This is a genomic window from Paenibacillus wynnii, assembly GCF_030812855.1.
Taxonomy (GTDB): Bacteria; Bacillota; Bacilli; order Paenibacillales; family Paenibacillaceae; genus Paenibacillus_AQ; species Paenibacillus_AQ wynnii_A.
The window spans coordinates 230,687-288,357 of the sequence record NZ_JAUSTK010000001.1 but is presented as its reverse complement, the minus strand read 5'-3'; the positions used below and the strand labels follow the sequence as shown (position 1 = coordinate 288,357).

Genomic DNA, 57,671 nt, shown 5'->3' with positions numbered 1-57,671 from the left:
CTGAAGCAGGCAAACGTCACGGGCTGTTAACCATCACGGAAGTAATGACGCCGGAATACGTAGATGTATGTGCGGAGCACGCTGATATTTTGCAGGTGGGTACAAGAAATATGCAAAACTTCGATTTGCTGCGTAAGCTTGGAACCTGCGGCCGGCCCGTGTTGTTGAAGCGTGGCTTCAGTGCTACCTATGATGAACTGTTAAATGCAGCAGAGTACATTTTGGCAGGCGGTAATCGGGATGTAATGCTCTGTGAACGCGGTATTCGGACCTTCGAGACCTACACTCGGAATACATTGGATCTTACGGCAATTCCAGTCCTTCAAAGCTTGAGCCATCTTCCGGTTATTTCTGATCCAAGTCACGGAACAGGCCGTAGAGAGCTTGTTGAACCTATGTCCAAGGCTTCCGTGGCTGCAGGAGCAAACGGTTTGATTATCGAAATGCACACTGATCCTGATAATTCCATGACTGGCGATGGAGTCCAATCCCTATTCCCAGACCAATTCGCTAATTTGTTAAGAGATCTGGAGAAGTTGGCACCGCTGGTTGGACGGAAGTTTTCTACTTCACCGGAACCTGCATCCGTGGTATAAGCTAACATTAATATGAATTAATCGCCCTCTTCTCCCGCCTAAGGACGGTGGAAGGGGACGTTTTGCAGTATAGTCTGAAAGTAAAGCCGTAAGAGAACAGTCTATAGTAGGAAATTCACCAAAGCGTCAGAATATCTCACATTGGAATAAGAAATACCTTACATAAGCATTGACGATGTTAGGTTTGAGATTTATAATGACGACAGCAAAAACATTAAAAACAAGAACATTCGCATACTGTGAACGGCTTAATGTTCGTAACTTGGGGAGGAAAAATTCATGTCGGTTGAAAAAGTGTTGCAAACGATCAAAGAAAACAACATCGAATGGGTAGATTTTCGGTTCGTAGATTTAGGTGGCCGTGCTCACCATATCTCGTTGCCAGCTACTGAAGTAGAAGAAGAAACTTTTGTAAATGGTGTAGCTTTTGATGGTTCTTCCATTAAAGGATTCCGTGGTATTGAAGAATCGGATATGGTAATGATGCCGGATCCAAGTACTACATACATCGATCCTTTTACCGCTCACCCGACTATTAACATCATGTGCGACATTTTCACTCCTGATGGCGAACGTTATGAGCGCGATCCGCGCGGTATCGCTGTAAAAGCCGAAGAATTCCTGCAAGCAAGCGGAGTAGGAACAGCAGCATTCTTTGCACCGGAGTCAGAGTTCTTTATCTTTGACGATGTGCGTTATGAGAGCGGAATGAATAGTTCTTCTTTCTTCGTAGATTCCGAAGAAGCAGCTTGGAACACGGCCCGCAAAGATGAAGGCGGAAACCTTGCATTTAAAGTTGGCGTTAAAGGTGGTTATGTACCTGTAGCACCGGTCGACAGCCAACAGGATATCCGCAGTGAAATGTGTCGTTTGCTGGCTGAAGCCGGACTGCGCATTGAGCGTCATCACCATGAAGTAGCAACTGCAGGACAAGCGGAAATTAACTTCCGTTTTGATACCCTGTTGAAAACAGCTGATAATCTCCTTACTTACAAATACATTGTTCAAAATACCGCACGCCAATACGGCAAGGTAGCAACCTTCATGCCAAAACCACTGTTCGGTGATAATGGTAGCGGAATGCACGTTCACCAATCTATCTTTAACGGCGACACACCTTTGTTCTACGAAAAAGGTGCTTATGCCAACCTGAGTGAAATGGCTATGCACTACATCGGCGGTATCCTTTACCATGCTCCTGCTCTGATCGCACTGACTAACCCTAGTACCAACTCTTTCAAACGTTTAGTACCTGGTTATGAAGCACCAGTTAACCTTGTATTCTCCAAAGGAAACCGTTCCGCTGCAGTTCGTATCCCAGTAGCTGCTGTAACACCTAAAGGCTGTCGTATCGAGTTCCGTACACCGGATTCCACCGCTAACCCATACTTGGCGTTCTCCGCAATGCTGATGGCTGGCTTGGACGGAATCAAGAAGAAAATTAACCCTGAGGAAATGGGTTACGGTCCTCTTGATAAGAACATCTATGATCTGTCTGATGCAGACAAGGAGAAAATCCGCAGTGTTCCTGGTACATTGGACGAAGCTCTTGACGCTCTGGAAGCTGACTTCGAATTCCTTACAGAAGGCGGCGTATTCACTAAGGACTTCATCGATAATTATATCGGTCTGAAACGCGGTGAAGCTCAAGCGGTTGCGGTTCGTGTTCATCCGCATGAATACTCCCTGTACTTTGATTGTTAAGAATAAATTAAATTAGACATATAAGAAACCCTTGGGACTGTTCCCAAGGGTTTTTTGTCTTTTATCACAAGTGATGTTATGTCTAATAAATAAAAAGCATTAGAGTGGCCTCTGTGTGGCCTCTGAAGCCTTTATAGCGCTGCAGTGGTATAGCGAGGAAGTAATAGAGGGTAATGCTTAAAACCCGCCAGAAAGCCTTTAAACGCCTTCATACACTTGCCATAGGATTCCTTCTGAGGAATCGCTCGTCTCTACTAAGGGGAGAAGAAGAAAGTTTCATTGCCGATTAATTCGTCCGAAAATCAGTTTCGCTGAGATTATGCTCAACAATGACTAAAGGTATTGGTGAAATAAAAGTCCATAATAGCTTGATTTATAAGGATTATGTGGGTTTTTTCGTCTCTAATCATTTGAATTAATCAAGTATATTAGTTTTCGGGAAAACCTTTACAAAGAATTGTAGCGGTGTAATAATAAAATTACCGAAACCGGTTTAGTTTATTGTGGAGAGGATGAATAAAGTGAAAGAAAAGAGCAAGCGAGGTTGGAAATTTACAGGTGATAAAGGGGATTTCAGACTTCAGAAGGCTGACCGCAGCAGCTACTTGTACTTCCCGCTCGTAAACGAGGGCGGCATGATGTCTTCAGTAAGTCCAAAACTTCACGGTCAAACGACTTCAGGGCATAATACATTTTTAACCCCGCCTATCTCAGTGGAGGATTTACACAATTCTCGTGCTTCACGCAATTTTTGGATTCACGTTGAAGGGAAAGGTGCTTGGTCCGCAGCGGGAAATTCGGCCCGGCAAAATGCGGATTTCTATACTGAGGATGCTGAAGAGGTTGAACTGGAGGCGGGGTTCTTATGGCATCGAGTTAGCCGTAGTAGTAAAGAGTTGAACTTAGCGTCCCAGATTACCAGCTTTGTACCCTGCGGTAATGACAGGGTAGAGCTAATGAAGGTTGTTCTTACAAATATCGGAGAGACTGAGCTGACCTTGACACCTACAGCCGCTATTCCATTATATGCAAGATCGGCTGATGACCTGAGGGATCATCGTCATGTAACCTCATTGCTTCATCGTATCTTCACCTCAGAGTATGGTATTGAGGTACAGCCTGCACTATCTTTTGATGAACGGGGTCACCGAATTAATCATACCTCCTATGGGGTTTTTGGAGTGGAAGGCGACGGAAATACACCTGCGGGATTCTTTCCGGTTCAGGAGGAGTTCATTGGAGAAGGGGGAAGTTTGGATTGGCCTGAGGCAGTAGTACTCAACCGAGCCCCTGATATCATTGCAGGAACCGGTATACATAGAGAAGGGTATGAGGCGCTGGGCGGTATCCGATTTACCACCGTTACTCTAATGCCGGGTGAAAGTGTTTCGTATGTAGTTGTAATGGCCATAGAGGATCAAAGAATGGATCTCGAGGCTCTTATAGGGAAATATGGCTCTTCATCATCTTTTGACCGATTGCTGGAGGAGAATAAGGCCTTTTGGAGTGAAAAGGTAGATACTGTTCAGTTCAAAACGGGGAATGCGGATGCAGACCTATGGATGAAATGGGTAACATTGCAGCCGGTGCTTAGAAGATTATACGGGAACTCTTTCCTGCCTTATCATGATTACGGTCGTGGAGGTAGGGGATGGCGGGATTTGTGGCAGGATTGTCTGGCATTGCTTATTATGGAGCCGGCAGAGGTGGGCAGCCTGTTATTCGATAATTACGCTGGGGTTAGAATAGATGGAAGTAATGCGACCATTATTGGCCAGCATCCTGGGGAATTCATTGCGGATCGCAACAACATTCCGCGCGTATGGATGGATCATGGTGCCTGGCCGTTTATGACCACGATGCTGTATTTAAATCATAGCGGGGATCTGGATTTTCTAAATCAGGAGCAGAGCTATTTCCGTGATACTTTCATGAGCCGCTGCCGGGAAAGAGATCATTCCCTGGATCTTAAAGAGGGTAGTGTTCTTAGAACAGCATCTGGTGAAATCTATAAGGGCACAATTCTGGAGCATATTCTGCTACAAAATCTCGTACCTTTCTTCAATGTTGGAGAACACAATAATATCAGGTTGGAGGGTGCGGATTGGAACGACGGGCTCGATATGGGAGCGGATCGCGGCGAAAGTGTAACCTTTACTTCCTTCTATGGCAGTAATCTTATGGATATTTCGCTTTTATTGCGCGATCTGAAGGAACGAACCGGTCAAAAGATTATAGAAGTGGCAGAAGAGATTACTATTCTGTTGGATACATTGACAGAAAAGGTTGATTACGAGTCGGTGTCAGGCAAGCTTGCCCTGCTGGATCGGTTCTATACCTCTGCACCTAATAAGGTAACAGGCGTTAAGGCATCCCTCGATATTGATCAGGTTGCAGATGATCTTGCTCAAAAAGCAGAGTGGATCTTTAGTCATTTGCGCCAGAATGAATGGGTGAAGAGCGAAGAGGGCGGTGGCTGGTTTAACGGATATTACAACAACGATGGGGAAAAGGTTGAGGGCGAGTTCGCGGAAGGTGTCCGAATGACGCTTACGGGTCAAGTGTTCCCATTGTTAGGCCATGCCGCATCTGAAGACCAGGTTCCACAGATTATTGCATCGGTAGAACGAAATCTTCTGGATAAGAAAATCGGCTACAGACTCAACTCTCAATTTGGTGGCATTCAGCAGAACTTGGGACGCGCGTTTGGATTTGCTTTTGGACATAAGGAGAACGGAGCCATGTTTAGTCATATGACCATCATGTATGGGAATGCGCTCTATAAGCGGGGATATGTAACCGAAGGAAGAAAGGTGCTGGAGTCTCTTTATCAACTAAGTGCCGATTTTGAAGTGAGCCATATGTATCCTGGAATACCTGAATACATTAATGAAGAGGGCAGAGGGATGTACACCTATTTGACAGGTTCTGCTAGTTGGCTGCTGCTGACCATGGTTACAGAAGTCTTCGGAATTAAAGGCAAGCTTGGTGATTTGCTGTTGGAACCGAAATTGGTAGAGCAGCAATTTGATGCAGAGGGAAAGGCCTCCATCAAAACCATATTCGCCGATCGCGAGTTAGAGGTCCTCTACAAGAACACAGAGGGCTCCGGTTACGGGGAGTATCAAATATCCTCAGTTCTTATAAATGGCGTTCAGGTGACGCTTCAACGCGTCTCAGAGGGTGTTCTAATTCCCCGGGCGGAATTAATCAGCCTTCAGGTCGGACAATGTCATCTCATCGAGGTAGAGTTGGTATAAGCTAAGTAACGAAGATAAAAAACGTCCGCACCGCAAATTGAGGCGGCAGCGGACGTTTTTAACATGAATTGAAACTTATCTTGTTCTCAATGAAAGGATGCGACTCAAATGGGACATGCACTGTCAAACGGAATTCTAACCGTTGATATTGCTGATCAGGGCGCTTACAAGGGCTCACGCTTTGACTGGACGGGTTTTATTACGCAAGTAACCCTGGAACCAGGGAAACATACCTTTTGTGTACCTGAAAGTCTGATTTCCGGGGAGGGCACCGGAGGGAAAGGGTTATGCAATGAGTTTGGCATTTCCCGGGCAATTGGATATGATACAGCCCCTGTAGGCGGATGGTTCCCAAAGCCTGGTGTAGGTTTGCTGCAGAAGCAGAATAATTATCCTTATCAATTCAATACTGACTATCTAGTTAACCCATTCAAAGTGAATGTGGAGGCTGGTCTTCATGAAATTCAATATACGATTCAACCCTTGGAGTGCCGCGGATATAGCATTCTGCTGACCAAAACCATTTCGCTCTGCCATGATAAGCTGAATATCGCCTATGAGATGCACAATAAAGGGTCGCAGCATTTTCAGTCAGAGGAATATATACACAATTTTATTGGGATTGATAATCATGAGGTTGATTACGGCTATGAACTGAGGCTTCCTGGAAGCATTAGGATGGAGGAACCGGAATCCGCTTATACTTCTGAATTATTGCAGATCTCAAAGGGTAGAATAAACTGGAATAAGACTCCGGACAGACCCTTCTACTGTAAGTTGGCGGGATGGGAAAATACGGAAAGTAATTACAATTGGGAGCTCATCTATAAGCCGAGCGGGATCGGAATCAGGGAGAGCGGAGACTTCCAAGTGGCACGGATTGCACTGTGGGGTGAACGTCATGTGATCTCTCCCGAGGTCTTTGTAAATATAGAACTGGCACCGGGACAAAGTCAGCATTGGAGCAGAACATATCAGTTTTTCTACGCATAAATATGTCCAATCTGACCCCCTATGTGAATAATTATACTTGATGGTGTGTAAGATTATTGCTATCATATCCATATCCATATTGATAGGAGAGAAAGGGTGGGGAGAGATTTTGAGCAAGAGAGCATATAATTTTAATGCCGGTCCGGCGGCACTGCCTTTAGAAGTACTGGAGCGTGCACAAGCAGAGTTCGTGGATTTTCGGGAAAGTGGAATGTCCATTATGGAGATGTCGCATCGGGGGGCAATATACGAATCTGTGCATAATGAAGCTCAGGAACGTCTACTATCACTCTTTGGTAATCCAGAAGGCTACAAGGTATTATTCTTACAAGGCGGTGCAAGCACCCAGTTTGCTATGATCCCAATGAACTTTATCTCTGCGGGACAAGTAGGCAGTTATGTAATGTCAGGCAGTTGGGCTGACAAAGCTTTCAAAGAAGCCAAGTTAGCTGGAGGCGCTCATGTAGCCGCTTCTTCGGAGGATAAATCTTTCCTCGCCATCCCAGACTTAAATTCAATCCAGGCAGCAGACAATGCAGCATACCTGCATGTGACCTCCAATGAAACGATTGAGGGAACGCAATATGCAGAGTTTCCGGATTCGGGCTCCATTCCTTTGATCGGGGATATGTCCAGTGATATTTTAAGCCGTTCTTTTGATATTAATAAATTCGGTTTAATTTATGCAGGTGCGCAAAAAAACCTCGGGCCATCCGGTGTAACAGTAGTGATTGCCAAGGAAGAAATGATTGCTGAATCACCTTCCAACATCCCTTCGATTTTGCGTTACAGCACCCATTACAACAATAATTCACTTTACAATACTCCTCCATCTTACTCGATATATATGGTGAACGAAGTATTGAAATGGATCGGTGAGCAGGGTGGTTTGGCTGGCGTTGAATCCAAAAACCGCGACAAAGCGGGGCTTCTATATAACACAATAGACGGAAGCGACGGATACTACCGCGGAGTTGCAGAACAAGGCAGCCGCTCGATCATGAATGTAACGTTCCGTATGCAATCCGAGGATGCAGAGAAGCAATTTGTTAAAGCTGCAGAAAAAGAAGGCTTCATCGGACTTAAGGGTCATCGGAGTGTAGGCGGTCTCCGTGCTTCAATCTACAATGCGGTTCCTTATGAAAATATTAAGGCGCTTGTTGATTTCATGAATCACTTCCGTCAAAGTCAAGGTTAAATGAACTGTATCACTAACCTTCCGCCTTCATGGTGGGAGGTTTTCTGTTTTATTGGAACTAAAGTTTCAAGGTACTGGGTAGTATAGTTATTACATATATGCATATGCAGAGAGGAATTACCTACACATGGCACTACACATTGTGCTGGTTGAACCGGAAATTCCGGCGAACACCGGCAATATTTCCCGTACCTGCGCAGCAACAGGAGTCCATCTTCATCTAGTTCGGCCGCTTGGATTTCGGACAGATGATGCTTCCTTGAAGCGGGCGGGTCTGGATTACTGGCATGCCGTCAACCTTGAGTATCATGATTCTTTTGATGAGGTGTTAGAGAAGTACAAGGACGGTCGCTTTTTCTATGCAACAACCAAAGCTGAAAAAAGGTATTGTGATTTCCATTACCAGGATGGAGACTTTTTTGTTTTCGGCAAAGAAACAAAAGGTTTGTCCGAGGATATTTTGGAAGCGGGGAAAGAAACAAGAATTCGTATGCCGATGAGTGATGCTGTTAGATCGCTTAATTTGTCTAACTCAGCAGCCATAATAGTATATGAAGCGCTCCGTCAGCTGGATTTTCCGGAACTTGTCTAAAAGAAATCACAGTTTATTATTTTTTTCAGCAGGATTCGACATTTTTATAACGAAATCATTTCATAGAGCCGAAAATAGTAATAGGTTGTTATAAATAGTTGAACAGGAGAGGTGTAAGTTACGATATGAAACCTGCTGGCGTGGTTAGAAAAGTGGATCAGCTGGGTAGAATTGTTCTACCTAAATCCCTTCGTAAAAGGTATCAAATGAATGAGGGAGATCCGGTTGAGATTTTGGTACAGGGTGACCATATTATTTTAGAGCGGTATCGTCCGAAATGTGTTTTCTGCGGATCTATGGAAGAGGTAGGCGAATATAAAGATCGTTATATTTGCGCTCAATGCCTGACAGAAATGACTCAATTGCAAAGACATGCTTAAGAGTTGAAAGATTCTCTTTCAGAGTCTTTAATGCACGAGGGTTCAAAAGGAAGAGCGCCGCATCATTTTGCGGCGCTCTTCCTTTTGTTGTTGGGAAGTAGGTCAGAGTCTGCAAGAAATCCCCTATCTAAAGGGAATTCGTGTTTTAAAGACCCTTTGTCTTGTCATCATTGTAAGATGAGGTGAGGATTCCGGCCATAAATAATACAAATACGAAAGTAACAATCCAAAAGGTTAATGAGAACGTCATGCTGGGCACCTCCATAGAATTGAATTCGTTATTTACATTATAACCTGCCTCTTTAAAAAAATAAATGTAATTGTGACATGTCGCATTGACAATCTTTTTTACTCATTCGAAAAACAAGAAATTCGTTGGGACGGATCGTAGATTACCATCGGAAGGTTTGTTCACAACTCTTCCGTTAAAGATCAGAGAGGAGGATCCGCCCCCGTCCAAATTATAGGCGTCTGTTACTCCCATGCCGTAAAGCTTGTTTTGAATCTCTTCCAGAGTAGCACCGGAACTCCCATTTTCGTTATATCCATCGGCTACCAAGACAAGTATTTGGTCATCCTTATATTTACCCATAACTGTGCGGGGTGCCCGTTTTGGGCTTGCCTTCCATTTCTCAGGTATAGGTACTTTGATGCTATTTTGTAGTAAAACAGGCACAAATGTAGCTCCGAAAGCCGGGTCAAGCTTATCAAGCTGGCTTTGAGTGTAGAACTTGCCTCCAATCAGCTTGCCTGATTTGTTCAATCCAACGAAACTGAGGTCCTTATAGCTAGATTCGAAGCCTGTTAGATAATGTCCGCCAATAATGGTTGTGCTCAGAGGATAACGTTTACCGCCTTTATCCGCAAACCCACCGGCATTTATTCCGGCAACTGCGCCGTGGCGGCTTACAGCCTGCATCGTGGTTTCTGATCCTCCGGGGGTCTCTTTACCGAGGCTCATCGCCATTGCCGATGGATCCTTCAGCTTAATTTTCAGAGCATAACCTTTATAGTTTTCGGGATTCATCCGGTAAAGCTCTATTGAAATACGGCTGCTGCTAATAACCTCCTCAGGAGAACCTAGCTTTGCCGTTATCCGACGGTTATATATGAACTTAGGACGGGCAGACTGGGCTGTAGCCGTACTCACCAGAGCATTCATTGTATTCGTTGTCTGCTTGTACACTTTAGCACTGGCACTAACAGTTTTGATAGTATAAGCGGCGGCTGCCTGCGCCTTGGTTAGGTCGCTTTTGAGTGCGGCAGTCTCCTGAAGAGGGCCTGTAACCGGTGCGTATTGGCTAATCTTCAAATCTAGCTCAAGTGGCGGCTGATAGAGCCATAGACACAAGAGCAGACCTATAAACGGTGCTGTTGTCAGCATGAAGAAGCGGTTAACGCTTTTAACAGGGGTAATCATTTGAGTAGATCCATCTCTTTCTTCAGGGTGTCAAGCTGCTTACGAACCTCACTTAACTGCGTGTACAACTTATTGCTGTTGTCCGTTTTGGCACTTGCATTATCCTTCGTAAAAGTTAAGAGTTCGTTAAAAGACTGTACTGTGCTCTGCAGCTCCTGCACATCTGAAGAAAGTACGGCAATCTTCGCCTCATAGTCCGCCTTCAAAAGATTAAGCTGCTGCTGGCTTTGCTGGCTTAGCTGACCCAGTACTTGATCCCTTAAATGGCTGGTGTAGCTATAAACTGCATATACGCTTAGTCCAATCATAAGTACCCAGAATAATAAAAACCATTTGACGGAAGGGCCGTTTCTAGTTGTGGACGTGCGGCGCGAGTGTACCGGGGACGATTCCGTTGACGCCTGCATTTCATCACCTCAAGCTATATTTTTTCAAGTCACCATTCTATCAGACTTCAACTTTTTTCGCAAAAATGAAAGAGAACAGAATATGGGTAAAAAGTAATTGCATCCTATTAAACTACTAGGATAGAATTACTATAGAATGGAATATCTGATGGGCGTATACAAGGTAAAAAGGGGAAATTATAATAAGTCATCATGATCCTTGCCAACGTTTAATACGGAAACGCTACGGCGCTATCCACTCTGGTTAAATACATATATAGCAGGAGGTCTAGGCGTCAATGATGAAGGTATGGCAGGTGGTACTAGTGGGCTGTCATCCCACAAGTATGCTGGGGACGAAACTGATTTTAGAGGAAGGCGGAGAGCTGAGCGTTGTGGGGATGTGCTCTTCATGGGGCGAATGCTCGGTAATTGTTCAGGAGAAGCATCCAGAATTAATTCTAATGGATTACCTAATGCCTGAGGGTGAGGTAGTAGGTGTGCTTTTGGATATGAAAAAAAGTTCACCAACGTCTCACTTTGTGGTAATGACGGATGATGATGCTATGGAACTTCTCCAGCCGCTTATGGAGCTGGGGGCCAGCGGGTTGTTATCTAAGGGGGCATCACCGCGGCAACTGCTACAGTTGATCCTAGGTCTAAGGGAGGGATTCCTCTCTATGCCCCTGGAATGGATGAATAAAGGTTTCCTTCCTGTCAAATCCTCTGATGTGTATGATGGTTTGTTGCAGTTGACACCTACAGAAACATTTATAATGGAGCGGATTGTCCAGGGGGTTACCTATGATAAAATTGCTCTGGAAATCGAGGTGAGTCGACGTTCCATTGATAACTACTTACGGAAGATTTATGTGAAGCTGAACGTCTCTACCAGAGCGCAGGCTATAGAGAAATTTGCGCTTTTTTCCAGACAAAACAAGCAAATGTACGCGTAGCTTCAACAGGACGACATATTGCCGTTCCAGCCGGAATATTCTTGGTACCAAGGAAGGGGGACGCTTTATGAAATATGAGTTTTCCGCTCGCGCACATACGCTTCAGTCATCACCGCTGTTAAGTATACGGACCCAAATGAGAAGAGGCTCCTTAATATCTCTGGCAGAGGAACTGCCTGCAGAGGAATTATTTCCATTATCCCTGCTGGCAGAGGCTGCTTCCAACGTCATTACGGCTAATGCAGAGGCGCTCCAGTACGGTGATCCTGCAGGTTATGGACCGCTGCGAGAGTGGCTTACAGGGGATTGGTTCAAATCCAAAGGGGTAACTGTTGACGAAGGCGGCGTGTTGCTTACTACGGGTAGCCAGCAGGCAGTTGATTTGTTATCTCGGGTATACCTCGACTCGGGGGATCGTGTACTTGTGGAACATCCGACATCTCCGGGTTGTCTACAAGCGCTGAGGATGCAGGGGGCCCTTATCATACCGGTACAAGGAGATCGAGAGGGTCTGCTTCCTGATCATTTACTTTCACAGATTAAAAAGTATCGGCCTAAGATGCTGTTCGCTGCTCCAAGCTTTACGAATCCTAGTGGCAATCTATGGAGTCTGGAGCGGCGCAAGGAAGTGCTGGAGCTCTGTGCTGCACATAATGTGCTGATCGTGGAGGATGATTCCTATGGAGATCTTCATTTTGAAAAATATGATCAGCATCCTGCGAAGCGATATCCGTCGCTCTATGCGCTGGAAAATGTCAGTGACGGTGGCCATGTGCTCTATATCGGCTCCTTCAGCAAGACCGTTGCGCCTGCACTGCGGACGGGCTGGGCGGCAGGAAGTCCGGAGCTTATCAGCATGATGTCTGCGGCCAAAGGTATGGCTGACTGGCAATCAAGCCCGCTGAACCAGCGGCTCTTATATCATCTGCTTGATGTTTCTGCCTTCGATTTGCGTGAGCATATTGCCTTGCTGAACCGTGAATATCATACCCGGCTGAAGCTAATGGTAGAGCTGTTAAAGCGTCCTGCTTGGAAAGGCAGCTCATACGATCTCCCAAAAGGAGGTATGTTCCTGTGGGTTGCGCTTCCTCAAGGCCTTGATGCAAACGCATTGTTAAAATGTGCCTTGAATAAGGGGGTTGCCTTCTTGCCAGGTCCATTATGCTGTGTGGAAGGCGGAGGAGAACATATTCGCCTGAACTTCAGTCATCCCGGACGGGATGCACTGTTGCTAGGGATGAATCTGATGAGTGAGGCCGTCACGGAGTTTACAGCCCGGAACTAAAGTTCACTGATTCAGTGGAGGAGTAACGTGACGAGCTGTTATTTTAAAGGGGTTTCCCAAATGCCGTATAAATGGCTGCTGGGAAACCCCTTTTTTAGAGTGAAAAGATTATTAAGAGCTAACTTCAGACGGATTGTAGCCGCTCGTTATGGCGGAGTATTCGGACAGAGCTGCTGCTCCGGCTGGAGTTAAGGCATACCGGCCGCGTGTGATGCGGATGAACCAGCCGTAATAGTTGTGTTGCAATATAGCTGCCGCCCCCGGAACACCGCTGCGCTTGCGCAGCTCAGCAGGGGTTACACCTTGCTTCTTCAGCGCAATATGTGACGTGTCGGCCTCTATTTCTCGAACAGCTGCAGCTATCCGTAGTGCCTTTTCACGGTAAGCCGTAACAAGCTTGACTCGTGTGCTGCCGCCGATATTATAATCACCGCTGCGTTCATGGAATTCGTACAGCAACTTTTCTTGACGTCGTCCGCTGATACGCCGTACCGGGGGGATTTCTCCCGGCTCGACTAACACTTCCACCAGAGGAGGCTTAGTCTTGTAGAAGACTACGGTCATTAGCCCCAGACCAAGCCGGCGGCAGAGTTCGCTAAGCTCACCCCAGCGCTGGTTCACCGCCCCTTTTTTGTCCCGGCAGCGCTCAACCGCCAGAACAACGTTCGGGCTAAGCTTTAATCGTTCGACACCCTGCAGTAGCAGAGAAAGGTTGAAGGATTTTTTCATCTCCACGATTAGAGGCTGCTCCTCGTTGATACGGATGCCAACCATATCGCAAGTCCGCACTTCCCCTTTAATTTCATAACCTTGTTTTTCAAAAAAAACCTTTAGAGGAGCATACAGCTCCGTTTCATGCCGTACCGCCATAGACCGTCACTCCTACGCGCTTTTGAATTCATTAAATATGATTCTCTATTATAGCACAGCAAAAAAGAGGTCAACTATTGGGGGTTCGCCGCATAGTTATGTAATACACTTTTGAATGCTACATCGGCAATTGGAGCGCAAGGTGAGGAGGCAGCGAACAATGGATATTTTTGAGCGTATAGCTTCGTATCGGGCAGAGAATGAGCGTATGTCGTGGAGCGGAACCTTCAAGGAGTATATAGAACTGCTTAGAAAGGACCCTTCTCCCGCAAAGACCGCGCACGCCCGTGTATACGACATGATCAAGTCGCACGGTGTGGAGGAAATTAACGGCCGCAAACGGTATAAATTTTTTGAGCAGGAGATTTTTGGACTCGATCGGGCTGTAGAAAAGCTGGTGGAGGAATATTTCCATTCCGCTGCGCGGCGATTGGATGTACGCAAACGGATACTGCTGCTAATGGGACCTGTAAGCGGAGGGAAATCAACACTGGTCACGCTTCTAAAACGCGGGCTGGAGCAATATTCACGGACGGAGCAAGGTGCTGTGTATGGAATTGAAGGCTGCCCGATGCATGAAGACCCGCTGCATTTGATTCCGCTGGAACTAAGGCCGGATATCGAGAAAGAGCTCGGCGTGCGTATTGAAGGGAACCTATGTCCTTCCTGCCAAATGCGACTGAAAAATGAGTACAGCGGCACGATTGAAAAGGTTCGAGTGGTTCGTGTACTTTTGTCTGAGGAAGAGCGTATCGGAATAGGGACTTTTAGTCCGTCTGATCCAAAGTCCCAGGATATCGCAGACCTGACGGGAAGCATCGATTTCTCCACGATTACTGAATTTGGATCGGAGTCAGACCCGCGTGCTTACCGTTTCGATGGAGAGCTGAATAAAGCCAATCGCGGCTTGATGGAATTTCAGGAAATGCTGAAGTGTGATGAAAAGTTTCTTTGGAACCTGCTCTCATTGACTCAGGAGGGGAACTTCAAAGCCGGAAGATTTGCGTTAATTAGTGCCGACGAGCTTATCATCGCTCATACCAATGAATCGGAATACAAAACCTTTATCTCCAATAAGAAAAATGAAGCGCTCCAATCCCGGATGATCGTAATGCCTGTTCCTTACAACTTAAAGGTATCCGAAGAGGAGAAAATTTACGCCAAGCTGATCGGTCAGAGCGACATGAAGCATGTGCATATTGCGCCGCACGCTCTGCGTGCTGCTGCAATCTTTTCAATACTTACCCGTCTGAAGGAGAGCAAGAAGCAAGGTATGGACCTCGTCAAGAAGCTGCGGATGTACGACGGAGAAGAAGTAGAGGGATACAAAGAGGCTGATCTGAAGGAAATGCAAACGGAGTTCCAGGATGAAGGAATGTCAGGCGTTGACCCGCGTTATGTCATCAACCGCATATCCAGTGCGTTGATTAAAGGTGATCTGGAGTGCATGAACGCTCTAGACGTGCTGCGGGCGATAAAGGACGGCCTAGATCAACATCCTTCGATTACGAAGGAGGAGAGGGAGCGGTATTTGAACTTTATCTCCATTGCTCGCAAGGAATATGACATTCTGGCTAAAAGCGAAGTACAGAAGGCGTTCGTCTATTCATTCGAGGAATCTGCCAAGACTCTTTTCGAGAATTATCTGGATAATATCGAAGCCTTCTGCAATTGGTCCAAAATCCGTGATCCGCTGACGGATGAGGAAATGGAGCCGGATGAGCGGCTGATGCGCTCCATAGAGGAGCAGATCGGTATTTCGGAAAATGCGAAAAAAGCCTTCCGTGAGGAAATTCTAATCCGTATCTCCTCCTACTCACGTAAAGGGAAGAAGTTCGAATACAGCAATCATGACCGGCTTAGGGAAGCCATTGAGAAGAAGCTGTTCACTGACCTGAAGGATATCGTCAAAATAACCACCTCCTCCAAGACGCCGGATGAGAGCCAGCTGAAGCGGATCAACGAGGTATGCGCAAGACTCATGGATGGCCATGGCTACTGCCCAACCTGCGCCAACGAGCTGCTGCGGTATGTGGGAAGTTTGCTGAATAGGTAACTTGTGTTAAAGAAGACGGGCCGCGACTAGCGACTCGTCTTTTTGGGATGCTCTGGGTGAGAAGGGAAAAAGGCTCTATTGCTCAGAGCAGGATGGGGGCGAGTTAGAGGAGGGTCAAGCTGAGTTGAATTGGGACGGGTGTTAGGCTCGAGAAGAAGTGGGGCGATGCGAAGCGAAGTTAGGCACAAAATGGAGGTAGCCTGATGATGGGGGTAGGACGGAACGGAGGATAATTGTATAAAATACACTTATTTCTACTATCTAAGACCTCTTTTGAGCTTTAATTGCACTCTCTACAACTATTATCCGGCAAAAGACCATTATCAGCCCAAAGTAAGCGATATAGCTGCAGAATGTACAATTAAACATACAAATGACGTAAAAGGAGCCATTTTAGTTGTACCAAATACATTTATATTTACTCAGGAGCGTCTACAGTAGAATAAGTTGAGGAAGTTGAGAAACATATTAGCATCAGAAAACCCGCAGAACGTTCTGCGGGTCTTTGTCTTACATTGTAATATTAGTCTACAGCATCCATCTACGCCGATTCACACAAACTTCCGCTGCACCTTCTTGCCGTCGTAGGAGAACAACGCCTTTTTATCCTCCAGCACAGTTTGCAGGTGAACCGTCCGTCCCCAAAGTGAATAAATATGCGGAAGGGTGCGCTCCAGGTATTTCAGATCCAACTCTATCCCCTCGTAGCGGTGTACGATAAAGAGCTCACCATTGCGCTCGAAATTACCGTCCTGAACCACCAAATAAGGCGATCCTCCGTTTACGCGTGCACGCACCAGCTGGTCTCTGACATTCTCCCATGCCTTATCCGTAATTTTCCACTCCGGGCCTTTTTTCTCGAATACATATAGATCAAGGTCGGTGACCAATTCCTTGGACAAATAGTTGCTGATAAAAGAGGTGTCGGATTCAAGCTCTCGCACTTCAAAGATTTTATCGCGATCCCAGCGGCGTTCAATGTCTTCAAAGATTTTCAGGCCCAGATAATAAGGATTCAGGCTTTGGCGGGACGGCTGGACCACAGAGGAATTCAGCTTGGCGAACTCTATCGTTTCCTCAGGGGTAAGATCAAGCTCACGCATGATCCGCTGATGCCAGTACGAAGCCCAGCCTTCGTTCATGATCTTGGTCTCCATCTGAGGCCAGAAGTAGAGCATCTCATCATGCAGCATCGTCATGATGTCGCGCTGCCAATCCTCTAATACAGTGGAATATTGCTGGATGAACCAAACCATATCCTTCTCCGGATCTGGGGGGAAGATCACATTACCGCCCGCCTGATTCGGATTAATAGCAGCAGATTTGTCTAGATCCCACAGCTCGCTGTAAGGATTATTTGTCGTTGCTTTAGTGCCCTTTGAGGCTTCCTTGCGCTCCATCATTTTTAACTCCAGCAGATGGCTCTTGCCCAGCTTTTGGGGGTTAATGAGGCTGGGATCAATATGCTCCTGTATGGCGAGGACAGCGTCGATAAAGCTCTCTACAGTCTGAGTGCCGTAGGTTACTGAATAGGCGGCGATCCGTTCAGCTGTAGCTGCCATACTCTCGACCATATCCCGGTTGGACATGGAGAAGCGCGCATTATTTTTGAAAAAATCGCAGTGGGCCAGGACGTGTGCCACAATCAGTTTATTTTGTATAAGTGTATTTCCGTCCAGCAGGAATGCATAACACGGGTTGGAGTTAATGACGAGTTCGTATATCTTACTTAGTCCGAAATCATATTGTGATTTCATTTTATGAAATGTCTTTCCAAAGCTCCAATGCCCAAAACGGGTCGGCATTCCATAAGCACCAAATGTATAAATAATATCAGCGGGACATATTTCGTAACGCATCGGAAAAAAATCGAGGCCGAAGCCGGATGCAATCTCCGTTATTTCAGCGATAGATCGCTCAAGCGCTTTTATTTCTTCACCGGGCATGAACCTGTCACTCCTTTCTATTCACAGCACCTCGTTCTGGACAGAGCAGTTCTTCTAATGTATATGGGTGAGGGAAGGCCATTATAACTCTGTGAGTTTGTGGGATAAATTGTATCTAATCCACTTACAGTAGGGAATGATATTACTACATTTGGGAGGTATAAGAATGTCAAGAAGACGTCGCCGCAGATTTAATAAAAGCAAAAAGGGTAGCTTGGAAGTGATTTTAGTACTGGTAGCGTTTGTGATCTATGTAGTCTTCAGCATAATAAGAGAAATTGTTACGGGAATTAAAAATATTGAAGAGTATTTTCTGAGGCAGAATGCATTTTCACGTTCAATTGCAATTAGAACGTGACAAGGAAGAGAGAAGACAATTATTACGCAACAAGAATCTAGGACGCCTAAAAGTAATGGACCCTTTTGAATTCGAAGACTATATGGCCCGCGTTTTTCGATGTGCAGGGTATGACTGCGAGGTAACAAAACGTTCTGGTGATGGTGGGAAGGATATAATCCTACGGAGTGATAATGAAGTGCGATTAGTGGAGTGTAAAAGATATACAACACCTAAGGTAGGCAGACCAGATATTCAGAAGTTCCACAGCGCCATAATTGAATGTGGTGCAATAGAAGGCTTTTATATAACAACTGGAGAGTATACAAAACAGGCTTTAGAATGTGCAGAAAACAAATCAATTCTGACCGTTAACGGTGAGCAACTACTGAATTTAATTGAGCAATATGCTGGATTCGAAAAAGAGGTTCTTGAACATTGAGTTCAAGAGCCTCTTGAATTGCTAATTTATTTAAACTGTTAAAATGGATTTCAATTGATCAAATAATAGTTGAGTTCTTCTATCGATGAAATTATCGAATTCTAAGAGACCTAAACTGATACTCGGTATATAGTGTTTATCCATATAATCTGTTCGCTTCCCTTGATCTGGATAAGTTTTTACTATCCATTCATCAAAGTTCATATTAGACTTTTGCTGGTTTGGAATACCTTCAAGCATCTGTAAATTGACTATTGAATTACAATTATTGATGTAACCATCTTGTTTATCATCTGACACACCAAGTTTAGATAAGCCTTTCTTGGAAAACAGACTTTTTGCGAAAATATGATCCAGATGAAATTTGTTTCTAAAATCCAACGTCGGGTAAAGTAAGGCCAAAACCGAAAATGTGTGCTTTTGTCCATATTGATAGGTAAGTAAGTTGCTTATCTCATCATCATTAAATGAAAAGGATTTAGTACCGCCTTTAAATTCATTGATAATTATATCGAGTGGAAATTCATTGTGATTATTTAATATAACTTTTCTTAATGGTCTAAGTACATTGTCTGGTTGACCACTAAATACTCTTTTCAACAAAGCAAGAAGTAACCAGTTATGTATCAGTTGTCTGTCATTGTTATATGTTGTTAACTGAACATAATTATGTGGCAATCCTTTTTTTAGTAAATAATACGCAATAGGAATTATGGCATTATTTGATGTTAAAGTTTCTTGATTAAATCCAAAATTTGAGACAAGGCTTACAGCCAATCGAAGTGCTTTTTTCACATCGTCCCAGTTATCTTCTATCTTTTTCATTGTATCTGAGTCAAAGTTATCGACTTTAAAAGCAATATCGCTAAAATCGCAAAGTACTAAACACGATTTCAATACGAAATCTTTATTAAAATTAAAACCGTCACCCATTTGATTGATCTCATCCACAAATTCAGTTATTTCTTTTCTGGCATCTTTGTCTTGCCATTGTGCAGTAGCAATAGAGAGCAGTAAATCAGAGTAACTTAAGGTCGTTCCCCCACTATTTACACGTATAAAGATATTTAATACTTTGTCCAGTTTCTGGTCTTTCTCTAGATAGTAATTTATACTCGGTGTTTCATTTATGGCTGTAAATAGCTTAAATAGTGTTTCATTTGCAAACAAAGCTTTTTTTTCTTCAATTGAATAAAGCCCTTTATTTATTAGATATTGATTAACTTCGAAAGGATTTTTGATATCAAGAATATCGGCTACCTTAAACCAAAAGGCAGTTTTATCTGCATTATCCTTGTCAGCCTCTTCGTTTGTTAAAAATCTAAAGTCATAAACAGTATCGAATTCTTCCGATGGAGCTAATAAATCAACGTATAAATGTTGTTTCGGGTATGCTAGCGGATTTTCTCTACGCATTCTTGGAAGTTTATAAGAAAAGGTTCCTTTAAGCCCTATGTACATTGACGTTAATCGCTGCTGCCCATCCAAAATAGCTATGATATCTTCCTCACCGCTTATACTTGCAACAGGGTTATGGCGGTTATCTCTTTCGTGATATTCTCTGATAAACTCGTAAAATTGAAACTCTTTACTTTTTTCTTTATTTACATACCAAAATAGAAACGAGCCGACAGGATAGCCCTGCATTAATGAATCAAATAATCGTTCGATTTGATCTGTACCCCATACAAATTCGCGCTGAATCGATGGTAATATGTATTTTTTTCGATGTATGTTTTCTATAACATCTTTTATAGTTAGTGCTGTTTGAAAGGCCATTAATGACGCCCACTTTCTATTTCATATTTTTGTCAAGAAATTCAATCAAAGTCAAACGAAATAGCCCAACAATTAATAATTGTTAGGCTATTCATCATCAGGATCTATCCCCCAAAACACGTAATGCGATAACCCCGTATTAGCAAAGTAACAAGCATCCACATGTACTTCACGTAGATCCTCATCAACCTTATATATAATGACCACATTGCCGATCATTGTCCAAAAGTAGCCGTTAAACTCAAACCCTGGAAAGTCCGAAATTCCATAAGCTTTGTAATTAGGCTCTTCAGATAAAATAGCTTTTGACCGTCGAAATACGTTCATCGGGTCTACTTTAAATTCTTTCATACGAGCAAGTGCTACTCGTGCATAGGTGGTCCAAAGGACTTTGTAGCTATTATTTTTCATTCCCGACCTCTTTCAGTAATTGGGCGAACTCTTCCTCGCTATCACTGTAGGTGGAAATTCCATCCTTACGATCTTTCTGTGCCTGGTGAAGTTGCGACAGAACGCCATCATCTTTGAATATTACTGAAGTCATTCTTCTCTTCTGTTCATCCGTAAATGTAGGCTGCTCATCTTTCCTTTGAAGCGTAACATTGAATCCAAAGTTTTCTTCGATTAGTTGGACTAGATCTTTAAGTTCAACGTAAGTTTTATCCTTAAAGCTTTGGTCCAATTGCTCTTTTGAAATAGACATTCTAATCACCTACCTTTTTGCCATTATATCATAAGCTCAGGGATTTTCTTATGTTATGATTACACTTATTAACACTTAAGTAACGAATTGAAAGCATAATATACTAAATATTCATTCTTACTAAGGAGATGGATTATGGAAATTAAGAATCAGAGAGGGCTGGGAATATCTAGTATTGAGGAATGGTTACTATATGCGCCCCCAGCAAAAGGTGATAGACACTGGGTAGATGGAAGAAGTGCAAAAGAACTAGCTAAGGCTTGGTTCTATTCTGGTGAACCTAGAATGCCTGTGGAATTGCGACAGTTGCTGGATTCCCATGAGGATACAATTGGTTTCATTGCAGATAAAGCGATTCCTGAATATGAAACGAAACTGGATAGTTTTAAAGGTAGCGGGCGTATCCATGATCTAATTGTTACAGGTGAGGGATCAGGAAAGTCTATGCTAATTTCCATTGAAGCAAAGGTTGACGAATCATTCGGAGAGATTATTTCCAAATACCTACTCAAAAGCGTTTCAAACAATACAAAGACTAAAATTCCTGAACGTACAGAACAGCTGGGTCTTTCTATATTTGGTAATAAGAGTATTGGTCATATCCGTTATCAGCTACTTCATGCAATTGCAGGAACGTTAATTGAAGCTGAAAAAATGAATGCAGCACAAGCCGTCTTTGTTATTCATGAGTTCGTACCATTTGGAAAACAGTCTAAAAAATCAAAGCAAAACAATGAGGATTTAAAAATATTTGTTAATCTTCTTACTGATATGCCGCACAATATTGGCCAACTGATTGGACCGCTTAAAGTTATAGGTGGAGGAAATGTTTCAAGTAACATCCCCTTATATATCGGGAAAATTGAATCGAAAATTTGAAAAATAGGCTATATTAAACCATGTTGTTGATCATGTTTGCAAACACTCGGGAGGGGTGAATAGGTGAAGAATAAGGTATTAATATCGTTTCTCATACTTATCGCTTTTTTTGTCGGCTATTTAGTTCGAGGGTTCACCAATATGAACACTTCATCTCACCGATGGGTTTTGTCATCAGAACCCCCATCACCAGGTATAAAAATAAATGGAACTGTTGTTCCAGTATTTCAAGGTTCATATTCTTGGTGTAATGGTACTTCTTTGATCTCACAAGGTTGCAAAAGTGTAGATATGATTCCATTTGAAGAAATCCTCAAAGAAAAGAAAGCTGAGCCTACAGTTGTATCCCCAAATAACTTGATTGAAACCAATGCCCCCAAAGGTATAAAAGAATTCACTCTAACTCGTCGTGAAAATAAGGACAACAGCGATCCCTATCGAACACCCTCTGAAAGAGGAGTTTATTATTATAACATCCATTGTGAGTGGTTCGCAGACCAAGGCAATGCTGAATTCAATTTCGCTGTGGAGGTTAGGTAACTCCTATTGCTGGAGGATACTTATCCACCTATTCAATAGAATAGGAGGTACGATACACAGCGGAGGATATTATTGGTATACTTTAACAAATGCATTCTATATTCTCATGTTCCTTCAGTGGGCTTCTAAGGAGGATGTATTAGGGCTCATGTTGAATGTTTACCGTATAGGTAGAGTGATCATTTTTCTGAATATCCTAAATAAATGGATGGAAGGGCGTGCCGCGCGGTACTGGATGATACCTCTTTCGATTCTCTATTTATTCATGTTTATATTTATTTTTAAGTCATTGTTCCCTATTACTTATCCTGGAGATGAACCAAATCCGGTTAGCGGATTGATCGCCATCGGGTTATTGATTCTGTATCCATTTTATCTATTTTTTATAATAAGTGATTGGTTGGAGGAGAAATCATGCAACGCATACTGCTGATTGAGGACGATGAAGCCATTAGTGAAATGGTTAGGTCCTATTTAGTAAAAGAAAGCTACGAGGTAGAAACGGCATTCGACGGGGAAGCCGCAGAGATGATTTTTCGCAGCAGTAGCAGTGCTTTTGATCTTATTCTACTTGACCTCATGCTCCCAAAACGCAGCGGAACAGATATTCTACAGACCATTCGGGCCAGCAGTCTGGTTCCTGTACTTATAATGTCGGCCAAGGACAGCGATGTAGATAAAGCACTGGGACTTGGCTTCGGGGCAGATGATTATATCACCAAGCCGTTCTCCATGATTGAGCTGGCGGCAAGGGTGAAGGCTGCTATACGGAGGGCTGGATATGCCTCATCAAGCGGTAAGGGTAATGAACCTGTTCCGCTACTTCAGAAAAGGGTTACCCTTCACGGTTTAACGGTGGATCTGGATAATTTCTCAGCACAGAAGAACGGAGTAGAGGTGAAGCTGACAGCCAAGGAATTTCAGATTCTCAAGCTGTTCTTGACCCATCCGGGACAGGTGTTTACGAAAGCGCAAATTTATGGAGTTGTTTGGGCAGATGATTACTACGGGGATGAGAACGTTATTAATGTACATATGCGCAGATTGCGCGAAAAAATAGAGGATGATCCATCGCGACCTGAATTTATCAAAACGCTGTGGGGGATCGGATACAAGCTGGGAGAACCTGCACATTGATTACGGTTGTGAGTACCATCCTACTTATTGTGATTGTGTGCCTACTGCTTATTATTCTTTGGCAGTACCAGCGCCACCGTCAATCTTCCCGCCAACTCAAATACATACATGAGAAGCTTGACAGTATCATAGCTCAGGGCTCTCATGAGAGACTCCTCCTCTTCAGCAGTAACAAAGAGCTGCAAATGCTGCTAACTGAGCTGAACCGAATGCTTGATGTGAATCACAAGGGAATGATAGAGCGGGCTAAACTGGAGAAATCGATGCGCAACATGCTGTCCAATATTTCACACGATCTGAAGACGCCTCTAACGGTTGTACTCGGTTATATAGAGACGATAATGCATGACGAGACTATGACAGCTTCAGAGCGTGATCGTATCTTGCACACCATTCATCAGAAAGCAGATCAAGTGATCACGCTGATGAATAGCTTCTTTGATCTGGCTAAGCTTGAGTCAGGGGATCGGGACATCTCTCTTTCTCGGGTAGAGCTAGGTGAAGTATGCCGGAGGAATATCCTTTCCTTCTACGATCTCTTAACGGCTAAAGGCAGCGAGGTGGAGATTGATATCTCTGATACGGCACTATACATAATGGGCAATGACGAGGCTTTGGACAGGATTTTATCCAATTTGCTATCCAATGCGATTTCATATGGAGATGCCGGCGGAGTGCTCGGTTTAAGGCTTTATAATGATGAACAGAACGCATACATAGAGGTTTGGGACCGGGGAAAAGGCATTTCGGAATCGCATCAGGATAAGGTGTTCGAACGGTTGTATTCTCTTGAGGATTCAAGAAACCGGGAGTATCAAGGCAGCGGATTGGGCTTAACGATTACAAAAAGGCTAACGGAGCAAATGAACGGCACTATAAAACTGACAAGCCAACCGTATGTCAAAACGGTATTTACGGTCTCTTTTCGAAGAATCCGCTTCTGATTCAGTAGAACTTAAGATTTAAGTAAGAATTGAGTAATAAAAAAGAAAAATCCGCTGTGTACAATAAAGATATAGAGAACAAGAACAAAAGCCAAAGGGGACAGCGGAAATGACAACCATACTCCGAACACGTAATCTCACAAAAGTGTATCAGGGCAAAGAAGCCGTAAGCAACGTGAATATGAATATTAAGCAGGGAGAAATCTACGGATTTCTAGGCCCGAACGGAGCCGGCAAAACAACAGTCATGAAAATGATCACCAATCTCGTAAAGCCAACGAACGGAGAAATTGAATTTTTCGGAGAAAAAATGATGGATCGCTCCTATGAAATGCTGAAACGGATGGGCTGCATTATAGAATACCCAGTGTTCTACGACAAGCTGACCGCAAAAGAAAACCTGATCCTGCATGGAGAGTACATGGGCTATTATAATCCACAGGCGATTGGTGAAGCGCTGGAACTGGTAAAGCTTACAGGGATCGATAACAAGCCTGTAAAGCAGTTCTCACTCGGTATGAAGCAGCGCCTGGGTATTGCAAGAGCGGTTATGACCAAACCGGAATTGCTTATACTGGATGAGCCGATCAATGGTCTGGACCCGGTCGGAATCAAGGAGATGCGCGAGGTATTCCGTATGCTAAGCGAGGAGTATGGGATGACCCTGTTGGTCTCCAGTCACATTTTGGCTGAAATTGAACAGATTGCCGATACGATCGGTGTGATTCGTGAAGGTGTGTTGGTAGAGCAGGTAGCGATGGAATCCATTCGTGGCCGGAATACGGAATATCTGGAACTGATTACGAATGAGACTACCAAAGCGGTTTATGTGCTTGAGCACAAGCTTGGGTTATCCAATTTCAAGGTGCTTGATCCGCGAACGATTCGTATTTATGAGAGCATCTCCCAACGTGAGTTGAACAAGGCCCTTGTTATAGCAGATGTAGAGCTGGAGAGCCTAAGTAAAAGGCATCACTCGCTGGAAGATTATTTTCTGAAATTGATCGGGGGTGAAGGCGTTGCTTAAGCTGATTTCGCTTGAAATTCGTAAAAATAAATTGTCGGGTATGCTCAAAGGTTCCCTTTATGCCAACTTAGGTCTTCTCGTTTTTATGGTTCTTGTTGTTTTCATAGATCAAGGGGAAAGCGACCCTACGTTTGCTTCTTATGCGGAGTTATTTGAAGGCTTGTTCGTTTTTGTGAAAGCTGTATTTATTATTTTTGCTTCGGTGCTGCTATGTAAGCTGGTCATTGATGAGTATAAGAACAACACCGTTACATTGCTGTTTATGTACCCTATTCCTCGTAAAAAACTGATGGCCGCCAAACTAATCATCGTGTTCCTATTCACATTGGCTGCCATTGTAATATCGGATGTAGTCCTTGGAGCGATACTCATCGGTATTAATCATTTCGTGAATATCATTCCGGGTGAATTGACAGCTTCTCTAGTAACAAACGAGTTATATGTAATCGTAATGGGTGCCCTTTATGCCGCAGGTATTGGATTAATTCCACTATACGTTGGAATGCGCAAAAAATCAGTACCTGCTACAATTGTAACAGCGGTCCTTGTTGTCAGTACAATCACTTCTGGATTTGATCAATTCCGGCTCGGAAATTTGGCCGCAGTATCGATATTTCTTGCTTTGCTTGGCGTTGGCATTGCCTACTTATCCATCCGAAAGGTGGAAACTGAAGACATTGCTTAACTAATATTCCTTAACCTCTGTCACGATTGTAGACGGGGGTTATTTTTTATTTTTAACAGATACGAATCCATACAATTTTGATATATAATGAATTATAAAAACGTCTATATTAATACATGAAAAGACTTATTTCGCAGGGCTTAGAGTGATTTCTAGGGGGAACGCAGAGAGGATGTGGGCTGTGTATAAGGATAAGACTCTGATTTTAAAAAAAATGATTTCGGCGGATGGCGCCTTTAAATCCTTATATATGAATCATCCGGATTCGATCTACATTCTGGATTTACAGGGTAATCTGGTGGATACGAACGTTTCAACGCATCAGATTTCAGGCTATACCTTTGAAGAAATGAAAGATGTCTCAGCCAAAGAAGCATACACGGAGGAGAGCATTTCTTTACAAAAGTACAACTTTGCTTTGGCAGTTGAAGGGCAATCTCCTCGATTTGTTATTGAATTCACTCACAAAAGTGGTGAATTGCATACAGCAGATATAACCTATGTACCTATAAAAGCTGAGGACGAAGTGGTCGGCGTGTACGGGTTAGCCAAGGATATTACCGAGCATGTTAGGGCGCAGAATAAGCTGGTGGAAAGTAAGGAGCGTTATAAGTCACTTTTCCAGTACAATCCTGCGAGTGTGTATTTACTTGACCTGTCAGGACGGTTTAAAGAGGTGAATGCTCGACTGCAGCATCTTACAGGATTTACAAAAGAGGAATTAATCGGAAAGCTCTTTGACGATCTGCTTCATCCGGATGAGTGTTACCGAGTGATGTCATCCTATGATTTGGATACTGTTTCTGAGCCCAAGCACCATGAAGTGAAACTGACCCATAAAAACGGGCATACACTTTTGATAAATGTGGTTAATGTTCCCATTAAGATAAACGGACATCTGGAAGGCGTACATGGCGTTGCCATTGATATTACAGAAAATATGCGCAATCTGGAACAGATCAAGGATCTCAGCGAGCGGCATAGTCTTATTCTGGATTCTGTATCTGAGGGGATCTTTGGGCTCGACACGCAAGGTCACACCATCTTTATCAATCCGGCTGCTATGGAGATGCTTGGATACTCTCGCGAGGAATTTATTGGAATCCATAGCCAATCACTTATTCATCATACTCGTTATGACGGTTCCCATTATTCTGAGAATGAGTTTCCTATCAGTCTAACTATTTCCGATGGAGTCACACGAAGTATGGATGAGGAAGTATTCTGGCGTAAGGATGGGACAAGCTTTTTGGTGAATTACCGGGTCTCTCCCATAATTCATAACGGGGGGATTCAGGGAGCGGTTGTTGCTTTTAGCGATATCACTAATGAAAGGGAAATCATTCGAGCTAAGGAGTTCGCTGAGAAGGCCGCCCGGGCGAAGTCAGACTTCTTGGCTATGATGAGCCATGAAATCCGCACACCTATGAATGGTATGATCGGAATGGCAGATCTCCTGCTAGAAACGGAGCTTGGTGAGGAACAACGTACTTATGCAGATATTTTACGAAGCAGCAGCTACAGCCTGCTGCATATTCTGAATGATATTCTGGATTTCAGCAAAATGGAAGCTGGCAAAATGCCTCTTCAGTCCGAGATGTTCGATCTTCGAGAAATGATTTCCAGCATTGTGGATCTCTTTACGCCTAAGGCAGAGGAGAAGAAGCTATCGCTGCGGTGGTGGGCGGATACAAGTGTTCCTGAAATTATAAAAACCGATCCGAGCAGATTACGGCAAATCATTGTTAATTTGGTTGGCAATGCACTCAAGTTCACAGAGAAAGGAAGCGTAACACTTTCGGTGAAGAATATTCCACTGCCGGAAGCATCGGACTATCTATTGGAGTTTTCCGTGAGAGACACCGGAGTGGGTATTGCTGCTAACAAGCTGAATTTGCTATTTCAGTCTTTTTCACAGGTGCATCCGTCCATTAACCGGAAATATGGCGGGACTGGACTTGGACTTGCGATTTCCAAGCAGCTTGTGGAATTGATGGGCGGCACTATATTTGTAGAGAGTGAGGAGCACAGGGGGTCTACCTTCCGATTTATGCTCTCCTTTCCTAAAGAAGAATCAGAAGTGGGAATTACAGCTTCCTGGTAACAACATCGGAACGCCAAGAAACCTCCAAGGCCCTTATGATAAGGGAGCGGAGGTTTTTTGATGTGCCGTACATTTACACAGAATCGGGCTTAAGCATATACATAAGACCAACCGTTTGCGGACCGCAGTGACTGCCGATTACACAGCCAGCCCGTATCACTGCGATATTATCAATACCCGTTGCTTCTTTCAGAGCGTTATGTAAATGCTGAGCGTCATCGTCAGCCAGCGTGTGAGCAATAATGAGCAGTTCTTTATCCATACGTTCAATGTTAGAGAGTGCATTCTGAAGCAATTGCTCCACCGCTTTCTCCTTTTTGCCGCGAACTTTGTTCACAGGTACGATAGCACCCTCGATCATTCTTAGAATGGGCCGAATCTTGAGCAAGCTGCCGATAAAATTCTGCATACCGGAGCAGCGTCCACCCATATATAGATAATCCAGCGTATCGACAACAAATTCAGTCTCTACCCTGTCACGATCCTGTTCCAGCTGGTCTGCAATCTCACCAGCACTAAGTCCGTTGTGAGCTGCGCGAACGGCCTTCATTACTAATAGAGCAATACCCCCGCACAAGGTCCGTGAGTCAATAATCTTTATCCGTCCTTCCGGATACTCCCCGGCAGCTAGTAGGGCGTTCTGGTAAGTGGAGGATAGAGAAGAGGAGAGACTTATATATACAATATCATGTCCAGCTTCCACAACTGGAGTAAAGGCAGCCATGAAATCCGCCGGTGAGGGCGCTGCTGTCTTGGGCAAAGTACCTGATGCTTCTACCCGGCGATACACAGCTTCAGGTGTAATATCAAGGCCGTCTTTATAGGTCTGGTCTTCAAAAACTACATAAAGCGGGACAACGCTAATGTCATAAGTGTCCTTCCAGCCCTGAGGCAAATCGGAAGTGCTGTCTGCGAATATTTTTACAGTAGACATGAATTTCTCCCTCACCCATTTCATAGATACAGTTATAAATCATAATAATTCTTCTATTATAGCAAGGTTTCACTATTCGTAAAACAAAAAACCACCCGTTCAATAGTTCTTGAAAGGGTGGTAGGCGTGAATTTTTAACTTTTTTTGACCGGAATCCATACTTCGCAGCGGTAATCATCTGCCCCGGGATCTCCGGGTGGATATAATTCAAAATCAGGTCCGCCTGTGTGCTCATAACCTGTGGCTGGAAACCATTCCTCATAAATACGTTTCCACACATTCTGAATAGCATGCGGCATCGGTCCTGTCGAGGTGAATACAGCCCAGGTTGCAGCGGGAATTGCCGTAGTCTCAAAACCCTGAGGGTCAGTGTCGGATCCGCTCTCCGCAGCGATCCAGTAGAAGAAATTCTCATTTGCAGGTTCCATCTGTATGCAAATACCGAGAATTTCCTCTTTACCTCCGATTTCAATGATCTTATCAGAAGTGCCGTCCGCATTTACTTCCTGCCAGATCTGAGGGATTCTGCGAAAATTTTCACCATCTCTGCACGTAACTCCCCATGACTTTCCAATTACTGTAAAGCTGCCTTTTTCAATCACTTTGTAGTCCATTTCTTGATCTCCCTTCAAAGATAGATGGAAGGAGAGACGGGGAAAGGCTTTGAGCGGTACACCTTGCCCGCGGGCCGCAGAGGGTGAAATACCGTGTGCCTTGCGGAATGCTTTGGCAAAGGACTCTGGAGAGTCATATCCGTATTTAAGGGCTACATCTATCACTTTGGCATTAGATATAGTCAATTCTTGGGCAGCCAATGTTAATCTGCGTTTACGGATATAATCTGCGACCGTAACTCCGGTCAACATATTGAACATACGCTGAAAGTGAAAAGGGGAGGAGCAGGCAACCTTAGCTATCTCTTCAATATTCAGCGAATCTTCCATTTTGCTCTCCATGTATTCCAAAGCGTCCTTCATTCTAATGAGCCATTCCAAGTTCGCCATCTCCTTTGATACCATACTATCATGAAGTTTAGCAGCTTTACCTGTCATTTTGTGCGTTATAAAGACAGAGATTAGCTCCTGAATTTCGTATCAGCAAGAATAGACTCTGGCCTCGTAAGGTCTTAGCATCTCTATCTCAGAAGAAGATTCCTCGTAATTACTTATAATGAGTCTGCTAACGGTTTCTAATTCTGCTGGCAGATCAACCCTTTGTGGAGTATCGCTGAAATTAAGCAGCACTAACCACTTCTCGTTATCCAAAGACCGGGTGTAGGCATACAGATATTCATGCTCCGGTAGCAATAATTCGTATTTACCATACACCATAATCGGATTCTCTTTGCGCAGTTTGATCAGCTGTTGGTAATAATAAAATATGGATTCAGGATCTGCTAACGCTTGCTCTACGTTAATTTCATTGTAGTTAGGATTAAGCTTTAGCCACGGAGTCCCTTCTGTAAAACCCGCATTTGCCGACGCATTCCATTGCATAGGGGTTCTGGCGTTATCACGACCCTTGACATGGATAGCATTCAATATCGTTTCATGATCCGCTCCGCCTTCGGTTACTTTTTCACGATACATATTATGAGTCTCGATATCCTGGTAATCTTCAAGTACTGAGAATTTCACATTCGTCATGCCGATTTCTTCACCTTGATAAATATACGGAGTTCCCTTTAGGGTATGCAGCAGAGTAGCCAGCATTTTGGCCGATATCACACGGTATTGTCCATCATTTCCGAACCGGGATACCATCCGCGGTTGATCATGATTATTCAGATAAAGACTGTTCCAGCCCTGCTCGGCAAGTCCGCTCTGCCATTTGTGGAGAATGCTGCGCAAATTAATCAGCGTCCAAGGGACCACGTCCCATTTACCCCCGGGGCCTGAATCCACATCCATATGCTCGAATTGGAACACCATTTGCAGTTCCTTACGGTCCTCCCCTGTATACAAAATAGCATCGTCTACGGTTGCACCCGGAGTCTCGCCGACAGTCATAATGTCATATTTAGAAAGAACCTGCTCATTCATTTCCTGCAAATAATCGTGCACATGCGGGCCATTCATGAAATATTGTCCGCCCCAGTCCAGCTCTTCTTCTCCGGCCGAAGGAAGACCGGGAGTCTTGGAGATCAGATTAATGACGTCCATCCGCAACCCATCCACACCTTTATCGAGCCAAAAACTTATCATCTTATAAAGCGCTTCGCGTAAGCGCGGATTCTCCCAGTTAAGATCAGGCTGCTTGCGTGAGAACAGGTGGAGGTAGTATTCACCAGTCGTTTCATCAAGCTCCCATGCAGGACCACTGAAGATGGAACTCCAGTTATTAGGCAGTCTGCCATCAGGTTGGGCTGGACGCCAAATGTAGTAATCACGGTAAGGATTGTCTTTAGAGGAACGTGACTCCGCGAACCAAGCATGTTCATCAGAGGAATGGTTAATTACCAGATCCATCATTAATTTGATGCCGCGGTCGTGCAGGCCTGCAAGCAGTTCCTCCCAGTCCTTCAAGGTGCCGAATTCATCCATGATATCCTCATAGTCGCTGATGTCATAACCGTTATCATCATTGGGCGACTTGTAAACCGGTGATAACCAGACCACATCGACACCAAGCTTCTGCAGGTAATCCAGCCGAGAGATAATTCCACGTAGATCACCTATTCCATCACCATTACTGTCCATGAAGCTGCGAGGGTAAATTTGATAGACTACGGCTTCTTTCCAAAAGGCTTTATTCATTTGTTAGTCACTCCTTTTTATTTATGTAAAAAAAGAAACCCGAAACCTAAGCCCCGGGTCTAATCGTTAGAAAGTTACACCGTAACAGAGGCGCCTGGGGCAGTAACACTGCTCAAGCCGTTAACCGTAAATTCCTTGTCGTAAATCGTGATGTAAGCCGGTACTTCAGTTTCATTCGAAACTGTGACATTGAGATCGGTAACACTTACTTTAAGACGTGTGCCGCGGAACATGATTTTGAAGGAATATGATTTCCAGTGGCCCGGGTTCGAAGGCTTCAATGATAATCTGCCATCATGGACGCGAAGTCCGCCGAAGCCGTGTACGATAGACATCCAAGTCCCGGCCATACTAGTAGAATGACAGCCGTCTTCAGTATCATTGTTATAATTATCGAGATCCAGTCTCGAAGTGCGGAGATACATTTCATAAGCCTTCTCTTTGTAACCGAGTTCGCAGGCAAGAATTGCATGGATACAAGGGGAGAGAGAGGACTCATGAACCGTTATCGGCTCATAGAAATCGAAATTCCGTTTTTTCGTCTCCAGATCATAACGGTCGCCAAGGAAATACAAACCTTGTAACACATCAGCCTGTTTAATGAAGCATGAGCGCAGGATTCGATCCCAGGACCATTTTTGATTCAAAGGCAGATTCTCCGGATTTAGATCTTTCACTTGAATGATTTCTTTGTCCAGAAAACCATCCTGCTGCAGGAAAACACCTTGTTCTTCATCCGCAGGGTAATACATTTTAGCAATGATATCATTCCATTTAGAGGTTTCAGTTTCCTGAAGCTCCAGTTTTTCTAACAGCTCAGCATACCGTGTGTTTTCATTTTCTTGCAGATAAGCGAGAGCTTCCAAAGTATATTCCATCGTCCAAGAAGCCATCCGGTTGCTATACCAGTTATTATTGACATTGTTTTCGTATTCGTTCGGTCCGGTTACACCTAGCATGACATACTTGTCTTTATGAGAAACATAATGAACACGTTCTTCCCAGAAACGTGAGATCTCCACAAGTACCTCAAGCCCATATTGTCCTAGATAGGCTTTGTCTCCGGTGTAATTCACATAGTTGAAAATGGCGTAAGCGATAGCACCGTTCCGGTGAATCTCCTCGAAGGTAATTTCCCACTCGTTATGGCATTCTTCACCGTTCATCGTTACCATTGGGTACAAGGCGCCTTTAGTGAAGCCGAGCTTGCGGGCATTTTCTTTTGCTTTTTCAAGATGCTTGTATCGGTAAATCAACAGGTTGCGTGCAATGGAGGAGTCAGCCGTACTGAGATAGAAAGGCACACAATAGGCTTCTGTATCCCAATAGGTGCTGCCGCCGTATTTTTCACCCGTAAAGCCCTTCGGTCCGATGTTCAGACGGTCGTCTTCTCCGTTATATGTCTGATTCAGCTGGAAAATATTAAAGCGAATAGCCTGCTGAGCGGAAGCATCACCTTCGATGATAATGTCGCTTTCCTTCCACTTATCTCTCCATGCTTCATTTTGTTCCTTCAAAAGAGTGGAGAATCCCGCTTCTTTTGCTTGTTGAAGTGTAGTTTTGGCAACGTCAACGAGTTGGCCGAGACCATGATTTCTGGAGGTAACGTTTGAGGCATATTTATAAATAACTACCTGATCGCCTTCCTGTACGGATAGGTTGATTTTGTTCGCGACATATTTTTCCTGCTCAATAACTTCCGCTTCTGTGTTAAGCTTCTCACCGTTAACCAGAATGTCAAAAGCCATGGCTGACGTAACATGAAAGTCGAGCTTTTTCGTCTTTAAGGTGATATGACCGCCGTCAGGCCCACCCTTCTTCTCAACCTCATTCCAGAACTTTTCATCATAGTTGGAATCCTTGTTCTTGATATCCCCGTCTAGATAAGGAGTAATGGTAATATTACCTGCAAAATTCACGGGAATAACGGAGTAACGAATAGCTCCAATCTCACGGCGAACCAAGCTGACAATCCGGATGCTCTCAACTCTGACTGTCTTGCCGCCTTCAAGGGTAGCTGTGAAGCAGCGGGAGAGGGTACCTTCTTTCATATTCAGTTGACGGCGGAACTCAGAAACAGTGCTCGTAGCCAAATCTAGCTGTACACCGTCAATTTCAATGTTAATACCAATCCAGTTGGTGCTGTTAAGTACTTTGGCAAAATATTCCGGATAGCCGTTCTTCCACCAGCCTACACGGGTTTTATCAGGGTAATAAACCCCGGCCATATAACTGCCTTGAAGACTGCGACCGCTATATTGCTCCTCGAAGTTGGCCCGGCCGCCCATATAACCGTTCCCGATACTAAATACACTTTCGGAAATCTCATGAGTCTGGGAATCAAAGGATTCCTCAATAATGGACCATTCGTCGATCGTTAAATATTGTTTCACGTTAATCTCTCCTTTAATAAGTAGGGGTTTATAAACAACTATATACAATAACTCTAAAGTTACGTATGAGCGCTCCGTTGGCGGAAGGTTGTTCCGATCGCTGTTGTCCCCAGATGCTCGAATAAAAAGATTATCGGTAAGCATCTGGGGACAAAGGCGAACGCTAACGCTTCTCCACAATCCTTTCGCTCTCTACGCTACTAACGTAACTTTAGTTCTCTATATACTTTTTAAAGCAGATGGGAGTTAGAGAAACCCACATTCACTCCACTCGGATTATAATGTTCTTCAAACGCTTGCAAATGATTCTCTTAAGCGTGCCACATTCATTTGCTGCAGTGAGGGGACCACAACGTTCGCTGCTGCAAGTGTCTCCGGTGAGCCGATACCAACACTGACCATACCGGCACGGATAGCTGCTTCTATGCCTGCTTCAGCATCCTCGAATACAACACATTGTTCAGGGACCGTTTCTAAGGCTTTAGCGCCGAGCAGGAATACTTCAGGATCCGGCTTGGCGACTGATGTATGGGTTCCATCAATGATGGCATCAAAGTAAGGGGTAAGACCCGTATTGTTTAGAATCATCATAGCATTTTTACTGGCGGAGCCTAGTGCAACCCGAATTCCGTGTGCACGGCATTCCTTCAGGAAATCTAAAGCCCCTGGAAGAATTTCTGAGCTGTCCATAGTGGTGATGTATTCAACATAACGGTTATTTTTCTTCTCGGCCAGTTTTTCCTTTTCTGCATCGGTAAATGACAAGCCGCCGATTTCAAGCAGAATGTTAAGGGAAGCGACTCTGCTAACACCCTTAAGGCGTTCATTATCCTGCTCTGTAAACTGAAATCCAAGATCATCTGCAAGCTCTTTCCAAGCAATATAATGATATTTGGCTGTGTCAACGAGTACACCGTCCAGGTCAAACAAACAAGCTTTTACTTCTTTCATCAATAGAACCTCCTGTAGATTTATCTAATAAATCATTAGCGCAAACGTTTGTACAACTTTCGAAAAAATAAATGAAGCATTGAGGCTTCATTTATTATTCTGCCCGTCATTTTTTATTAAGGGAATGCATGGAAGATTCACGGATAATCAGACGGTGTGGAATAACAAATCTGTTCGTGTATCCAGCACCAATAGCCGCTTTCTGAATGCCTTGAATCAAAACTTGGGAAGCCGTGTAGCCCAGATGATAAATTCCGATATCTATGCTGCTGATCGGTGGATTGGACAATTCAGAGAGAGGGATATTATTAAAGCTGACAATGGCCAAATCTTCCGGAACACTGTATTTCAGCTCATTTAACCCGCGCAGCACCCCAAATGCTACCATATCATCGACTACAACCAGCGCAGTTGGGCGATTCGGGAGATTCATGAAAAAAGACATGGCCCGATATCCGCTATCCTGCAGAAATTCACCTTCTACTATCCATTCAGGCCGCATTTCCAGCTCACTATTCTGCATCGCCTTGCGGTATCCCTCTAGCCGGTCGCGTGAAACAATTAAGTTCTGCGGACCACTGACAAAGCCGATGCGTTCGTGTCCCATAGAGATCAGGTGATTCGTAGCGTCATACGCTGCCATCACATTATCATTATCGACAGATAGTATATTCTCATAACGGTCACTTCGTCCTACAAGAACAAAAGGATAACCGTTGTTCTCCAGAAAATCAATTACAGCATCGTCTTTACGCGAATACAGCAGAATAACGCCGTCGACGCGGCGCCCTTTCAGGAGACGAGAGGCAGCCTCAAGCTCTTCCTTTTCGTTCGCACCGGAGCTGATGAGTACATCATAGCCGGAACGGCTGGCTTGCGTGACAATACCGCGTATTAATTCCATGAAAAACAAATTAGAGAACAGCTCTTCAGCTGGTTTCGGAAGAATGATACAGATACTGTTCGTAGTCTTCGACACCAGGCTTTTAGCCATCATGTTTGGGTGATAGCCCATTTCCTCCATAATAACCTTAACCTTACGGGAAGTTTCTAAGCTGATTCTGGGATGGCCCGACAATACCCGGGACACCGTTGAAGGTGATACTCCGGCTCTCTTGGCCACATCCTTGATGGTAACTGTCATAGAAACCTCCTTATGGAACCGTTTGCTTTACACAGTAATATTAATCGAAGTATAGTTAATTGTAAATAGATAAAGTCCTTCAGAATTACAACCAGAATCGCAGTATACCAACGATGCTAATGTTTTTTTTGCATGTTGAGACTCATTCAGTAGGTCCAAAAGCCATCTCCGATAACAGACGGATGATGGCTTTTTAAGGTTGTACAATAAACGGTTACGAAAAATAACTACTATTATTAATAGACAGCCTTTAGAACCACGTAGCCGAAGGCAGGAAGCTTCACAGATAAAATGCCACGTTCAGCCCGGAGAGAAGCGTCTGTAAGGACATTTTCCCAATTTCGTTCCTCCACAGCCAATTGGAAGTGTTGGGCCGTTTCTTCAGTATTGACCAGTACGATCAGAATATCGTCACCCAGTCGGCGTTCATAAGCCAGTTTGGTTCCCTGGCGGCTCGCTTCAAGGAAGCTCATCGTTCCAGTTCGAAGTGCAGGATGACTGGCTCGGATATGAATCAATCTGCGGTAAAATTCAAACAATTCAAGATCCTGCTTATCTTTCTCCCACTCCATGCATTTACGGCAATCCGGATCTCCACCACCGTCCATTCCTACTTCATCACCGTAATAGATACAAGGCGTGCCCATAAAAGTAAACTGGAACAATGCAGCCAGCTTCTGTTTTTTCTTATCCCCTTTAGCTAGTGTAAGTAGGCGCGGGGTATCATGGCTGTCAAGCAGGTTGAATGCAACCTCACTTGCCTGCAGCGGATAACGGGAAAGCTGCTTGCCGATTGAATTAGCAAATCCCTCAGCGTCCAAATTACCGAGAACAAAGAAATCAATTACAGCACTGGTGAATGGGTAATTCATTACAGCATCAAATTTGTCACCCTCCAGCCACGGTGCGGACTCATGCCATATTTCTCCTAGAATATAGGCATCAGGATTCGCTCGTTTCACAACCTTACGGAATTCCCGCCAGAATTCATGACTTACTTCATTGGCTACATCCAACCGCCAGCCGTCAATGCCGACTTCCTTGATCCAGTATTCGGCAACCTCTAGTAAATATTGCTTAACTTCAGCATTTTCCGTATTTAACTTTGGCATCAACGGTTCAAAGGCAAAGGTATCGTAGGAGGGGATCTCCTGATCGATGGCCAGCGGAAATTGATTAACATGGAACCAGTCCTTATAGGGTGAGGCTTCTCCTTTTTCCTGAACATCTACAAATGGAGCGAAGGTTTTCCCAGCATGATTGAATACAGCGTCTAACAACACGCGAATACCGCGTTCATGGCAGGCATCAACTAGCTTTTTCAGGGTCTTAGCATCCCCAAACTGCGGATCAATACGCAAATAATCTTCCGTATCGTATTTATGGTTTGTCGTTGCAGCAAAGACGGGAGTGAAATAAATAGCGTTGATACCCAGCTCACTCAAATGGTCCAGATGATCAATAACTCCTTGAAGATCTCCACCGAAAAAACTGTCACGTTCCGGTTTGCCGCCCCACGGCTGTACATTCTCCGGGTCTAAGCTGGGATCACCGTTTGCGAATCGTTCAGGAAATATCTGATAGAAGATAGCATCCTTAACCCATGCCGGCGGAGTAAAAATGTCGCTGCGATTTATGTAGGGAAACTCGAACAGTTTTTCTGGATTCTCAGGACGATGGGGTGAAAAATCGCTTTCGGTCATCCAGATCCGCTCAAGACCCTTTTGCAGCAAAAATCCGTATTTAAGGCGGCGGTATGGAGGAACGCTCTCACAATCCCAATAATCGAACATTTCATCCGAGGTGAAAAGACTCATCGGGATCAGCTCCTTGGTCGTATCCCAGGCATATTTATCTCCAGTCCAAGCATATACCTCTGTTAAGTCCCCTTTTTTAGCCCGCAAACGCAGGTGAATGGTATTTTCATTATAAGCATAAGACCAGTTTAACCGCGGACGATGATATACAGCTTCCAGTAACATATTATTTCCTCCCAAAGTGGTGAGCTAAGGCTCCCTGTAATAAAAAACAGGCACATCAAAGCAAAGTAGCTTGCCGAGGATGTACCTGTCATAAGTAACATTGCCTTTTAATTTTGCAGTCCCCAGTCCTTAGAGGGCAGGTTTCTTGATCGATTTGGATTATAGCACGAAAAAAAAAAGGGTTCAATCTATTTTGTACAAACCATTGCACAATTATTCACAATGATTTGAGAATTTTTAAATTAATAAACGGGTAAATATCCCAGGTTTCAGGTTTGATTAGGAACTAGATATGGGATGTAATAACAAAACTGTGACTAAAGAACCTGAAAAAAACGTTCAAATCAGAGTTATCTTGCAAAAGAGCGAGTAAATCGGATATTTTCTAGCTTAAATCGGTCAAAATGCCTGAATTCAGTATGTGCAAACGTTTTTACAAACAAACAATACTGTTGTATGATGGATTCATGAATGAAGCGCTTTCTAAACTTGTTATAGCAAATACAGGTGGGATTAACGTTGAAATCAACATTTTTTTCACTCCTGCTGAAATCGTTTGCGCAAATTTGGTGAAGCGTGTTGCATGAATATTCTTGTTACATAAAACGGGAGGGGTTAACGTAATGAAGTTGAAAAAACTCATGGTTCTAACAGCGGCTTGCTCAATGGTTCTATCCATTACTGCTTGCGGCAGCAACAACAATGCCAACAATGGGGGAAATGTAGAAGCTACTAATGCACCTGCAGCGAATACAACAGAGAATGCAGGCACGAATAGCGGCAATGCAGCAGCTACAGAAGTTGTGCCAGAAGATGGCGCTACACTAACTGTATGGGAAAGTAAAGATGAAAGAAAGTTCGCAGAAGAGATTGCTAAGCAATTCACAGCAAAATATAACGTTCCAGTCAAAATTGAAGAGTTGGCACCACCCGATCAAGTAAATAGGCTTATACAAGATGGTCCATCTGGCCTGGCTGCTGACGTTGTTCTACTCCCACACGATAACTTAGGTAAAGCTGCAAGTGCGAGCGTGGTCCTTCCAAACGATATTTTCGCTGAAGAAACCAAATCCGCTAACACAGAAGCATCCATTATCGGATCCACTTTTAATAACGAATTGTATGGTTACCCAAGAGCGGCAGAAACCTATGCGCTGTACTACAATAAATCTTTGCTTAAAGAAGCTCCAAAATCATTCGATGACGTTCTTGCATTCAGCAAAACGTTCACAGATAAATCCAAGAACAGATACGGAATTATGTGGGAAGTCGGCAACTTGTACTTCAACTACATGTTCATCGCTTCCAATGGCGGATATCTCTTCGGAGATAACGGCACGAACAAAGATGATATCGGACTTAACAATGAGGGTGCAATTACCAGCCTGAAGGCCTTTGTAAAAATGAAAGAAGCTTTACCGATCAAGAGCGGTGATATCAATCCCGATATCAAACGCGGCTTATTCAACTCAGGTGACGTAGCTATGGATATTACAGGACCTTGGGAACTTGCTGGATACAAAACTGCACTTGGCGACAACCTTGGAATCGCACCAATCCCTACTATCGACGGTAAAACATCAATCACCTTCTCAGGTATCAAAATCTTTGCGGTTAATGCTTATTCTCAATATCCTAATGCTGCTAAATTGTATGCAAACTTTGCTTCGGGCAAAGACGCACAACTTCTTTTGAACAAACTTGTTGGTTCCGTTCCAACAAACAACGAAGCGTTGGCTGATCCACAAATCTCCGGAGATCCTTATGTATCTGCTTTCGCAGAACAAGCGAAAAACTCCCAACCGATGCCTTCCATTCCTGAAATGGGCAACGTATGGGCCCCTGTAAACGCAGCTCTTCCAGAAATTTGGGACAAAAATGTTGATCCTAAAGTCGCAATGGATAAAGCCGTTCAACAAATCAAAGATCTGAATAACGGTGTAGCTGCTGAGTAACAGAATGAGCTTACTACCAAGGAATTAATAGCCTATAGTGGAATCAACTTGCCCGCCGCACAAGTTAGCGGCGGGCAAGTTACTGATTCCGCGCGGAGAGGAGAACGGAAGGGAAATGCAGCGACACCGAACGAGAGCCGCAATACTGTCGACCATATTCATGGGATTGGGACAAATATATAACCGCCAATTCATCAAAGGTTTAATCTTTTTAGCTATAGAAGCTGTCAGTGTGTATTATTTTATCGGCAATCTTGGCCGGGCAATATGGGGCATTACCTCACTGGGGGATGCAGCCAGTCATTTTGAAAAGGTAAAGGGTATCTCCAAATTGGTACCTGGAGACCACTCCATCTATATCTTGATTCAGAGTTTGATTACTCTGCTCGTCTTAATCGTAATACTTATGGCCTGGTATTTGAATATTAAAGATGCTTATAAGATTGGGGTGGAGTGCGAAGCCGGTCTTCAATCGAATACGTTCAAACAAACGATTCGCTATATACTGGATTATAAATTTGCCCAATCGTTCCTAATCCTGCCGAGTATCGGTATTTTATTCTTTACCGTGATGCCGATTTTCTTCATGATCATGTTGGCATTTACCAACTATGCTGCGCCGAATCATTTGCCTCCAGCCAAATTGGTAGACTGGGTTGGGTTTGAAACCTTCCGAAACTTGCTTGTTCTCAAGACTTGGAGCCATACGTTCTATGGTGTTTTAACTTGGACAATTATCTGGGCCGTTCTATCAACCGTTACTACATATTTTGGCGGTTTACTAGTCGCTCTGTTGGTCAGCCAACGCGGCATCCGCTTCAAAGGAATGTGGAGAGTGATCCTGATTGTGCCTTATGCGGTTCCGCAGCTGATTTCCCTGCTGCTGATGCGCAATTTGTTCAACGGTCAATTTGGTCCTATTAACCAATATCTCAGATACTTCGGGATGGGTGGTCTGCCTTGGCTTACGGATCCCTTCTGGGCTAAAGTTACAGTTATTGTCGTTAACATGTGGGTAGGTATACCGGTATCCATGTTGCTTATCATGGGTGTGTTAACTACCATACCGCGGGATATGTATGAAGCTGCAGAGGTCGATGGAGCAACCGCATATCAGAAATTCCGTATTGTAACGCTGCCAATGATTCTGTTCTCGACGGCGCCTACATTGATTATGCAGTTTGCCGGCAATATCAATAACTTTAATGCGATCTTCCTGCTGACCGGCGGCAACCCGGTTAACGGTGATTATCAGTACGCAGGTTCCACGGACCTTCTCGTGACCTGGTTGTACAAATTAACACTGGATCAGAACAAGAACAATATGGCTTCCGCTATAGGGATTATAATCTTTCTCATTATCGCTTCGTTCTCCCTGTATAATTACCGCCGGACCAAATCATTTAAAGAGGAGGACATGATCCAATGAGCGGACGTAAAATTGGTAACTTTGTACGTTTGACGGCCAGTTACATTGTCTTAATTGCGCTTTCCATTGCTGCACTGTATCCGGCCGTATGGATTCTTATGGCGTCTTTCCGGCCCGGTAAGTCCTTGTACAGCAAAACGTTGATTCCCGAACAATTTACTTTGGCACATTATACTGAACTATTTACCTCGCCGGTCTATATGTTCGGAACATGGTATGCGAATACTTTCAAAATTGCCCTTTTTTCAATGTTGATTGGGGTGGTTCTTACTCTGCTGACTAGTTATGCAGTATCAAGATTCCGTTTCAGAGCCCGGAAAACTGCACTGTCGGTTGTATTGATTCTGGGAATGTTCCCGGGCTTTATGAGCATGATTGCTATCTATCTGCTCTTGAAAGAGTTCAATTTGTTAGATACTCATATCGCGCTTATTCTCGTATATGCGTCAGGCGCGCCACTCATGGGTACATTTATCGCCAAAGGCTACCTAGATACCATTCCAAGGTCTTTGGATGAGGCGGCCCGCATCGATGGCGCAAGCAACTTTGGCATCTTTACAAGAGTCATCCTGCCACTTTCTCGTCCCATGATTACTTATATGGCACTGACCCAATTTGTTGGGCCGTGGGTGGATTTTATTTTTGCAAGACTTATTCTGCGGACCAAGGAAAACTGGACGGTAGCTGTTGGGATGTGGGATATGGTTAACACCATTACGAACAGTAATTTCACACTATTCTCCGCAGGTGCCGTTATGATTTCGGTTCCGATTATGATTCTGTTCGCATTCCTGCAGCGTCTACTTGTAGATGGACTAACTGCTGGAGCCAGTAAAGGATAACGAAATTTCACGATCAATCTTCAATTCCGTAATTCGGGGTACAGCCTTATGCACTATTGAAGGGCTGTACCTTTATTTTGTCATGGGGAGAGAAAGGTATGAGAAGATCGCGCAGTTATTTGCATTTTAAATCGGTTGGTATGAAATTGTTTGTTATTTTATTCTGTACTATTGTGATTCTGTCTTCCGTACTAGGTTTGACCTCGTATTATACCGCTAAAGGGATCATTACGGATGAGGTTGCAGCGGCTTCCTCCCAATCTATCGTTCAGGCAGCGGACAAACTGGATTTTCTATTTGCTCAATATGAAGCGCTTTCGAGACAATTTGCTGTAGACTCTGTGCTAAAAGCGGATATTGAAATGGTTAATAATCCAGCCGCAGGTACGGTGAAGAAGACTGCAGCAGAAGATCGGATTCGCAGAAAGCTCGATTCTGTTAAAGGTTCAGATGACCGTTTGTTAGGAATTCGATTGGTATCCAAGAGTCTGGTAGAAGCGGAATCCTATAAATCAGCGGGCACCATCTCCCTTCGCAGTGATGAAGCTATCATGGGGAGAATGAAGCAGATTGTTGACGCAAAAGGGAACCCGGTATGGTTTCCGGTCCGGTCGAAGGGTTTTTTTGACGCGTACAACGAACCTTCTCTAACCATGGGCAGATTACTGCGGAATATCCAGCACCCAGAAGCTGAATATTATATGCTGATAGAAATTAAAGGAAAAGCCCTGACGGATGTATTATCGAATCTGCATATCGGATTAGGTGGTGAGATTCGCATACTGAATCCCGAAGGGATTATTGTGTATGGTGCGGACAATGCCTTGCTGGGCCAGACTTCTTCTATTAAAGTGGATCAAGAGCAGCTTAAGAGGGAGAACCACTCCTTTACAGCAGCGGATGATAAGGGGGACTCACAACTGGTGGTCTATCAGTCACTTAAGACTGCCAAATGGACGATGATGGGTTATGCACCTGTCAGTGATTTTACCCAATCCGCAAGTAAGCTATTGTACATAACATTATTAGTTGTGCTGGCAGCAGCGTTAATCGCAGCATTCATAGGTTACTTTCTGATGCGCCTGATCGGCCGGCCACTTGGCAAGCTGGCAGGATTGATGGAAGAAGGACAAAAAGGGAATCTTCAGGTTCGCACCCACTTTAAAAGTCAGGATGAAATTGGAAGGCTTGGGAGTAGCTTCAATCAAATGATGGAGCAGATCTCACTTCTGGCTGGGCAAAGTGGATTGTCGGCAAATGAAGTGCTGGCTACTTCAGAGCAGCTAGTATCGGCGTCCAGTGCTACATCTCTTCACGCGCGCGAGGTAGCCACAGCAACAGGTGATATTGCTTTTGGAGCAACCAGTCTCGCGGAGGAGGCAGAGAAAAGTAATCGGAACGTCGAAACCATGGGGCTTAAGATGAATGATGTGGCTGAGAATAATACGATGATGGATGCTTCGGCAGGCAAGGTTATCGGGGTCAGTAATCAGGGGTCTGAGCTGATGAAGCAATTGGTGGAGAAGAGTGAATCTTCTGTAGAAATGATGAATTTGATCGTTCAAAATGCAGACAAGTTAAGACAAAGTACGCACCTTATTCGCAGTATTCTCACTCCGATGATTGCAGTGAATAAGCAGACGAATATTTTGGCGCTTAATGCTTCTATTGAAGCGGTTAGAGCCGGTGTTGCAGGGAGAGGGTTTATCGTTATTGCAGATGAAATCCGTCAGTTGGCTAATCAATCCAGTGAATCCATTCACTCTGTCTCCCGGATTACCGATGAGATTGGGCTGGATATTGAGAATACAGTTAAGGTAGTGAATGAAGCAGCACCCCTGTTCCTTGAACAGATCACAAGCGTACGGGAATCATCAAGCATATTTGAGAGTGTGAAACAGGAGATGGAGGATTTCATTGGGCATATAGGCCAATCTTCCTTATCCATTGCCGAGCTGCTGCAGTTTCAGCGCCAGTTGGGTGAATCCATGGCGAGCGTCAGTGCAGTTGTAGAAGAGACAAGCGCCGCCACTCAAGAAGTAGCCTCTATGTCTTCTCAACAATTCATTGTGAGCGAGGAATTGGTAACCCTTTCTGCTAAACTGGAAGGATTGGCTGAATCTCTTAAGGAGTCTCTGGTTTCTTTTAACATATAAATAACTATATAAGCTGAATAAAAGACATAACAAAAAGCGAAAAGGAACGATAGGGAAATTTGGAACTGTAGGAGCGATAGCGACCGCCTTTGTATCCGGATTTCAACCGCTAAAAAGCGGATTTAATCAAAGAAATATGGAGACAACAGCGGCCGGAAGTCCAAATCTTCACGGTAGTGACGCCTGAGCCTAAAGTTAATATTTAAGTTCATCTTATATAGAAAATCTTGTTCCAAAAGCATATGAGAGGTAAACTTGAGTTCATCTTGATGATTTTGATCGCTTGTGAAAGGGTGTAATGCATTGTCTGAACGGAGTGGGAGTCTCTTTCAAAAGGTATTAATTAACGGAGACTACAGTCCCCGTTTTTTTGCCTATTATTATAAGCAGTGGAATAATTATAAAATGCAGTTTCACCATCATAACTCTACAGAAATTATGTATCTCATCTCCGGCAGTTGCACTGTGGATGTCAGGCAGATGAAAGGGAACGCGGAGAGCTACTCCATGAAGCGCGGAGAGCTCATCATTCTGGATGCTAACGTTCCGCACAGGCTTATAGTGGAGGATGGCACTCCTTGCCGAATGCTGAATGTGGAGTTTGGCTTTACGGAGTATAAGGGAGTCGCTCCATCCATCGGAAGTCTAGCCCGTGAGGAGCAGGTGGTAGCAAGGTTGCTTGGAACGCCTTTCTCAAGTCTGATCTTACCCGATCCCGAGGAAGTGTATCATGTATTGAAAAGTCTTGTACTGGAGCTAGATCAACGCGGAGCGGATGGGGGGAGCATGACTGATTTGCTCTTCTGTGAAATGCTTCTGCGAATTGCACGATTGAAGGAGGAGAAGCTGCGCAGCAGTCAGCATCCAACCGAGTTCTATGTTCGGCGAAGCATAGAATTCCTGCATCAGAATTATGACCGCAGTATCCAGGTTAAAGATATTGCTTTGGCTGTCAGTCTCCACCCCGGGTATTTGCACCGTATCTTCAAGTCACATACAGGTCGAACCATTACTGACTATTTGAATATTTTGCGAATAGAAAAATCACGAATGCTCCTGGCGAAAAGCGATATCCCTGTTGCGGAAATTGCCGATTATGTAGGGATAAGCAGCAGACAGTATTTCCATCTACTCTTCAAAAAGTATACCGGGCTAACTCCTGTGGAGTATCGCAACTCGATTGAACGTCACTCGTGGATTTATGAGGAAGGTGAATCTGGAAATTTAGGTGAGGATATTTGACACCTAAATGAGAAACAAGTCATGATATTGGTTACGCTTACCAAGGGTCCCTTGCTACAATGGACAGGAACAACCAATACATGACGGAGGATGATTACCATGTCTTTTAAAGTAACGTTTATCGGTGCGGGGAGCATTGGTTTCACTCGGGGCCTGCTGCGTGATCTATTGACAGTGCCTGAGTTTAAGAATATTGAAGTATCGTTTATGGATATAAACAAACATAACTTGGAGATGGTGACCGAGCTGTGTCAACGGGATATTACCGAGAACGGATTGAAGATTAACATAAAGGCTACGACTGACCGCAGAGAAGCGCTGGAGGATGCCAAGTACGTATTTTGTACGATTCGTATGGGCGGACTTGAGGCCTTTGCAACGGATGTGGATATTCCCCTTAAATATGGCGTGGATCAATGTGTAGGGGATACTCTGTGCGCAGGAGGCATAATGTACGGGCAGCGTGGGATCGCGGAGATGCTGGACATCTGCCGGGATATACGGGAGGTGGCTTCTCCCGATGTATTGTTGCTTAATTATTCGAACCCGATGGTCATGTTGACTTGGGCTTGTAATAAATATGGCGGTGTGCGGACGATTGGCCTCTGTCACGGAGTACAGCATGGACATCAACAAATTGCAGATGTGTACGGACTTCAAAAATCAGCGGTGGACATCATCTGTGCCGGAATCAATCATCAAACCTGGTACATTTCCGCAACTCATGAGGGCAAGGATTTAACCGAAGGGTTATTGGAGGCTTTTGAGAAGCATCCGGAATTTAGCCGGACTGAAAAGGTCCGCATTGATATGCTTCGTCGATTTGGTTACTACAGTACTGAATCCAATGGCCACTTAAGCGAGTATGTGCCTTGGTATCGTAAACGTGCGGATGAAATCAAAGATTGGATAGATTTAGGTAGCTGGATCAACGGCGAGACCGGTGGATATTTACGAGTCTGTACCGAAGGGCGCAATTGGTTCGAGACGGATTTCCCTAACTGGATGAAGGATCCTGCGTTGGAGTATACAAAGGAGAATAGAGGGGAAGAACACGGTTCTTTTATTATCGAAGGTCTGGAAACAGGAAGAGTATATAGAGGCCACTTTAATGTAGTCAACAACGGTGTAATCTCCAACCTCCCTGATGATGCTATTATTGAAGCTCCGGGTTATGTTGACCGTAATGGTATTTCAATGCCGCTTGTGGGCGATTTGCCGCTTGGTCTGGCAGCCGTCTGCAACGTTAGCATTTCGGTACAACGTCTGGCCGTTGAGGCAGCTGTACATGGGGATGATAAGCTATTGCGTCAGGCGTTCATGATGGACCCTCTTGTGGGAGCAGTCTGTAACCCTAAGGAAATCTGGCAGATGGTGGATGAAATGCTGGTTGCCGGTGAGCAGTGGCTGCCTCGATATAGCGATGCGATTGCCAAAGCCAAAATTTCGCTGGCATCGGGTAATCTGATTCCAACGGCTTCTACTTATGAAGGCGCCGCCCGCCTGAAGGTCAAGTCTGTGGAAGAAATGCAGCAGGACCGTGACGCCGCGAACAAAAATGCCGGAGAATCCGACAAGGGCAAGGACCGCGAGAAGGTGCATTAAGCCATCACTAAGTTAAAAAGAACTTCCAAAACCGCTTTGAAAGCGGAGCTGGAGGTTCTTTTTTTTAATGTAATTCTCAAAAAAACTGTTATCCTTGAGCACTCGCACGCTTGCGGAAAAAAGTTTTTAATGCCTGATAAACTTCCTTTTTATCTTTAATGACGTAATGCATGAACTGCTCATTCTTGAGATGCCGGTAAGCCGACATCAATGTGCTGCTGCGGTTGTATTGATTCACCTCACCATATCCAAACATATTGCTCCGTTTCAACAGTTCTTCGATCAGCTTTACACAACGCTCATTATCAGAGGTGAGATTATCCCCGTCCGAGAAGTGGAACGGATATATGTTGTATTTTGCAGGTGGATAACGGCTGTCAATGATCTCTATCGCCTTTTGATACGCTGAGGAGCAGATGGTTCCTCCGCTTTCCCCGCGGGTAAAGAAATCATGTTCACTTACTTCCTTCGCTTCCGTATGGTGGGCTAGAAAGACGATCTCAACCTTCTCATATTGGCGGCGAAGAAAACGGGTCATCCAGAAGAAAAAGCTGCGGGCGCAGTATTTCTCAAAGGTCCCCATACTACCAGAAGTGTCCATCATCGCAATAATAACGGCATTAGAGTGGGGAATGGTGATATCATCCCATGTTTTGTAGCGTAAATCGTCAGGACTGATACCGTGAATACCTGGATTCCCAGCACTCGAATTCCGTCTTAAATTCTCAAGCAGGGTACGCTTCTTGTCGATATTGGACATCATTCCTTTTTTGCGAATATCGTTAAAGACGATCGATTTGACCTCGATTTGCTCCTTATCCTTTGGCTTCAAATGCGGAAGCTCCATATCCTCAAACAAAATGTCCTCCAAATCTTCCAGATTGACTTCGGCTTCTACGGTATCCTGACCAGGTTGGTCGCCCGCTTTATCGCCTTTACCCGGTCCTGCTGATGAGGGTTCACGACCAAGAACATCACCTACTTGGCTGTCTCCGTCACCTTGACCTACATGCTTTTGCTTACGGTAATTGTAAATGATCCGGTATTCATCCAGACTGCGAATCGGTACCTTAACAATTTGTTTGCCATCGGACATAATAATATTCTCTTCGGTAACAAGATCCGGCAAATTATCTTTTATGGCGTCTCTGACTTTTTGCTGATGACGCTCCTGATCTTGATGGCCTTTACGGTGCAGGGACCAGTCTTCTTTCGATACTACAAACGTAAAGGGCTGGGGCTGTTGCGACAAAGGTGACCACCTCCCATGAAATATAAGACACCACGAGCTTTGGCTTGTAACTAAAGTATATTCATGGAGATGGGGGATATGTGATTATTATGGAGCTCCGGGTTACAGATAAGGGAAGAGCAGTGACCATTTTTTTGCAACCTTCGGAATGGTTTCGCGTTTATAAAGGTAAGCCTATTCGGCAAGACATCACAAATTCTTATTTCAGGAGGTAGTCAACTTGAAACACTCACACTCATTGCCTGCTATGGCCGCAGTTGCGGTGTTAATGCTGGCATTAACTGCCTGTGGCGGTAACACTCCTGCAACGGCTCCAGGGGAGAGTAACATCCCCGCTGAAACGGCAACAGCTTCGGCATCACCGTCGCCTGTACCGACCGAGAGCGTCAGTCCGACAGCGTCTGCAACGCCCGAAAATGAAGAACCGCTAGTAATAAAGGGAACCGGCATCTACGTCGGACAAATTGATAATCATTCTGTAGAGATCAAAACGGAGGAAGGCTCCACTGCCTTTGAATTGGGAGTAGGTACAGAGACTGCGCCTGAGGCTTTAAATATGGATGATCCTGTAGTTTTTGAATATGTTGAAAAATCGGTACCCGGAGACGACACTGTGAAACAGCGTGTACTGTCTAAGCTTTCCCTTGCGCCTGATGCTTCTGCTGGAGGAGTCTTGCCGCAGAGTAAGACTCTGAAGCTGAGTTTGGAAGGCAATGCAGAAGAGAAAGAGGCAAAGCTTGCAAAAGGTGAAGGATATTCGTTATATGTATTTGTCAGCCAGCGGATCCAATCTAACGAGGGAGTATATCGTGAAGGAAATCGAGGGACAGGGATATATTATTAAGCTCAATATTCCCCAGGGGGAAGCTTCGGAAGGCTTCTCGCCGCATGTATTTGCCTCTTTGAATTCCATTGTAAGCCAGTAAAAGATAAAGGGCGGTCTCCGCGAAGTGAAGTTTACCTCGCGGAGACCGCCTTTTTTTGGGTTTAAGGTGCTATTGTGCCCCGATATTGACCAGTACTGTAGCAATTAACAGCATAAAAATCAGAATAATGATGGCATTGATTATCGTACCGATAACCCCAAATACCTTGCGGCGGTTACGCAGCGAGATCCCTATGATGCCAGTCACTACTCCGATCACATTAAGAGCAGCAAGACCCAAGACGGCTACTCCCAGGAACATAAAAGCTTGTGAGGAGTCATTGCTCAGCTCTCCGAATTCATTCAAGATTGAGGTGGCCATTGTAGCGGCTATCACAAAGGAGACAAGGTAACCGAGAAGGGAAACAAGGCTGATTACGAATGAAGCGATACCGGGACCAGAATGTTTAAGATTAGGCTTAATTTCGTGTAAGTTAACAGTTGATGGAATAGGTGAATCAGACTTCGAAAAAGAGTTATTGTCCATATTAGGCACTCCTTTGGCAGATGAGAATAGCTTGTCTACATTCACTTTTTCACAAGACGGCTGGAAATGCAACCCCCATATTAAAAAGGTTAAAGGGCAACTGGAAATAAAGTAATCCTATACGTTAAAATAGAGGGAATACTTTAAGGAGTTGTAAATCATGCAGCGTACATTTTTAGCTTGGGGTTCTTTACTTGCTATGCTTTCAGTGGCGATAGGAGCATTTGGCGCACATCTGCTTAAGCCTATAATTGATGCAGATTCATTGAAGGTTTATGAGACAGGCGTTCAATACCAGATGATGCATGCGCTTGGCCTGATTTTGATTGCCTTGCTCATAGGTCAATGGGGTGAAAGCCCTAGATTGCGTTGGACTGGGATCTTGCTTATTTCCGGAATTGTGCTTTTCTCGGGTAGCTTGTATGTTCTGAGTATAACCGGTATTACAATTTTAGGAGCGATTACACCGTTTGGAGGTCTCTGCTTCCTCGCGGGCTGGTTATGTTTATCACTGGAAGCATTCTCTCGTAAAACAGGAAGATAGCCGCATAAAAACAAGCACCGTGTCTTTTCAATGAAGGCAGGTGCTTGTTTGCTGTTTCTGTACCCTGTAGTTTTAGTGAAACTCGTCAATTTCATTTAGTTTGAAGGTATAAACTTGCTTCTCATCTACATGATAAACGCTTAACGTTTTGGCAGTCTCGTCAAAATTCAAAATACGGCACGGCATCGATACCTGCTTGCCATGGCGATTGGCTCTTATGCGAACCAATTGATTACTCTGAATATATTGTCTAATCTGGACAAAGGCATCGGAAGGCTCCATCGCTTGCGGTGTTGGTTGTTGTGGTTTCAACTGAATTAAGGGTGAGGGTGTCTGTTTCACTGCAATTTTTTGTGGCAGGTCTACTGGAATTGGAGGAGAAATCTCCTGTTTTAAGGCCAATTTTGCAGACCGGAGCAGACTATCAATCGTTCTACCCAGCTCTAGACCCGAATTAATGTTGAAATCAGTTACTTTATCATGGTTGTTCAACAACTCGAGTAAATATTGCATGGCAAGCGGGTTTGTACGGGCATTAATCAGGATGTCGACGTTAAATAGATAATTTCCGTCAGTGCTTTGTAGTTTTTTGTCCATAGATCCCCCAGCTTTTTTCATTAGAATACTGCTAATAATTATTATAAACTATATCATTAAATAAGGAATATTTATATAGAATCCTTGGAAAGTATGGGACTTTTGCCTCCCCCATTGCATTTTCGCTTTAGGAACGCTCTATCCACACGTCCATAGGGGATAAGGCATACATATATAGTGAAATGTGAAAAAAGGGAGGTGCTGTATTTTGGTTACAATGGAGCCAATTGTGGTGGGTGATCACATCTTCGTCGGAGTTGAAGTTAAGCTTCCCAAAACAACTTTGCTAACGATCAACACCAGCAAGGGATATATTATGTGCGGTGCATTAGATGTAGGTCTTCTTAATGAACGTCTTAAAGAACGGCATATTATTGCCGGGCGGGCGGTTGGTGTACGTACGTTGCCTGAATTGTTAGCTGCTCCATTGGAGTCGGTCACTTTGGAAGCAGAGAATCTTGGGATTCTACCAGGCATGACGGGAGCGGACGCTTTGCTAAGAATGATTTAACAACAATTTTCGACATTTGAAAAGATATTCTCGAGGCCTGCTGGGCCTTTTTTTATTGGGGAGAATTTGAGTTACGTCAATATGCAGAGCATAAGGAATGTCGTCTTAGCTCATCCTATAAAGTGAGGTAAGCGTGCTTGTTGCAGGGTTGTACTTGTTATTCCCTTGTTTCGGCTCATACTGTAGAGGGTAAAATGAGTATAGAATAACGGGTACAGAGCCGGGGAGAAGAGCTGGCTACAATATGAATAAGGATGGGATAAAATCATGGCTAAAGCATCTAATAAAGTGAACACAACTTCATTGCAGCAAATTTTGAATCGTCAGGTTGCCAACCTGAACGTATTGTACGTTAAATTACACAACTACCATTGGTATGTAAAAGGAGAGCAATTTTTCTCCCTTCACGCAAAGTTCGAAGAACTGTACGATGATGTTACGCTTAAAATGGATGAAGTGGCAGAGCGGCTCCTGAGCATTAAAGGATCACCGGTCGCTACCATGAAGGAATATTTGGAACTTGCAACCATTCAGGAAGCTACAGGCAAGGAAGATACCCGGGGGATGGTTCAATCTCTTATAGAAGATTTCGCAACGGTATCTGAAGAGCTGACAGAAGGCATTGAGGCAACAGAAGAAGCAAGGGACCAGCCTACGGCTGATTTGTTTATCAAAATTCGCAGCGATCTAGAGAAGAATCAATGGATGCTGCGGTCTTTCCTGGGTTAAGGAGTGATCATTTTTTTGGACTACAGATCTTTGATTATAAAGCCTCCGTGCGGCGGAGGCTTTATTTTTGCATTTTAGTGTGATTTATAAGCAGCAAGCGGTATAATTCTTATAATTTATTTCTTTAGGATTCTTGGGAGGGGAAAGGGGATACTTACGATGAAAGTTAATCCTGTAGCTCTGAAGGAATGGGACTCCACAATAAAGGTTCTTGCAGAGGGTAGACAAGTCATACTATTACGTAAGGGCGGAATTAAGGAGGAGACGAGACGTTTTGAACTAAAAAGCGATTCCTTTTATCTATATCCTACCTACGAGCATCAACGGCCTGAATTAGTGAAGGAGCAGGATCGGCATTATGTCGAGCAATCCTTAAGCGGTTTTGAGCCGAATGCGCCCACAGTCAAGCTTACCGCATATGCTGAAGTGGCAGCAGATCTTGAAATCCGTGATCTCGAACAGCTGGAGCAACTGTCTCCTTATCATATGTGGAGTGAGGGATTGGCTGCCGAGCGGTTACGTTGGAAAGCTAAAGAGCCGCTTCATGTGTTGCTGTTGCGAGTATACACCTTAGTAGAGCCCTTGGAAATCGAGGTACTTCCAGAATATTCCGGTTGTAGATCATGGATTGAGCTAAGTCCATCACCTGAACTCAGAGAAATGAAGCCGGTCCTTGAAGATGGGGAGTTTGAGGCTTTATGTAATGAGATCAAACATGCGATTTAATGCCTCTAAATAATTACTTTGAGTGTATTGAAAATGAAAATAGATGTTTGTAAAAATAATCATTTTGTAATAAACTTAATGAGAATCATTGATAATCAGTCAAATACACTTTATAATAATTATTATCTAATATAAAAACTAATTGTGCTGGCACTCAGGGTTTACCCTGTTACAATACAAAACTAGGCGTTAGAATCCGCAAATCGATCATTGGAGGGAATACTAATTATGGCAGCAGATTTTGTCATTGAGGGACTGAAAGCAAGCATCGAAGGAAAAGAGATCTTGAAGGGAATCAACCTTCAAATGAAGGGCGGAGAAATCCACGCTATCATGGGACCCAACGGTACAGGTAAAAGTACTTTGGCATCCGCTCTTATGGGACATCCTAAATATGAAGTTACAGAAGGCACAGCTACCCTCGAAGGTGAAGATCTTCTGGAAATGGCTGTTGACGAACGCGCACGCGCCGGTCTTTTCCTGGCCATGCAGTATCCAAGTGAAATTTCAGGAGTAACGAATTCTGATTTTCTCCGCAGCGCAATCAATTCCCGTCGTGAAGAGGGAAGCGAAATTTCTCTGATCCGTTTTATCCGTCAGATGGAAGCGAAGATGAAGGAACTGGAGATGAATCCCGAGTTTCTACACCGTTATTTGAATGAAGGCTTCTCCGGCGGAGAGAAAAAGCGTAATGAAATTCTGCAAATGATGATGTTGGATCCTAAGATCGTTATTTTGGACGAAATTGACTCCGGTCTTGATATTGATGCTTTGAGAATTGTAGCCGATGGCGTGAACTCCATGCGCAGTGAAGATCGCGGCTTCCTTGTTATTACCCACTACCAGCGTTTGCTGAACTATATTAAGCCTGATTTTGTGCATGTTATGATGCAAGGCAGAATCGTGAAATCCGGTGGCCCTGAGCTGGCTCAGCGTCTGGAAGCAGAAGGTTACGAATGGATTAAAGAGGAACTTGGAATTGAAGATGAAACCGTAGGGCAGGACGCTTAAAAGACGCCGGGAAGGAGGAGACCATTTATGACGACGCAAACCATTCTTCCAGTGGACGCCGACCGCTTAAGCGAATTATCGCTTCGCTGCGGCGAACCGGGCTGGCTGAAAGAAAGCCGCTTGAAGGCACTGGAACTGGCAGCAGAATTGACACTGCCTAAATTAGAGAAAACACGGATTGATCGCTGGAATGTGAACCATTACGGTAGCTATAAAGAAAGCCAACCGTTTGCATCCCTTCATGAAGCCCCCTCTTCCATAACCGCACTGGTTAAGGATCAAGAGGGAGGCAGCTTGATTATTCACCGCAACTCCGGTGTAGTATTTACACAACTTGCTCCTGAGCTGGCAGAGCAAGGCGTTATTTTCACGGATTTGCAGACTGCCGTTAGGGAACATGGGGATTTGGTGCAGCGTTATTTGCATAAGGCTGTAAAGCCTGACGAGCACTCCCTAGCAGCTCTTCACGCTGCACTATGGAATGGTGGAGTATTCCTCTATGTTCCTAAGAATGTTGTTGTAAGCACACCCCTTCAGGCCGTGCTTTTGACAGACGATGCAGAAGCTTCATTCGTGCCTCATATCCTTATCGTTGCTGATACTAACAGCTCGGTGACTTATGTTGACAACTACGTTTCGGACAAAACCGAAGCCGGTCTGCACAATGGTGCGGTAGAAGTCTTTGTAGGCGCAGGCGCTAAAGTTCGTTATGCAACGGTACACCAGCTCGGTGAGGACACGACAGACGTGACTTACCGCCGTGCAGTGGTGGAGAACGATGGAGCGATTGACTGGATTATCGGTGAGATGAACTACGGGGATACAGCGAGTGATACCAAGTCGGTACTTAAAGGTAACGGCTCTACATCTAACGCTAAGGTTATAGCCGTTGGGTCAGGCTCCCAGAAGCTTAATTACACGACTCAAGCACAACATTTCGGCAAAAACACACCAAGTAACATGATTACCCGTGCAGTTATGCGTGATGCAGCTACGTCCATTATCAACGGGATCACGAAGATTGAGAAGGGTGCCACAAGAGCGGATGGACAGCAGACTGAAAAAGTACTTATGCTGAGTCCAAAAGCCCGTGGGGATGCGAACCCGATTCTGCTTATTGACGAAGATGATGTTACAGCAGGCCATGCCGCTTCCGTAGGACAGGTCAATTACGAACAGGTCTATTACCTAATGTCCCGCGGAATTTCCCGACATGAAGCGGAAACACTGATCATCTACGGCTTTCTGGCTCCTGTTGTGTCGCAAATTCCACTGGAGGGATTGCGTAATCAGCTCCAATCTCTGGTGGAAAGGAAGTTAGGCCAATGATCAGCACCATCCGGGAGCATTTTCCCATACTGAATCAAAATATAAACGGCCATCCACTGGTATACCTGGACAGCGCGGCGACCTCACAGAAGCCGCGGCAGGTCATAGAGGCGGTCAAAAAGTATTATGAATGGGACAACGCCAATGTACATCGTGGTGTCCACACCTTGGGCAGCCGGGCGACGGATGCTTATGAGGGTGCCAGAGAGAAACTGGCTAAGTTTATTAATGCCCGCAGTACGAAAGAAATCATTTTCACTCGCGGGACTACAACAGCGCTGAATATTGTAGCCAGCTCCTATGGGCCATCAGCGGTGGGGGAAGGCGATGAGATCGTCCTGACCCAAATGGAGCATCACAGCAATCTTATTCCCTGGCAGCAGTTAGCTAAGAGAACTGGCGCCACCTTGAAATATATTCCGCTCCAAAAGGATGGAACCATTACGCTTGAGGATGCTGAGAAGACGATTACGGATCAGACCAAGATCGTTGCTATCGCTTATGTATCCAATGTAATGGGTGTTACACACCCCATTAAAGAGCTTGCTGCCATTGCCCATCGTCATGGTGCGGTAATTGTTGTGGATGGGGCTCAAAGTACTCCGCATATGAAAGTGGATGTGCAGGCACTGGATTGTGATTTCTATGCACTATCCGGACACAAAATGCTTGCTCCTACCGGTATCGGTGCTCTGTATGGCAAGAGATCGCTACTGGAAGCAATGGATCCTGTAGAGTTCGGCGGCGAGATGATTGATGATGTCGGCCTCTATGAGTCGACCTGGAAGGAGCTCCCTTGGAAGTTCGAAGGGGGCACACCGATTATTGCTGGTGCCGTTGGACTGGGGGCAGCGATTGATTTCCTTCAGGAGATTGGGTTGGACGAGATTCACCGTCATGAGACTACCCTTGCTGCTTACGCTGAGCAACGTCTGTCAGAAATTAACGGGCTGACAATTTATGGGCCTCTTAAACGCAAAGTTGGAGTTGTAACCTTTAATCTGGGTGATGTCCACCCGCATGATGTTGCAACGGTACTGGATGCGGAGGGTATTGCTATTCGTGCCGGTCATCACTGCTGCCAGCCGCTGATGCGTTGGCTGGAAGTGAGCTCAACGGCTCGGGCCAGCTTCTATCTCTATAACACCGAAGAAGATGTTGATCGGCTGGTCAGTGCCTTACTCAAGACAAAGGAGTATTTTGCCGATGAACTTGGATGATTTGTATAGACGCGTAATTATGGATCATTATAAAAATCCCCGGAATCGCGGCTCATTTGATGATGAAGCCATGAAGATCGAACTGAATAACCCAACCTGCGGCGACCGCATTACGCTTCAGCTCAAGGTGGAGGATGGAATCGTCAAGGATGCTCGTTACAATGGTGAAGGCTGCTCGATTAGCATGTCATCGGCTTCTATGATGACAGAAGCAGTCAAAGGCCAAACTGTAGAACGTGCTCTTGACTTGGCGGATCGGTTTTCTTGCCTAATGAAGGGTGATACCGTAGATTTTGGTGACTATGAAGACATTGAAGCCCTTTCCGGTGTTAATAAATTTCCGGCGCGGATCAAATGTGCAACACTTGGATGGAACGCGCTTCGTAAAGGAATAGACGAGGAAGAGCAGCATAAATAACAGCTACACAAATAACAGAAGAAACAAGGAGGCTGACACCATGGCTAAGAAAGCGCCTGATATGGAGGAATACCAATACGGGTTCCGGGATGAGCACAAGTCGATATTCCAGTCTGGTAAAGGATTGACGGCCGAAATTGTTAAGGAAATTTCTGCAATCAAGAATGAACCTCAATGGATGCTGGATTTCCGCCTGAAATCATTGGAACAATTCCGCAAAATGCCGATGCCTAAATGGGGCGGCAACATGGATGATCTGGATTTCGAGGATATTCAATATTATGTAAGACCATCCGAGAAACAAGGAAAGACAT

General features: G+C 44.4%; 52 protein-coding genes (2 of these 52 running past the window's edge). 35 read left to right on the top strand and 17 right to left on the bottom strand.

The features are described from left to right. The 7 genes from aroF to J2T20_RS01160 form a co-directional block, all read left to right on the top strand. Window positions 1-596 carry the 3' portion of a 3-deoxy-7-phosphoheptulonate synthase gene (gene aroF, locus J2T20_RS01190; RefSeq protein ID WP_307584775.1) on the top strand. The gene continues 451 nt to the left of window position 1, outside the view, so 596 of the gene's 1,047 nt are visible here — the last part of the coding sequence; the start codon falls outside the window, past its left edge; the stop codon is at window positions 594-596. 279 nt (window positions 597-875) lie between these two features. Further along, the gene (gene glnA, locus J2T20_RS01185; protein WP_307584774.1) at window positions 876-2,300 is read left to right on the top strand and encodes a type I glutamate--ammonia ligase; all 1,425 of its coding nucleotides are present in this window, start codon (window positions 876-878) and stop codon (window positions 2,298-2,300) included. Window positions 2,301-2,812: 512 nt separating this feature from the next. Further along, on the top strand, window positions 2,813-5,560 hold the full coding sequence (locus J2T20_RS01180; protein ID WP_307584772.1) for a GH36-type glycosyl hydrolase domain-containing protein: 2,748 nt from the start codon (window positions 2,813-2,815) through the stop codon (window positions 5,558-5,560). Between the two features lie 108 nt (window positions 5,561-5,668). Then, window positions 5,669-6,553 carry a hypothetical protein gene (locus J2T20_RS01175; RefSeq protein ID WP_307584770.1) on the top strand — a complete coding sequence of 295 codons (885 nt, stop codon included), beginning with the start codon at window positions 5,669-5,671 and terminating at the stop codon, window positions 6,551-6,553. 106 nt (window positions 6,554-6,659) lie between these two features. Next, window positions 6,660-7,751 (top strand): 3-phosphoserine/phosphohydroxythreonine transaminase, encoded by a 1,092-nt coding sequence (gene serC / locus J2T20_RS01170; RefSeq protein ID WP_307585090.1) that lies wholly within the window; start codon window positions 6,660-6,662, stop codon window positions 7,749-7,751. 127 nt (window positions 7,752-7,878) lie between these two features. Then, window positions 7,879-8,343 carry a tRNA (uridine(34)/cytosine(34)/5-carboxymethylaminomethyluridine(34)-2'-O)-methyltransferase TrmL gene (gene trmL / locus J2T20_RS01165; protein WP_307584768.1) on the top strand — a complete coding sequence of 155 codons (465 nt, stop codon included), beginning with the start codon at window positions 7,879-7,881 and terminating at the stop codon, window positions 8,341-8,343. Window positions 8,344-8,468: 125 nt separating this feature from the next. Then, a complete protein-coding gene (locus J2T20_RS01160) occupies window positions 8,469-8,723 on the top strand; it encodes an AbrB/MazE/SpoVT family DNA-binding domain-containing protein (RefSeq protein WP_307584767.1) in 255 nt (84 codons plus the stop codon). A gap of 352 nt (window positions 8,724-9,075) precedes the next feature. Here J2T20_RS01160 and J2T20_RS01155 read toward each other — a convergent pair whose 3' ends face one another. Both J2T20_RS01155 and J2T20_RS01150 read right to left on the bottom strand, forming a co-directional pair. After that, complete coding sequence (locus J2T20_RS01155) at window positions 9,076-10,143, bottom strand: phosphodiester glycosidase family protein (RefSeq protein WP_307584766.1); 1,068 nt, start codon at window positions 10,141-10,143, stop codon at window positions 9,076-9,078. After that, window positions 10,140-10,550: a hypothetical protein gene (locus J2T20_RS01150; RefSeq protein WP_307584764.1), complete on the bottom strand. Its 411-nt coding sequence runs from the start codon at window positions 10,548-10,550 to the stop codon at window positions 10,140-10,142. The genes J2T20_RS01155 and J2T20_RS01150 overlap by 4 nt, the downstream gene beginning before the upstream one ends. Window positions 10,551-10,828: 278 nt before the next feature. Here J2T20_RS01150 and J2T20_RS01145 point away from each other — a divergent pair, with 278 nt between their 5' ends. Both J2T20_RS01145 and J2T20_RS01140 read left to right on the top strand, forming a co-directional pair. Further along, the gene (locus J2T20_RS01145) at window positions 10,829-11,485 is read left to right on the top strand and encodes a DNA-binding response regulator (protein WP_307584762.1); all 657 of its coding nucleotides are present in this window, start codon (window positions 10,829-10,831) and stop codon (window positions 11,483-11,485) included. A gap of 67 nt (window positions 11,486-11,552) precedes the next feature. Beyond that, complete coding sequence (locus tag J2T20_RS01140) at window positions 11,553-12,770, top strand: aminotransferase-like domain-containing protein (protein ID WP_307584761.1); 1,218 nt, start codon at window positions 11,553-11,555, stop codon at window positions 12,768-12,770. 111 nt (window positions 12,771-12,881) lie between these two features. Here J2T20_RS01140 and J2T20_RS01135 read toward each other — a convergent pair whose 3' ends face one another. Then, on the bottom strand, window positions 12,882-13,640 hold the full coding sequence (locus J2T20_RS01135) for a DUF2161 family putative PD-(D/E)XK-type phosphodiesterase (RefSeq protein ID WP_307584759.1): 759 nt from the start codon (window positions 13,638-13,640) through the stop codon (window positions 12,882-12,884). A gap of 160 nt (window positions 13,641-13,800) precedes the next feature. Between J2T20_RS01135 and J2T20_RS01130 the strand changes: the two genes are divergently transcribed. Beyond that, entirely contained in the window at window positions 13,801-15,696 is a 1,896-nt protein-coding gene (locus tag J2T20_RS01130) for a PrkA family serine protein kinase (protein WP_307584758.1), read from the top strand. 551 nt (window positions 15,697-16,247) lie between these two features. On the opposite strand, the gene J2T20_RS01125 is transcribed toward J2T20_RS01130, so the two are convergent. Then, on the bottom strand, window positions 16,248-17,642 hold the full coding sequence (locus J2T20_RS01125; protein WP_307584756.1) for a SpoVR family protein: 1,395 nt from the start codon (window positions 17,640-17,642) through the stop codon (window positions 16,248-16,250). A 166-nt stretch (window positions 17,643-17,808) separates the two neighbouring features. Between J2T20_RS01125 and J2T20_RS01120 the strand changes: the two genes are divergently transcribed. Further along, window positions 17,809-18,000, top strand: coding sequence for a hypothetical protein (locus tag J2T20_RS01120; protein ID WP_307584753.1), 192 nt, complete (start codon window positions 17,809-17,811; stop codon window positions 17,998-18,000). Window positions 18,001-18,055: 55 nt separating this feature from the next. Beyond that, a complete protein-coding gene (locus J2T20_RS01115; RefSeq protein WP_307584751.1) occupies window positions 18,056-18,421 on the top strand; it encodes a restriction endonuclease in 366 nt (121 codons plus the stop codon). A 30-nt stretch (window positions 18,422-18,451) separates the two neighbouring features. On the opposite strand, the gene J2T20_RS01110 is transcribed toward J2T20_RS01115, so the two are convergent. The 3 genes from J2T20_RS01110 to J2T20_RS01100 form a co-directional block, all read right to left on the bottom strand. Then, the gene (locus J2T20_RS01110; RefSeq protein WP_307584750.1) at window positions 18,452-20,200 is read right to left on the bottom strand and encodes a DUF262 domain-containing protein; all 1,749 of its coding nucleotides are present in this window, start codon (window positions 20,198-20,200) and stop codon (window positions 18,452-18,454) included. Between the two features lie 87 nt (window positions 20,201-20,287). Then, complete coding sequence (locus tag J2T20_RS01105; RefSeq protein ID WP_307584747.1) at window positions 20,288-20,611, bottom strand: hypothetical protein; 324 nt, start codon at window positions 20,609-20,611, stop codon at window positions 20,288-20,290. Next, entirely contained in the window at window positions 20,601-20,903 is a 303-nt protein-coding gene (locus tag J2T20_RS01100) for a hypothetical protein (RefSeq protein WP_307584745.1), read from the bottom strand. Before J2T20_RS01100 ends, J2T20_RS01105 begins: the two co-directional genes overlap by 11 nt. A gap of 135 nt (window positions 20,904-21,038) precedes the next feature. On the opposite strand from J2T20_RS01100, the gene J2T20_RS01095 reads away from it, so the two are divergent. The 7 genes from J2T20_RS01095 (at window position 21,039) to J2T20_RS01065 (ending at window position 28,219) form a co-directional block, all read left to right on the top strand. Next, entirely contained in the window at window positions 21,039-21,782 is a 744-nt protein-coding gene (locus J2T20_RS01095) for a DUF6946 family protein (protein ID WP_307584743.1), read from the top strand. A 63-nt stretch (window positions 21,783-21,845) separates the two neighbouring features. Then, window positions 21,846-22,322: a hypothetical protein gene (locus tag J2T20_RS01090; RefSeq protein ID WP_307584741.1), complete on the top strand. Its 477-nt coding sequence runs from the start codon at window positions 21,846-21,848 to the stop codon at window positions 22,320-22,322. A 414-nt stretch (window positions 22,323-22,736) separates the two neighbouring features. Next, window positions 22,737-23,459 carry a response regulator transcription factor gene (locus J2T20_RS01085; protein WP_307584740.1) on the top strand — a complete coding sequence of 241 codons (723 nt, stop codon included), beginning with the start codon at window positions 22,737-22,739 and terminating at the stop codon, window positions 23,457-23,459. Window positions 23,460-23,467: 8 nt separating this feature from the next. Next, window positions 23,468-24,403: a sensor histidine kinase gene (locus J2T20_RS01080; RefSeq protein ID WP_307585088.1), complete on the top strand. Its 936-nt coding sequence runs from the start codon at window positions 23,468-23,470 to the stop codon at window positions 24,401-24,403. 109 nt (window positions 24,404-24,512) lie between these two features. Next, complete coding sequence (locus J2T20_RS01075; protein WP_307584738.1) at window positions 24,513-25,430, top strand: ABC transporter ATP-binding protein; 918 nt, start codon at window positions 24,513-24,515, stop codon at window positions 25,428-25,430. Beyond that, window positions 25,423-26,115: an ABC transporter permease gene (locus J2T20_RS01070; protein ID WP_307584736.1), complete on the top strand. Its 693-nt coding sequence runs from the start codon at window positions 25,423-25,425 to the stop codon at window positions 26,113-26,115. Before J2T20_RS01075 ends, J2T20_RS01070 begins: the two co-directional genes overlap by 8 nt. A gap of 172 nt (window positions 26,116-26,287) precedes the next feature. Then, window positions 26,288-28,219 (top strand): PAS domain-containing hybrid sensor histidine kinase/response regulator, encoded by a 1,932-nt coding sequence (locus tag J2T20_RS01065; RefSeq protein ID WP_307584734.1) that lies wholly within the window; start codon window positions 26,288-26,290, stop codon window positions 28,217-28,219. Window positions 28,220-28,292: 73 nt separating this feature from the next. Here J2T20_RS01065 and J2T20_RS01060 read toward each other — a convergent pair whose 3' ends face one another. From J2T20_RS01060 to J2T20_RS01030, 7 genes are all read right to left on the bottom strand, one after another. Continuing rightward, window positions 28,293-29,153 (bottom strand): DegV family protein, encoded by an 861-nt coding sequence (locus tag J2T20_RS01060; protein ID WP_307584731.1) that lies wholly within the window; start codon window positions 29,151-29,153, stop codon window positions 28,293-28,295. A 134-nt stretch (window positions 29,154-29,287) separates the two neighbouring features. Further along, on the bottom strand, window positions 29,288-30,148 hold the full coding sequence (locus J2T20_RS01055; protein ID WP_307584728.1) for an AraC family transcriptional regulator: 861 nt from the start codon (window positions 30,146-30,148) through the stop codon (window positions 29,288-29,290). Window positions 30,149-30,247: 99 nt separating this feature from the next. Next, window positions 30,248-31,909, bottom strand: coding sequence for a glycoside hydrolase family 13 protein (locus J2T20_RS01050; RefSeq protein WP_307584726.1), 1,662 nt, complete (start codon window positions 31,907-31,909; stop codon window positions 30,248-30,250). A 74-nt stretch (window positions 31,910-31,983) separates the two neighbouring features. Continuing rightward, window positions 31,984-34,302: a glycoside hydrolase family 65 protein gene (locus tag J2T20_RS01045; protein WP_307584724.1), complete on the bottom strand. Its 2,319-nt coding sequence runs from the start codon at window positions 34,300-34,302 to the stop codon at window positions 31,984-31,986. Between the two features lie 288 nt (window positions 34,303-34,590). Continuing rightward, the gene (gene pgmB, locus J2T20_RS01040; RefSeq protein ID WP_307584722.1) at window positions 34,591-35,253 is read right to left on the bottom strand and encodes a beta-phosphoglucomutase; all 663 of its coding nucleotides are present in this window, start codon (window positions 35,251-35,253) and stop codon (window positions 34,591-34,593) included. A gap of 106 nt (window positions 35,254-35,359) precedes the next feature. Beyond that, window positions 35,360-36,397 carry a LacI family DNA-binding transcriptional regulator gene (locus tag J2T20_RS01035; RefSeq protein WP_307584720.1) on the bottom strand — a complete coding sequence of 346 codons (1,038 nt, stop codon included), beginning with the start codon at window positions 36,395-36,397 and terminating at the stop codon, window positions 35,360-35,362. 236 nt (window positions 36,398-36,633) lie between these two features. Further along, window positions 36,634-38,379 carry an alpha-glycosidase gene (locus tag J2T20_RS01030; RefSeq protein WP_307584718.1) on the bottom strand — a complete coding sequence of 582 codons (1,746 nt, stop codon included), beginning with the start codon at window positions 38,377-38,379 and terminating at the stop codon, window positions 36,634-36,636. 623 nt (window positions 38,380-39,002) lie between these two features. On the opposite strand from J2T20_RS01030, the gene J2T20_RS01025 reads away from it, so the two are divergent. The 6 genes from J2T20_RS01025 (at window position 39,003) to J2T20_RS01000 (ending at window position 47,608) form a co-directional block, all read left to right on the top strand. Continuing rightward, window positions 39,003-40,334, top strand: a complete 1,332-nt coding sequence (locus J2T20_RS01025; protein WP_307584716.1) for a sugar ABC transporter substrate-binding protein — start codon at window positions 39,003-39,005, stop codon at window positions 40,332-40,334. Between the two features lie 115 nt (window positions 40,335-40,449). After that, a complete protein-coding gene (locus J2T20_RS01020) occupies window positions 40,450-41,763 on the top strand; it encodes a sugar ABC transporter permease (protein ID WP_307584714.1) in 1,314 nt (437 codons plus the stop codon). Then, the gene (locus J2T20_RS01015; RefSeq protein WP_307584712.1) at window positions 41,760-42,605 is read left to right on the top strand and encodes a sugar ABC transporter permease; all 846 of its coding nucleotides are present in this window, start codon (window positions 41,760-41,762) and stop codon (window positions 42,603-42,605) included. The genes J2T20_RS01020 and J2T20_RS01015 overlap by 4 nt, the downstream gene beginning before the upstream one ends. A 98-nt stretch (window positions 42,606-42,703) precedes the next feature. Then, on the top strand, window positions 42,704-44,761 hold the full coding sequence (locus J2T20_RS01010) for a methyl-accepting chemotaxis protein (RefSeq protein WP_307584710.1): 2,058 nt from the start codon (window positions 42,704-42,706) through the stop codon (window positions 44,759-44,761). A 303-nt stretch (window positions 44,762-45,064) separates the two neighbouring features. After that, window positions 45,065-46,003: an AraC family transcriptional regulator gene (locus J2T20_RS01005; protein WP_307584708.1), complete on the top strand. Its 939-nt coding sequence runs from the start codon at window positions 45,065-45,067 to the stop codon at window positions 46,001-46,003. A 99-nt stretch (window positions 46,004-46,102) separates the two neighbouring features. Next, entirely contained in the window at window positions 46,103-47,608 is a 1,506-nt protein-coding gene (locus J2T20_RS01000) for an alpha-glucosidase/alpha-galactosidase (protein WP_307584706.1), read from the top strand. Between the two features lie 88 nt (window positions 47,609-47,696). Here J2T20_RS01000 and yhbH read toward each other — a convergent pair whose 3' ends face one another. Then, window positions 47,697-48,860: a sporulation protein YhbH gene (gene yhbH / locus J2T20_RS00995; protein ID WP_307584704.1), complete on the bottom strand. Its 1,164-nt coding sequence runs from the start codon at window positions 48,858-48,860 to the stop codon at window positions 47,697-47,699. A 220-nt stretch (window positions 48,861-49,080) separates the two neighbouring features. Here yhbH and J2T20_RS00990 point away from each other — a divergent pair, with 220 nt between their 5' ends. Further along, window positions 49,081-49,704 carry a hypothetical protein gene (locus J2T20_RS00990; RefSeq protein ID WP_307584702.1) on the top strand — a complete coding sequence of 208 codons (624 nt, stop codon included), beginning with the start codon at window positions 49,081-49,083 and terminating at the stop codon, window positions 49,702-49,704. A 151-nt stretch (window positions 49,705-49,855) separates the two neighbouring features. On the opposite strand, the gene J2T20_RS00985 is transcribed toward J2T20_RS00990, so the two are convergent. Beyond that, a complete protein-coding gene (locus tag J2T20_RS00985; protein ID WP_307584700.1) occupies window positions 49,856-50,272 on the bottom strand; it encodes a hypothetical protein in 417 nt (138 codons plus the stop codon). A gap of 160 nt (window positions 50,273-50,432) precedes the next feature. Here J2T20_RS00985 and J2T20_RS00980 point away from each other — a divergent pair, with 160 nt between their 5' ends. Continuing rightward, on the top strand, window positions 50,433-50,816 hold the full coding sequence (locus J2T20_RS00980) for a DUF423 domain-containing protein (protein ID WP_307584698.1): 384 nt from the start codon (window positions 50,433-50,435) through the stop codon (window positions 50,814-50,816). A 72-nt stretch (window positions 50,817-50,888) separates the two neighbouring features. Here J2T20_RS00980 and J2T20_RS00975 read toward each other — a convergent pair whose 3' ends face one another. Further along, the gene (locus J2T20_RS00975; RefSeq protein ID WP_307584696.1) at window positions 50,889-51,413 is read right to left on the bottom strand and encodes a hypothetical protein; all 525 of its coding nucleotides are present in this window, start codon (window positions 51,411-51,413) and stop codon (window positions 50,889-50,891) included. Window positions 51,414-51,621: 208 nt separating this feature from the next. On the opposite strand from J2T20_RS00975, the gene J2T20_RS00970 reads away from it, so the two are divergent. The 8 genes from J2T20_RS00970 to sufB all read left to right on the top strand — a co-directional run. Continuing rightward, window positions 51,622-51,924, top strand: a complete 303-nt coding sequence (locus J2T20_RS00970; RefSeq protein ID WP_307584694.1) for a YunC family protein — start codon at window positions 51,622-51,624, stop codon at window positions 51,922-51,924. A 267-nt stretch (window positions 51,925-52,191) separates the two neighbouring features. Beyond that, complete coding sequence (locus J2T20_RS00965) at window positions 52,192-52,653, top strand: Dps family protein (protein ID WP_307584691.1); 462 nt, start codon at window positions 52,192-52,194, stop codon at window positions 52,651-52,653. 159 nt (window positions 52,654-52,812) lie between these two features. Further along, the gene (locus tag J2T20_RS00960) at window positions 52,813-53,379 is read left to right on the top strand and encodes a DUF1802 family protein (RefSeq protein WP_307584689.1); all 567 of its coding nucleotides are present in this window, start codon (window positions 52,813-52,815) and stop codon (window positions 53,377-53,379) included. A 228-nt stretch (window positions 53,380-53,607) separates the two neighbouring features. Beyond that, window positions 53,608-54,390: a Fe-S cluster assembly ATPase SufC gene (sufC, locus tag J2T20_RS00955; protein WP_307584687.1), complete on the top strand. Its 783-nt coding sequence runs from the start codon at window positions 53,608-53,610 to the stop codon at window positions 54,388-54,390. A gap of 27 nt (window positions 54,391-54,417) precedes the next feature. Then, window positions 54,418-55,719, top strand: coding sequence for a Fe-S cluster assembly protein SufD (gene sufD, locus J2T20_RS00950; protein WP_307584686.1), 1,302 nt, complete (start codon window positions 54,418-54,420; stop codon window positions 55,717-55,719). Continuing rightward, the gene (locus tag J2T20_RS00945; RefSeq protein WP_307584684.1) at window positions 55,716-56,939 is read left to right on the top strand and encodes a cysteine desulfurase; all 1,224 of its coding nucleotides are present in this window, start codon (window positions 55,716-55,718) and stop codon (window positions 56,937-56,939) included. Before sufD ends, J2T20_RS00945 begins: the two co-directional genes overlap by 4 nt. Beyond that, the gene (sufU, locus tag J2T20_RS00940) at window positions 56,926-57,357 is read left to right on the top strand and encodes a Fe-S cluster assembly sulfur transfer protein SufU (protein ID WP_307584683.1); all 432 of its coding nucleotides are present in this window, start codon (window positions 56,926-56,928) and stop codon (window positions 57,355-57,357) included. Before J2T20_RS00945 ends, sufU begins: the two co-directional genes overlap by 14 nt. Before the next feature lie 40 nt (window positions 57,358-57,397). Continuing rightward, on the top strand, window positions 57,398-57,671 hold the start of the coding sequence (gene sufB, locus J2T20_RS00935; RefSeq protein WP_307584681.1) for a Fe-S cluster assembly protein SufB. The gene runs 1,124 nt beyond the window's last position; 274 of the gene's 1,398 nt are visible here — the first part of the coding sequence; its start codon is at window positions 57,398-57,400; its stop codon lies off the right edge, out of view.

What these genes read in the sequence shown, in the direction of transcription:
- glnA (WP_307584774.1), top strand. Translation starts at nt 876, where the DNA reads ATGTCGGTTGAAAAAGTGTTGCAAACGATCAAAGAAAACAACATCGAA.
- J2T20_RS01180 (WP_307584772.1), top strand. Translation starts at nt 2,813, where the DNA reads ATGAATAAAGTGAAAGAAAAGAGCAAGCGAGGTTGGAAATTTACAGGT.
- J2T20_RS01175 (WP_307584770.1), top strand. Translation starts at nt 5,669, where the DNA reads ATGGGACATGCACTGTCAAACGGAATTCTAACCGTTGATATTGCTGAT.
- trmL (WP_307584768.1), top strand. Translation starts at nt 7,879, where the DNA reads ATGGCACTACACATTGTGCTGGTTGAACCGGAAATTCCGGCGAACACC.
- J2T20_RS01160 (WP_307584767.1), top strand. Translation starts at nt 8,469, where the DNA reads ATGAAACCTGCTGGCGTGGTTAGAAAAGTGGATCAGCTGGGTAGAATT.
- J2T20_RS01155 (WP_307584766.1), bottom strand. Translation starts at nt 10,143, where the DNA reads ATGATTACCCCTGTTAAAAGCGTTAACCGCTTCTTCATGCTGACAACA.
- J2T20_RS01150 (WP_307584764.1), bottom strand. Translation starts at nt 10,550, where the DNA reads ATGCAGGCGTCAACGGAATCGTCCCCGGTACACTCGCGCCGCACGTCC.
- J2T20_RS01145 (WP_307584762.1), top strand. Translation starts at nt 10,829, where the DNA reads ATGATGAAGGTATGGCAGGTGGTACTAGTGGGCTGTCATCCCACAAGT.
- J2T20_RS01140 (WP_307584761.1), top strand. Translation starts at nt 11,553, where the DNA reads ATGAAATATGAGTTTTCCGCTCGCGCACATACGCTTCAGTCATCACCG.
- J2T20_RS01135 (WP_307584759.1), bottom strand. Translation starts at nt 13,640, where the DNA reads ATGGCGGTACGGCATGAAACGGAGCTGTATGCTCCTCTAAAGGTTTTT.
- J2T20_RS01130 (WP_307584758.1), top strand. Translation starts at nt 13,801, where the DNA reads ATGGATATTTTTGAGCGTATAGCTTCGTATCGGGCAGAGAATGAGCGT.
- J2T20_RS01125 (WP_307584756.1), bottom strand. Translation starts at nt 17,642, where the DNA reads ATGCCCGGTGAAGAAATAAAAGCGCTTGAGCGATCTATCGCTGAAATA.
- J2T20_RS01120 (WP_307584753.1), top strand. Translation starts at nt 17,809, where the DNA reads ATGTCAAGAAGACGTCGCCGCAGATTTAATAAAAGCAAAAAGGGTAGC.
- J2T20_RS01115 (WP_307584751.1), top strand. Translation starts at nt 18,056, where the DNA reads ATGGACCCTTTTGAATTCGAAGACTATATGGCCCGCGTTTTTCGATGT.
- J2T20_RS01110 (WP_307584750.1), bottom strand. Translation starts at nt 20,200, where the DNA reads ATGGCCTTTCAAACAGCACTAACTATAAAAGATGTTATAGAAAACATA.
- J2T20_RS01105 (WP_307584747.1), bottom strand. Translation starts at nt 20,611, where the DNA reads ATGAAAAATAATAGCTACAAAGTCCTTTGGACCACCTATGCACGAGTA.
- J2T20_RS01100 (WP_307584745.1), bottom strand. Translation starts at nt 20,903, where the DNA reads ATGTCTATTTCAAAAGAGCAATTGGACCAAAGCTTTAAGGATAAAACT.
- J2T20_RS01095 (WP_307584743.1), top strand. Translation starts at nt 21,039, where the DNA reads ATGGAAATTAAGAATCAGAGAGGGCTGGGAATATCTAGTATTGAGGAA.
- J2T20_RS01085 (WP_307584740.1), top strand. Translation starts at nt 22,737, where the DNA reads ATGCAACGCATACTGCTGATTGAGGACGATGAAGCCATTAGTGAAATG.
- J2T20_RS01075 (WP_307584738.1), top strand. Translation starts at nt 24,513, where the DNA reads ATGACAACCATACTCCGAACACGTAATCTCACAAAAGTGTATCAGGGC.
- J2T20_RS01065 (WP_307584734.1), top strand. Translation starts at nt 26,288, where the DNA reads ATGTGGGCTGTGTATAAGGATAAGACTCTGATTTTAAAAAAAATGATT.
- J2T20_RS01060 (WP_307584731.1), bottom strand. Translation starts at nt 29,153, where the DNA reads ATGTCTACTGTAAAAATATTCGCAGACAGCACTTCCGATTTGCCTCAG.
- J2T20_RS01050 (WP_307584726.1), bottom strand. Translation starts at nt 31,909, where the DNA reads ATGAATAAAGCCTTTTGGAAAGAAGCCGTAGTCTATCAAATTTACCCT.
- pgmB (WP_307584722.1), bottom strand. Translation starts at nt 35,253, where the DNA reads ATGAAAGAAGTAAAAGCTTGTTTGTTTGACCTGGACGGTGTACTCGTT.
- J2T20_RS01035 (WP_307584720.1), bottom strand. Translation starts at nt 36,397, where the DNA reads ATGACAGTTACCATCAAGGATGTGGCCAAGAGAGCCGGAGTATCACCT.
- J2T20_RS01030 (WP_307584718.1), bottom strand. Translation starts at nt 38,379, where the DNA reads ATGTTACTGGAAGCTGTATATCATCGTCCGCGGTTAAACTGGTCTTAT.
- J2T20_RS01025 (WP_307584716.1), top strand. Translation starts at nt 39,003, where the DNA reads ATGAAGTTGAAAAAACTCATGGTTCTAACAGCGGCTTGCTCAATGGTT.
- J2T20_RS01020 (WP_307584714.1), top strand. Translation starts at nt 40,450, where the DNA reads ATGCAGCGACACCGAACGAGAGCCGCAATACTGTCGACCATATTCATG.
- J2T20_RS01015 (WP_307584712.1), top strand. Translation starts at nt 41,760, where the DNA reads ATGAGCGGACGTAAAATTGGTAACTTTGTACGTTTGACGGCCAGTTAC.
- J2T20_RS01010 (WP_307584710.1), top strand. Translation starts at nt 42,704, where the DNA reads ATGAGAAGATCGCGCAGTTATTTGCATTTTAAATCGGTTGGTATGAAA.
- J2T20_RS01000 (WP_307584706.1), top strand. Translation starts at nt 46,103, where the DNA reads ATGTCTTTTAAAGTAACGTTTATCGGTGCGGGGAGCATTGGTTTCACT.
- J2T20_RS00985 (WP_307584700.1), bottom strand. Translation starts at nt 50,272, where the DNA reads ATGGACAATAACTCTTTTTCGAAGTCTGATTCACCTATTCCATCAACT.
- J2T20_RS00980 (WP_307584698.1), top strand. Translation starts at nt 50,433, where the DNA reads ATGCAGCGTACATTTTTAGCTTGGGGTTCTTTACTTGCTATGCTTTCA.
- J2T20_RS00975 (WP_307584696.1), bottom strand. Translation starts at nt 51,413, where the DNA reads ATGGACAAAAAACTACAAAGCACTGACGGAAATTATCTATTTAACGTC.
- J2T20_RS00965 (WP_307584691.1), top strand. Translation starts at nt 52,192, where the DNA reads ATGGCTAAAGCATCTAATAAAGTGAACACAACTTCATTGCAGCAAATT.
- J2T20_RS00960 (WP_307584689.1), top strand. Translation starts at nt 52,813, where the DNA reads ATGAAAGTTAATCCTGTAGCTCTGAAGGAATGGGACTCCACAATAAAG.
- sufC (WP_307584687.1), top strand. Translation starts at nt 53,608, where the DNA reads ATGGCAGCAGATTTTGTCATTGAGGGACTGAAAGCAAGCATCGAAGGA.
- sufD (WP_307584686.1), top strand. Translation starts at nt 54,418, where the DNA reads ATGACGACGCAAACCATTCTTCCAGTGGACGCCGACCGCTTAAGCGAA.
- J2T20_RS00945 (WP_307584684.1), top strand. Translation starts at nt 55,716, where the DNA reads ATGATCAGCACCATCCGGGAGCATTTTCCCATACTGAATCAAAATATA.
- sufU (WP_307584683.1), top strand. Translation starts at nt 56,926, where the DNA reads ATGAACTTGGATGATTTGTATAGACGCGTAATTATGGATCATTATAAA.